General features: G+C 65.1%; 52 protein-coding genes (2 of these 52 cut by a window edge). 21 read left to right on the top strand and 31 right to left on the bottom strand.

The annotated features are described in order from the left end of the window. The 7 genes from E4S58_RS15655 to E4S58_RS15625 form a co-directional block, all read left to right on the top strand. Positions 1-245: the 3' portion of a 2Fe-2S iron-sulfur cluster-binding protein gene (locus E4S58_RS15655; protein ID WP_136637608.1), read on the top strand. It extends 280 nt beyond the left edge of the window; 245 of the gene's 525 nt are visible here — the last part of the coding sequence; its start codon lies off the left edge, out of view; the stop codon is at positions 243-245. Beyond that, a complete protein-coding gene (locus E4S58_RS15650) occupies positions 242-1,213 on the top strand; it encodes an FAD binding domain-containing protein (RefSeq protein WP_136637383.1) in 972 nt (323 codons plus the stop codon). The genes E4S58_RS15655 and E4S58_RS15650 overlap by 4 nt, the downstream gene beginning before the upstream one ends. Next, a complete protein-coding gene (locus tag E4S58_RS15645) occupies positions 1,210-3,405 on the top strand; it encodes a xanthine dehydrogenase family protein molybdopterin-binding subunit (protein ID WP_136637382.1) in 2,196 nt (731 codons plus the stop codon). Before E4S58_RS15650 ends, E4S58_RS15645 begins: the two co-directional genes overlap by 4 nt. Position 3,406: 1 nt before the next feature. Next, positions 3,407-3,988, top strand: a complete 582-nt coding sequence (locus E4S58_RS15640) for an exopolysaccharide biosynthesis protein (protein WP_136637381.1) — start codon at positions 3,407-3,409, stop codon at positions 3,986-3,988. A gap of 115 nt (positions 3,989-4,103) precedes the next feature. Continuing rightward, complete coding sequence (locus E4S58_RS15635; RefSeq protein WP_136637380.1) at positions 4,104-4,493, top strand: glucose dehydrogenase; 390 nt, start codon at positions 4,104-4,106, stop codon at positions 4,491-4,493. Next, a complete protein-coding gene (locus tag E4S58_RS15630) occupies positions 4,490-6,616 on the top strand; it encodes a pyrroloquinoline quinone-dependent dehydrogenase (protein ID WP_136637379.1) in 2,127 nt (708 codons plus the stop codon). The genes E4S58_RS15635 and E4S58_RS15630 overlap by 4 nt, the downstream gene beginning before the upstream one ends. A gap of 149 nt (positions 6,617-6,765) precedes the next feature. After that, positions 6,766-8,805: an ATP-dependent helicase gene (locus E4S58_RS15625; RefSeq protein ID WP_136637378.1), complete on the top strand. Its 2,040-nt coding sequence runs from the start codon at positions 6,766-6,768 to the stop codon at positions 8,803-8,805. Between the two features lie 36 nt (positions 8,806-8,841). Here E4S58_RS15625 and E4S58_RS15620 read toward each other — a convergent pair whose 3' ends face one another. The 5 genes from E4S58_RS15620 to E4S58_RS15600 are packed head-to-tail and all read right to left on the bottom strand — an operon-like array spanning position 8,842 to position 14,360. Next, a complete protein-coding gene (locus tag E4S58_RS15620; protein WP_136637377.1) occupies positions 8,842-9,819 on the bottom strand; it encodes a c-type cytochrome in 978 nt (325 codons plus the stop codon). Next, positions 9,816-10,388, bottom strand: coding sequence for a cytochrome c oxidase assembly protein (locus E4S58_RS15615; RefSeq protein ID WP_136637376.1), 573 nt, complete (start codon positions 10,386-10,388; stop codon positions 9,816-9,818). Before E4S58_RS15615 ends, E4S58_RS15620 begins: the two co-directional genes overlap by 4 nt. After that, entirely contained in the window at positions 10,385-10,786 is a 402-nt protein-coding gene (locus E4S58_RS15610) for a hypothetical protein (protein ID WP_136637375.1), read from the bottom strand. Before E4S58_RS15610 ends, E4S58_RS15615 begins: the two co-directional genes overlap by 4 nt. Then, positions 10,783-13,341 carry a cytochrome c oxidase subunit I gene (ctaD, locus tag E4S58_RS15605; RefSeq protein WP_136637374.1) on the bottom strand — a complete coding sequence of 853 codons (2,559 nt, stop codon included), beginning with the start codon at positions 13,339-13,341 and terminating at the stop codon, positions 10,783-10,785. Before ctaD ends, E4S58_RS15610 begins: the two co-directional genes overlap by 4 nt. Positions 13,342-13,343: 2 nt before the next feature. Beyond that, positions 13,344-14,360, bottom strand: a complete 1,017-nt coding sequence (locus tag E4S58_RS15600) for a cytochrome c oxidase subunit II (RefSeq protein WP_136637373.1) — start codon at positions 14,358-14,360, stop codon at positions 13,344-13,346. Positions 14,361-14,549: 189 nt separating this feature from the next. Here E4S58_RS15600 and E4S58_RS15595 point away from each other — a divergent pair, with 189 nt between their 5' ends. Next, a complete protein-coding gene (locus E4S58_RS15595; RefSeq protein WP_169052691.1) occupies positions 14,550-16,178 on the top strand; it encodes an FAD/NAD(P)-binding protein in 1,629 nt (542 codons plus the stop codon). A gap of 99 nt (positions 16,179-16,277) precedes the next feature. Beyond that, positions 16,278-17,651 carry an NAD-dependent succinate-semialdehyde dehydrogenase gene (locus tag E4S58_RS15590; protein ID WP_136637371.1) on the top strand — a complete coding sequence of 458 codons (1,374 nt, stop codon included), beginning with the start codon at positions 16,278-16,280 and terminating at the stop codon, positions 17,649-17,651. A 404-nt stretch (positions 17,652-18,055) separates the two neighbouring features. Here E4S58_RS15590 and E4S58_RS15585 read toward each other — a convergent pair whose 3' ends face one another. Next, on the bottom strand, positions 18,056-20,845 hold the full coding sequence (locus E4S58_RS15585) for a bifunctional aconitate hydratase 2/2-methylisocitrate dehydratase (protein WP_136637370.1): 2,790 nt from the start codon (positions 20,843-20,845) through the stop codon (positions 18,056-18,058). A 254-nt stretch (positions 20,846-21,099) separates the two neighbouring features. Here E4S58_RS15585 and E4S58_RS15580 point away from each other — a divergent pair, with 254 nt between their 5' ends. After that, a complete protein-coding gene (locus tag E4S58_RS15580; RefSeq protein ID WP_136637369.1) occupies positions 21,100-21,738 on the top strand; it encodes a transglycosylase domain-containing protein in 639 nt (212 codons plus the stop codon). 207 nt (positions 21,739-21,945) lie between these two features. Here E4S58_RS15580 and E4S58_RS15575 read toward each other — a convergent pair whose 3' ends face one another. After that, entirely contained in the window at positions 21,946-24,150 is a 2,205-nt protein-coding gene (locus E4S58_RS15575; protein WP_136637368.1) for an NADP-dependent isocitrate dehydrogenase, read from the bottom strand. 145 nt (positions 24,151-24,295) lie between these two features. Beyond that, positions 24,296-24,802 carry a MarR family winged helix-turn-helix transcriptional regulator gene (locus tag E4S58_RS15570; protein WP_136637367.1) on the bottom strand — a complete coding sequence of 169 codons (507 nt, stop codon included), beginning with the start codon at positions 24,800-24,802 and terminating at the stop codon, positions 24,296-24,298. Between the two features lie 238 nt (positions 24,803-25,040). Here E4S58_RS15570 and ectA point away from each other — a divergent pair, with 238 nt between their 5' ends. The 6 genes from ectA to E4S58_RS15540 all read left to right on the top strand — a co-directional run bounded on the left by ectA (position 25,041) and on the right by E4S58_RS15540 (position 29,946). Continuing rightward, a complete protein-coding gene (gene ectA / locus E4S58_RS15565) occupies positions 25,041-25,577 on the top strand; it encodes a diaminobutyrate acetyltransferase (RefSeq protein WP_136637366.1) in 537 nt (178 codons plus the stop codon). 103 nt (positions 25,578-25,680) lie between these two features. Then, on the top strand, positions 25,681-26,973 hold the full coding sequence (gene ectB / locus E4S58_RS15560; RefSeq protein ID WP_240789573.1) for a diaminobutyrate--2-oxoglutarate transaminase: 1,293 nt from the start codon (positions 25,681-25,683) through the stop codon (positions 26,971-26,973). A 5-nt stretch (positions 26,974-26,978) separates the two neighbouring features. Beyond that, positions 26,979-27,377, top strand: a complete 399-nt coding sequence (locus E4S58_RS15555; protein ID WP_136637365.1) for an ectoine synthase — start codon at positions 26,979-26,981, stop codon at positions 27,375-27,377. A gap of 6 nt (positions 27,378-27,383) precedes the next feature. Beyond that, on the top strand, positions 27,384-28,808 hold the full coding sequence (locus E4S58_RS15550) for an aspartate kinase (protein ID WP_136637364.1): 1,425 nt from the start codon (positions 27,384-27,386) through the stop codon (positions 28,806-28,808). A 120-nt stretch (positions 28,809-28,928) separates the two neighbouring features. Then, positions 28,929-29,477 (top strand): rRNA large subunit pseudouridine synthase E, encoded by a 549-nt coding sequence (locus E4S58_RS15545; RefSeq protein ID WP_136637363.1) that lies wholly within the window; start codon positions 28,929-28,931, stop codon positions 29,475-29,477. 181 nt (positions 29,478-29,658) lie between these two features. Then, the gene (locus E4S58_RS15540) at positions 29,659-29,946 is read left to right on the top strand and encodes a lipid-A-disaccharide synthase N-terminal domain-containing protein (RefSeq protein WP_136637362.1); all 288 of its coding nucleotides are present in this window, start codon (positions 29,659-29,661) and stop codon (positions 29,944-29,946) included. Between the two features lie 71 nt (positions 29,947-30,017). On the opposite strand, the gene E4S58_RS15535 is transcribed toward E4S58_RS15540, so the two are convergent. Continuing rightward, on the bottom strand, positions 30,018-30,716 hold the full coding sequence (locus tag E4S58_RS15535; protein WP_136637361.1) for a class I SAM-dependent methyltransferase: 699 nt from the start codon (positions 30,714-30,716) through the stop codon (positions 30,018-30,020). Continuing rightward, positions 30,713-31,741, bottom strand: coding sequence for a glycosyltransferase family 2 protein (locus E4S58_RS15530; RefSeq protein ID WP_136637360.1), 1,029 nt, complete (start codon positions 31,739-31,741; stop codon positions 30,713-30,715). The genes E4S58_RS15535 and E4S58_RS15530 overlap by 4 nt, the downstream gene beginning before the upstream one ends. A 176-nt stretch (positions 31,742-31,917) precedes the next feature. Here E4S58_RS15530 and E4S58_RS15525 point away from each other — a divergent pair, with 176 nt between their 5' ends. Next, entirely contained in the window at positions 31,918-33,477 is a 1,560-nt protein-coding gene (locus E4S58_RS15525; RefSeq protein ID WP_136637359.1) for an ArnT family glycosyltransferase, read from the top strand. A 150-nt stretch (positions 33,478-33,627) separates the two neighbouring features. Here the strand turns inward: E4S58_RS15525 and E4S58_RS15520 are convergent, their stop codons facing one another. The 12 genes from E4S58_RS15520 to phnG form a co-directional block, all read right to left on the bottom strand. Further along, positions 33,628-35,028, bottom strand: coding sequence for a TRAP transporter large permease (locus E4S58_RS15520; protein WP_136637358.1), 1,401 nt, complete (start codon positions 35,026-35,028; stop codon positions 33,628-33,630). Between the two features lie 9 nt (positions 35,029-35,037). Continuing rightward, positions 35,038-35,670 carry a TRAP transporter small permease gene (locus tag E4S58_RS15515; protein WP_136637357.1) on the bottom strand — a complete coding sequence of 211 codons (633 nt, stop codon included), beginning with the start codon at positions 35,668-35,670 and terminating at the stop codon, positions 35,038-35,040. 112 nt (positions 35,671-35,782) lie between these two features. Then, positions 35,783-36,796, bottom strand: coding sequence for a C4-dicarboxylate TRAP transporter substrate-binding protein (locus tag E4S58_RS15510; protein ID WP_136637356.1), 1,014 nt, complete (start codon positions 36,794-36,796; stop codon positions 35,783-35,785). 214 nt (positions 36,797-37,010) lie between these two features. Further along, positions 37,011-38,162 carry an alpha-D-ribose 1-methylphosphonate 5-triphosphate diphosphatase gene (locus tag E4S58_RS15505; protein ID WP_136637355.1) on the bottom strand — a complete coding sequence of 384 codons (1,152 nt, stop codon included), beginning with the start codon at positions 38,160-38,162 and terminating at the stop codon, positions 37,011-37,013. Next, a complete protein-coding gene (gene phnN, locus E4S58_RS15500; protein ID WP_136637354.1) occupies positions 38,159-38,716 on the bottom strand; it encodes a phosphonate metabolism protein/1,5-bisphosphokinase (PRPP-forming) PhnN in 558 nt (185 codons plus the stop codon). The genes E4S58_RS15505 and phnN overlap by 4 nt, the downstream gene beginning before the upstream one ends. After that, positions 38,713-39,396, bottom strand: coding sequence for a phosphonate C-P lyase system protein PhnL (phnL, locus tag E4S58_RS15495; RefSeq protein ID WP_136637353.1), 684 nt, complete (start codon positions 39,394-39,396; stop codon positions 38,713-38,715). The genes phnN and phnL overlap by 4 nt, the downstream gene beginning before the upstream one ends. 313 nt (positions 39,397-39,709) lie before the next feature. Then, on the bottom strand, positions 39,710-40,492 hold the full coding sequence (phnK, locus tag E4S58_RS15490) for a phosphonate C-P lyase system protein PhnK (RefSeq protein ID WP_136637352.1): 783 nt from the start codon (positions 40,490-40,492) through the stop codon (positions 39,710-39,712). Beyond that, positions 40,489-41,349, bottom strand: a complete 861-nt coding sequence (locus E4S58_RS15485; RefSeq protein ID WP_136637351.1) for an alpha-D-ribose 1-methylphosphonate 5-phosphate C-P-lyase PhnJ — start codon at positions 41,347-41,349, stop codon at positions 40,489-40,491. Before E4S58_RS15485 ends, phnK begins: the two co-directional genes overlap by 4 nt. Beyond that, a complete protein-coding gene (locus tag E4S58_RS15480; RefSeq protein WP_136637350.1) occupies positions 41,346-41,684 on the bottom strand; it encodes an endonuclease domain-containing protein in 339 nt (112 codons plus the stop codon). Before E4S58_RS15480 ends, E4S58_RS15485 begins: the two co-directional genes overlap by 4 nt. Positions 41,685-41,857: 173 nt before the next feature. Further along, positions 41,858-42,952 (bottom strand): carbon-phosphorus lyase complex subunit, encoded by a 1,095-nt coding sequence (locus tag E4S58_RS15475; RefSeq protein ID WP_136637349.1) that lies wholly within the window; start codon positions 42,950-42,952, stop codon positions 41,858-41,860. Further along, positions 42,952-43,515: a phosphonate C-P lyase system protein PhnH gene (gene phnH, locus E4S58_RS15470; RefSeq protein ID WP_136637348.1), complete on the bottom strand. Its 564-nt coding sequence runs from the start codon at positions 43,513-43,515 to the stop codon at positions 42,952-42,954. The genes E4S58_RS15475 and phnH overlap by 1 nt, the downstream gene beginning before the upstream one ends. A gap of 2 nt (positions 43,516-43,517) precedes the next feature. Continuing rightward, a complete protein-coding gene (gene phnG / locus E4S58_RS15465; RefSeq protein ID WP_136637347.1) occupies positions 43,518-43,973 on the bottom strand; it encodes a phosphonate C-P lyase system protein PhnG in 456 nt (151 codons plus the stop codon). Positions 43,974-44,069: 96 nt separating this feature from the next. Here phnG and phnF point away from each other — a divergent pair, with 96 nt between their 5' ends. Then, entirely contained in the window at positions 44,070-44,801 is a 732-nt protein-coding gene (phnF, locus tag E4S58_RS15460) for a phosphonate metabolism transcriptional regulator PhnF (RefSeq protein ID WP_136637346.1), read from the top strand. A gap of 81 nt (positions 44,802-44,882) precedes the next feature. After that, positions 44,883-46,064, top strand: a complete 1,182-nt coding sequence (locus E4S58_RS15455) for an alpha-D-ribose 1-methylphosphonate 5-triphosphate diphosphatase (RefSeq protein WP_136637345.1) — start codon at positions 44,883-44,885, stop codon at positions 46,062-46,064. A gap of 84 nt (positions 46,065-46,148) precedes the next feature. Here E4S58_RS15455 and E4S58_RS15450 read toward each other — a convergent pair whose 3' ends face one another. The 5 genes from E4S58_RS15450 to phnC form a co-directional block, all read right to left on the bottom strand. Beyond that, complete coding sequence (locus E4S58_RS15450) at positions 46,149-46,766, bottom strand: LbetaH domain-containing protein (protein ID WP_136637344.1); 618 nt, start codon at positions 46,764-46,766, stop codon at positions 46,149-46,151. Positions 46,767-46,844: 78 nt separating this feature from the next. Then, entirely contained in the window at positions 46,845-48,167 is a 1,323-nt protein-coding gene (phnE, locus tag E4S58_RS15445; RefSeq protein WP_136637343.1) for a phosphonate ABC transporter, permease protein PhnE, read from the bottom strand. Beyond that, entirely contained in the window at positions 48,164-49,045 is an 882-nt protein-coding gene (gene phnE / locus E4S58_RS15440; RefSeq protein ID WP_136637342.1) for a phosphonate ABC transporter, permease protein PhnE, read from the bottom strand. The genes phnE (E4S58_RS15445) and phnE (E4S58_RS15440) overlap by 4 nt, the downstream gene beginning before the upstream one ends. Positions 49,046-49,110: 65 nt before the next feature. Continuing rightward, complete coding sequence (gene phnD, locus E4S58_RS15435) at positions 49,111-50,025, bottom strand: phosphonate ABC transporter substrate-binding protein (protein WP_136637341.1); 915 nt, start codon at positions 50,023-50,025, stop codon at positions 49,111-49,113. A 57-nt stretch (positions 50,026-50,082) separates the two neighbouring features. Beyond that, the gene (gene phnC / locus E4S58_RS15430) at positions 50,083-50,892 is read right to left on the bottom strand and encodes a phosphonate ABC transporter ATP-binding protein (RefSeq protein WP_136637340.1); all 810 of its coding nucleotides are present in this window, start codon (positions 50,890-50,892) and stop codon (positions 50,083-50,085) included. A 231-nt stretch (positions 50,893-51,123) separates the two neighbouring features. Here phnC and E4S58_RS15425 point away from each other — a divergent pair, with 231 nt between their 5' ends. Then, positions 51,124-51,900, top strand: a complete 777-nt coding sequence (locus E4S58_RS15425; RefSeq protein WP_136637339.1) for a class I SAM-dependent methyltransferase — start codon at positions 51,124-51,126, stop codon at positions 51,898-51,900. Between the two features lie 92 nt (positions 51,901-51,992). Here the strand turns inward: E4S58_RS15425 and E4S58_RS15420 are convergent, their stop codons facing one another. Then, complete coding sequence (locus E4S58_RS15420; protein WP_136637338.1) at positions 51,993-53,768, bottom strand: sensor histidine kinase; 1,776 nt, start codon at positions 53,766-53,768, stop codon at positions 51,993-51,995. 58 nt (positions 53,769-53,826) lie between these two features. On the opposite strand from E4S58_RS15420, the gene E4S58_RS15415 reads away from it, so the two are divergent. Continuing rightward, on the top strand, positions 53,827-55,008 hold the full coding sequence (locus tag E4S58_RS15415; RefSeq protein WP_136637337.1) for a cytochrome P450: 1,182 nt from the start codon (positions 53,827-53,829) through the stop codon (positions 55,006-55,008). Between the two features lie 14 nt (positions 55,009-55,022). On the opposite strand, the gene E4S58_RS15410 is transcribed toward E4S58_RS15415, so the two are convergent. The 3 genes from E4S58_RS15410 to E4S58_RS15400 form a co-directional block, all read right to left on the bottom strand. Continuing rightward, the gene (locus E4S58_RS15410; protein ID WP_136637336.1) at positions 55,023-56,003 is read right to left on the bottom strand and encodes a LysR family transcriptional regulator; all 981 of its coding nucleotides are present in this window, start codon (positions 56,001-56,003) and stop codon (positions 55,023-55,025) included. Positions 56,004-56,007: 4 nt separating this feature from the next. Then, positions 56,008-56,571, bottom strand: coding sequence for a polyhydroxyalkanoate synthesis repressor PhaR (phaR, locus tag E4S58_RS15405; RefSeq protein WP_136637335.1), 564 nt, complete (start codon positions 56,569-56,571; stop codon positions 56,008-56,010). A 135-nt stretch (positions 56,572-56,706) separates the two neighbouring features. Then, a protein-coding gene (locus tag E4S58_RS15400) for a pyridoxamine 5'-phosphate oxidase family protein (protein WP_136637334.1) crosses the window boundary here: on the bottom strand, positions 56,707-57,256 show its 3' portion. It continues 53 nt past the right edge of the window; the window shows 550 of its 603 coding nt (coding positions 54-603); the start codon falls outside the window, past its right edge; its stop codon occupies positions 56,707-56,709.

Below are 57,256 nucleotides of genomic sequence, written 5' to 3'. Positions count from 1 at the left end.
GCATGCAGTGCGGTTATTGCACCCCGGGACAACTCTGCTCGGCGACCGCGGTCCTTGACGAGATCGCCAGAGGCTGGCCCAGCCACGTGAGCGCCGACCTCGAAGGTCCGGTCGAATTAACCCGCGAAGAGTTGGCCGAACGGATGAGCGGCAATATCTGCCGCTGCTCCTGCTACCCCGGCATCAGCAAGGCGATCCTGAGCGTGGCGGAGGATGGCACCGTCCATCGGGAGGCCGCAGAATGAAGCCGTTTGATTACACGCGAGCCGACGATCTGCAAACCGCGCAACGGGCATTGCACGAGGGTGGGACTGTCATCGCGGGCGGCACTAACCTCATCGACCTCATGAAGCTGGAGGTCATGACGCCCGGCGCGGTTGTGGACATTTCCCGGTTGGACCTCAACGACATTCGCGATCATGACGGCGGTCTCTACATCGGTGCGATGGTCACCAATTCGGACCTCGCCGCTGACCTGCGGGTCAGGCGCGATTATCCTGTGCTCTCCCGCGCGTTGTTGGCAGGCGCCTCCGGACAGTTGCGCAACAAAGCAACCACCGGCGGCAATCTCTTGCAAAGGACGAGGTGCCCGTATTTCTACGACAGGGATACATCGTGCAACAAACGCACGCCTGGCAGCGGATGCGCGGCGATCGGGGGCGAGTTGCGCAACCACGCGATATTGGGCACATCGGATGACTGCGTTGCCCTGCATCCATCCGATATGGCCGTGGCCTTGCGGGTCCTGGATGCGCAGGTTGAAATAGAGTCGCTTGACGGGACGCGGCACCTGCGACCCTTGGACGATTTCTATCGCCTCCCCGGCACGACCCCCCACATCGAAACAAGCCTGGAACCCGGGGACATCATAACCGCTGTCGTCCTGCCCAAGCCGACGGGCGGGCAACAGTCCTATCGCAAAATCAGGGACCGCGCGTCCTATGCCTTCGCCTTGGTGTCGATCGCATCGGTCATCAACGCGCGAGACGGGAAGATCGAAAACATCGCTCTCGCCTTCGGCGGTATCGGTGCCCGTCCGTGGCGCGACACACGGGTCGAAGACATGATGCGCGGCCAAACGGTCGACGACCAGCTGATCCAGAAGGCCGGTGATCTGCTGCTTTCGGACGCGCGGCTGTTGGAGGGGCTTGAGTTCAAGGCCGACCTTGTGCACCGCCTGTTGTCATCAACCCTGACGGAGGCCGTGCAATGACCCTCGATCTGAAACTCGACACGCCGTTCGAAGACCACCGCGCGGACCAACTGCCCCAGGGCATCCTTGGCCATGAACAAGATCGACCGGACGGATGGCTGAAGGTGGCGGGTCGCGCGACCTATGCGGCCGAAACCGATCCGGATGGGCTGTTGCACGGGGTGCTCGTCCGGGCCCCGGCGACCGGGACAGTGATGCTGTCGAACCTCGCCGAGGTCGAGGCCATGCCCGGCGTCCGCAAGGTCATGAGCCATCCGAAGATGATCCGGAACGCAGCCCAAGGCACCGCGAACAAGGCGCCGGTTCAGGGCGTGGATCACGCCGACTATGTCGGACAGCCGATTGCCCTGGTCGTCGCCGAAACTTTTGAGACCGCAACCCATGCCGCACATGCGCTGATCGTATCGGTCGACGGCGTGGTGAAGCCGGCAACCCCGGACGAAGTCACCCCAGAACAGCCTGACGACAAACAGACAATTCTGGGTGACCCGGACATCACCTTTGCCGACGCAGATGTTCTGATCGACGAGACCTACACCACGCCCGCGATGGTGTCGGCGGCGATGGAGCCGCACGCGGCCACGGCCGACTGGGATGGCGACACCCTTACGCTTCGCGGCGCGCTTCAGATGTTGAAATTCAACAAGAACGAATTGGCCGACTCGGTCGGGCTGCCTTCCGAAAAGGTGCGGCTGCTCGCACCCTACGTGGGCGGCGGGTTCGGCTCCAAGCTTGGGATATCTGCGGATTGCGTGGCCGCCGCGCTGGCCGCGATGGAGCTTGGCCAACCTGTCCGTGTGGTCCAGCACCGGCGCCAGGTGTTCGAGGTCAATACGCGCAGGTCCGAGACGCGCCAACACATCCGATTGGCAGCGTCAAAGGACGGCAAGCTGGTTGGCCTTGGTCACGAAGCGTTGGTTTCTCAACTGCCGGAGGAGGACTTTTCCGAGCCGGTTATTCAGGGCAGCCATTTTGCCTATGCGGCGGCAAACCGGAAGCTGGGGCTCGAAATCGCCCGCATCCATCGCCCCGCTGCCGGGTCCGTCCGCGCCCCGGGTGAATCCGTCGGCGTCACCGCGTTCGAAATCGCCATGGACGAACTGGCCGTGGCCACCGGCGTCGACCCGGTCGAGCTGCGGTTGAAGAATATCCCGGACAAGGACCCCGAGTCTGGCAAGCCGTTCTCGTCGCATCGCCTCGAAAGCGCTTTGAAACAGGGGGCGGAGGCTTTCGGGTGGGGCTCTCGCCCCGACAAGCCGCGGCAGCATCGCGACGGGGAGTGGTGGACCGGCACGGGCATGTCCGCCGCCTTCCGCGTCAACATGGTGATAGAGGCGGAAGCCCGCATCGTGCTTTCCGAAAGCGGCGCAACCGTTCAATCCGACATGACCGATATCGGCACGGGCAGTTATGCGATCTTTCAGCAGATCGCTGCCGAACTGCTGGGTCAGCCCATGGACCAGGTCACCGTCGAACTGGGCGACACACGTTTCCCGCCCGGGTCCGGGTCCGGCGGCAGCTTTGGTGCCGCCTCGACTGGCACCGCCGTGTGGCTTGCCGCCATGGAGATCCGACAGCAGATCGCAGACCGACTTGGCTGCGCAGAAGGGGATCTGACCTTGCAGGATGGCATCGCCACCTGTGGCAATACCCGGACCTCACTCGGCGATCTTCTGTCTGATGAGATCACCGGCCATGGCCATGTCGAGCCGGGCGACGCCTTCGAAAAGGTTAGACAGGCGACGTTCGGAGCGCATTTTGCCGAAGTCGCCGTGTCCGACGTCACCGGCGAGGTTCGCGTCCGTCGCATGCTGGGCAGTTTTGCCTGCGGCCGCATTCTCAATCCCCGAACGGCTCGTTCACAATGCCACGGCGGCATGACATGGGGCATCGGCATGGCGCTGACCGAGGAGCTGACCCATGACCGCCGCGATGGCCATATCGTCAATCGCGACCTTGCCGGATACCACGTCCCGGTGAACGCGGATGTGCCTGACCTTGAGGTGCTCTTCGTCGACGAACGTGACGACTGGGCGGGGCCGATGCAGGCGAAAGGCATTGGAGAATTGGGCATCTGCGGCGCGGGTGCCGCGATCATCAACGCGATCCATCATGCCACCGGGGCGAGGATCAGGGACCTTCCAGCGACGCCGGACAAGGTCATCGCCGCAATGACAAAAGCGGGATACTGACGTGCAGGAAGACGCGTCAGATCATGCAATCAGCGACGTTCTCGACAAGCTCGAGGGCGTCGCCGACGGCGACAAGGTGAGTGTCGAGAAGATCATCGACGCCTTGGGACATGCGTCTTTTGCCTCACTTCTGCTGGTTTTCAGTCTGATCTCGACCTCTCCGGCCAGCGCAATTCCTGGCGTCACTGCCGTGGTCGCAGTCATCGCGTTCATTCTGGTGGTGCAGATGATGGTCGGTCGCAAAAGCGTCTGGCTGCCCAACTTGATCACGAGACGCCGTCTCGACACCGACAAACTGCAAAAAGGCATCCGCTGGCTAAGACCTGTCGTTCGGCGGATCGAAAAGGTTCTCAGACCACGCATGTCTTTTCTGTTTCACCGGCCATGGCTATGGCTTCCCATGATCCTCGTCCTCGGGCTGACCCTTTTCATGCCGTTCATGGAGGTGGTGCCCACGTCAGGCTCGATCGCATCGGCCGTCATCGCCTGCTTCGCGGCGGGACTTCTCACCCGCGACGGCATCCTGCTGCTGATTGCCCTGTGTTTCCTGAGCGTTGTCCCGGTGACCTTCTACCTGCTCTGACCTGCGGTCCTTGCGACCCAAACGAAGCCGCTCGGAACCATTCCGTTGCTCTGCCGTTCATCCAATGGATGCCGTTAGGCTCCAAGTCGAAAACTCACAACATTTCGGAGACACCATGTCCCACATATCAACCGATGTTCAGAGCGAAACATCGGCCCCGGTGACCGACACCATTTGGGGCGTGAAAATCCTTGGCTGGCTGAATGTATTACTCGGTCTGGTCATCTTCGCGGGCGGGATGTGGCTGATCCTCCTCGGGGGCAGCTGGTATTATGGACTTGCCGGGCTGGGCCTGTTGCTCACCGGATTGATGTTGAACCGCTACATGCTCGAGGCCGTCTGGGTCTACTGCGCTGTCTGGTTCGGCACGGCCATGTGGGCATGGTGGGAAGTTGGCAATGACTGGTGGGCCCAGGTCCCTCGGCTCGTGGCTCCGACGCTGATCCTCATCCTCGTCCTTCTCTGCATCCCTTCCCTCGCCCGCCATCGGACCAAATCGATATGACCCATACACCTGTTCCCGCGCGTTGTTTCATCGCGGCGACCCTCGCACTTTCCCTGTCGTCTTTCGCAATGCCCGCCGTCGCGCAATCGCAGTCTGACGCCCCTTCAGCAACTTCGCCCGCTGCATCCGAACCCCAGTCCGGCACCGCTTCGCAGGATGTCTCGGCAGAGGACACGGGCGGCACCACCACCGAAGAGGCGGCCACCGATGGTCCTCAGCCCGAAATGACTGTCGGGGCCGACTGGCCCTATTATGGCGGCGATGCCCGGGCGACCCGCTATTCGCCCCTGTCGCAGATTACGCGCGGCAACGTTGCCAAACTTGAACCCGCGTTCACCTATCACACACAGGACCTTCCCGAGGGCTCGGCCGAAGGGAAATACTCCCCCGAGGTCACGCCCCTCAAGATCGGGGACGATCTGCTGATGTGTTCTGCCATGAACATCCTGATCTCGGTCGACGCGGCAACCGGTGAGGAAAACTGGCGCCACGATCCCGGTGTCGCGAACGAGGCGATCCCCTATGGCGCCACCTGTCGCGGCGTATCCGTCTATCGCAACCCCGACGCGGCCGAAAACGACGCCTGTGCGCTGCGGGTGATCGAAGGCACGCTGGACGCGCGGTTGATCGCCGTGGACGCACGAACCGGCGAACCCTGCGCGGACTTCGGCACCGACGGTCAGGTCGATCTTTGGGAGGGCATCGGCGAAAAGGTGCCCGGATGGTATGCCGTCACCGCCCCGCCGACGATCGTGCGCGGCATCATCGTGACCGGCGCACAGGTCAAGGACGGCCAGGCCGAAGACGCACCCTCGGGCGTCATCCGTGGCTACGACGCCGTCACAGGCGACCTGGCCTGGGCATGGGACCTTGCCGCGCCCGATCGGAACCGCAATGGCCCGGCCGAGGGCGAGACCTACACCCGAGGCACGCCCAACATGTGGACCGCCGGCGTCGCAGACGAAGAACTCGGCTACGTTTATCTGCCGCTCGGCAACTCCTCCGTCGACTACTACGGCTCGAACCGCAGCGAGGCCGAGAATGAATACGCCTCGTCGCTTGTCGCCATCGACGTGACCACCGGTGAAGACGTCTGGCACTTCCAGACCGTGCGCCGCGACGTTTGGGACTATGACCTTGGATCGCAGGCGACGCTGCTGGACTATCAGGGCACACCCGCCGTGTTGCTGCCGTCGAAGCAGGGCGACATCTACATCCTGAACCGTGAAACCGGCGAACCGCTGACACCTGTCGGCGAGTTGACCGATCTCCCCACGGGCGAGGTGGAGCCTGATTTCATCTCCGAAACCCAGCCTGTCAGCGAATGGCACACGCTGCGCAAGGACGCGCTTGAGGAAAAGGACATGTGGGGTTTTTCGCCCATCGACCAGCTCTGGTGCCGCATCCAGTTCCGCCGCGCCAACTATGACGGCTTCTACACGCCCCCCTCGGCCGATAAGCCGTGGATCCAGTATCCGGGCTACAACGGCGGGTCGGACTGGGGGTCTGTCGCCGTCGACACGGAACGCGGCATCCTGATTGCCAACTACAACGACGTGCCCAACTACAACCAGCTGGTGCCGCGCGATCAGGTGACTTCGAAACCGATCAACGAACAGCAGGGCGCAAGCGAAGGTGGCGCCGAAGGGGCCGCCGATCCGCAGGCTGGATCCCCCTACGGCATCGCCGTGAACGCCGGATGGCGCAACGATGTAACCGGTGTGCCCTGCACCCGCCCGCCCTATGGCGGCATCCGGGCCATCGACATGACGACGGGTGAAACGCTCTGGGATCGTCCACTTGGCACCGCGCGTCGCAATGGTCCCTTTGGCATCCCGTCTTTCCTGCCGTTCGACATCGGCACGCCGAATAACGGCGGCGCGGTCGTGACCGCTGGCGGGCTCATCTTCATAGCTTCGGCCACCGACAACCTGTTCCGGGCCATCGATGTCGAAACCGGTGAGACACTCTGGTCGACCGTCCTGCCCGCGGGTGGCCAGGCGAACCCGATCACCTATGAGGTCGACGGGCGGCAATACGTAATGGTGACGGCCATGGGTCACCACTTCATGGAGACCCCCGTCGGGGACGAAGTGATGGCCTGGGCGCTACCCGGGCAATAGGTTCTGGCTCTCGAATACCAAGGCCCGTCGCGATCCTCGATAGCGGCGGGCTTTTCCGTATCCAACGTGACCCACGCCACTTAAATGTTCACCCTATGTTCGACATCTGTTAACCTCTGCGCATACCGAAGCGAGGCGGGCGCAAGACAATGCAGACAGGCTATCTCGACAAGCTGAACGATAACCAGCGCAAGGCCGTGTGCCACGGCGTCGGAAAAGACGCCCTGCCCCCGCCGTTGCTGGTCATCGCGGGGGCAGGTTCGGGAAAGACGAACATGCTGGCGCACCGAGTCGCGCACCTGCTGGTCAACGGGGCGGATCCGCGGCGCCTCCTCCTGATGACCTTTTCCCGACGTGCGGCGACCGAACTCACCCGCCGGGTTGAGCGGATTACCAGCCGGGCCATGGGCACTGGCTATGCTGCCGAGGCGCTGACCTGGGCCGGCACCTTCCACGCCATCGGCGCGCGGCTTCTGCGCGAACATGCCCTGGGGATCGGCCTCAACCCGGATTTCACCATCCATGACCGGGAAGACAGCGCCGATCTGATGAACCTCTGCCGTCACGGGCTGGGTTTTTCGAAAACCGAACAGCGCTTTCCGGCCAAGGGCACTTGCCTCGCGATCTATTCCCGCGTCGTGAACGCAGAGGAGCCGCTGGCAGACACGCTGAAGGATCACTTCCCGTGGTGCATCACCTGGGAGGCCGAGTTGAAACAGCTTTTCGGGGCCTACGTCCGCGCCAAGCAGGAACAGAACGTCCTCGACTACGACGACCTGCTACTGGCCTGGGCACAGGTCATGTCCGACGCGGATTTCGCCGCCTTCATCGGGGCGCAGTGGGACCACGTGCTGATCGACGAATACCAAGACACGAACCGGCTTCAGGCGCGCATCCTCAAGGCGATGAAGCCGGATGGTCGCGGCCTGACAGTCGTGGGCGACGATGCGCAGTCGATCTATGCCTTCCGGGCCGCAACCGTGCGCAATATTCTCGACTTTCCGTCCACCTACACGCCCGCAGCCGATGTGGTAACGCTGGACCGCAACTACCGGTCGACCAAGCCGATCCTCGATGCCGCCAACGCGGTGATCAGCGCGGCACGCGAGCGGTTCACCAAGGATCTCTGGACCGAACGGGCCTCGGCCGAGAAGCCCCGGATCGTCACCGTCCAGTCCGAAACCGAACAGGCCCGCTATATCGTCGACAAGGTGCTGGAAGACCGCGAGACGGGCACGGCGCTCAAGGATCAGGCCGTCCTCTTCCGCACCGCAAGCCATTCCGGCCAGCTGGAGGTGGAACTTACACGGCGCAACGTGCCCTTCGTGAAGTTCGGCGGGCTCAAGTTCCTTGACAGCGCGCACGTCAAGGACCTGCTGGCCATGCTCCGGTTCGCCCAAAATCCGCGCGACCGCGTGGCGGGGTTCCGTGTCCTGCACCTCCTGCCCGGCATCGGGCCGGTCGCGGCGGGCCGTATCCTTGATGCCATCGACCTCTCTGCGGATACCCGGCTGGTTCTCGACACGGTCGAACCCCCGGCCCGCACCGCCGCCGACTGGCCCGCTTTTGTCGAAGCTGTGACGACCAAGGCCGACTGGCCCGCAGCCATCGGATTGGCGCGGGCCTGGTATGACCCGCATCTCGACCGTATCCACGAAGACGCCGAGGCGCGACGCGCCGACCTGCTCCAACTGGAGCAGATCGCAGCGGGCTATCCCACGCGCGAAAAGTTCCTGACCGAGCTCACGCTCGATCCGCCTGATGCGACCAGCGACCAATCCGGAATTCCGCTGAGGGACGAAGATTACTTGATCTTGTCCACCATCCATTCGGCGAAGGGGCAGGAATGGAAGTCTGTCTATCTTTTGAATGCGGTGGACGGGTGCATTCCTTCGGATCTCGGCACGGGATCAACCGCCGAGATCGAAGAGGAACGTCGCCTGCTTTATGTCGCGATGACCCGCGCAAAGGATCGCCTGACGTTGGGCGTTCCGCTCAGGTTCTACGTCACTCAGCAGGCCCGGAACGGCGACCGGCATGTCTACGCGATGCGGACACGGTTCATTCCAAAAGGCATGCTCTACAAGTTCGATTGCTTCAGCTGGGCACCTACTCCAGTTGCCGGGGCCTCTGCCACCGCGCCCGGGCGGATCAACGTGGCGGCGCAGATGACTGCGATGTGGGATTGACCCGGTCCGCCGCGCAGCTTCCCCCCCCAACTCCGGTCAACGGCCGGAGAAATACGCCGCGAGATCGGAAATCTCCTGATCCGTCAATTCGACGGCTGCGGCGGCCATCAGTTTGTTGTGATCCAGCACGCCGTCCCGCCAAAGGTGAAGCTGGTCGGCGATATAGGCTTCGTTCTGACCGGCCAGTCGCGGTCCCTTGGAAGCATCCGCACCGTGACACGCGACGCAGGCGGGAACGTCCCGCGATCCCTTCGCAGCCAGATCGCTCCCCCTGCTGTCGGCCATGCCCGACCCGGACGGCTCATCACCCGCCCCGCGCGTCGACAGAGCCGCGGAAAGCTCCGCATCCTGATCCTCGGGCACCATCGACATCGCCTGCGCCATGATCCCGCTTGGACGCAAGCCACTGCGATAAGCGGCCAGCTGATCCGCGATGTAGTCCGAGCCGAGAATATCCAGACGCGGCACCGGCCCTGCGACCGTGCCATGACAGGTCCGACAATAGCCCTCCCCGTAGGTGGCCTGCGGCACGGGGCTCGGTGTTCCGCCCTGGACCGTCATCAACCACGCGACCACCGACCAGACCTCATCCGGCCGGTCGGTCACAGGCCACCCCGGCATCCCGCTCATCTTCACACCGTTCTGCACGATCCAGTGCAGCTCGTTCGGCTGCCAGTCCTTGACCGCTTCGGCAATCTCCGGCGGCTCGGGGACCATCGCCCGGATGGTCGCGCTGCGCGGCTGTCCCGGTGCGCCGTGGCACATCGCGCAGGCTGTCGCATAATGCCCCGCCCCCAGCGCGATCAGATCGGGATCGTCCAGCGGCGGCACCTCCTCCATCGACGGTGCCCGCAGCTTGACCGCACTTCGAAACGTGGTGTGCAGCACCCATGACACCCCCGGCCAATGCCCGGCGTGGGCCGACACGTTGTAAAGCCCGAACCCGACCACCGCAGCCGCCCCGGTCAGACCGAGCCCCGCCAGGACCGCCAGCGTCAGCAGAACCATTCTCATGCCGCGGTCCTCTCGTTCAGCGCCTGTGCCGTCAGCCATAGCCCGGCCACCAGATAGACCGGCGTCCCGATCGCCAGCATCAGCATCCCGCCGATCTGCTGGCCCGACAGGTTCGGCACGGTGCCGCAAATCTCGGCATAGAGGTCGCGCGGCGCCAGCACCAGCAACGCGCCCAACAGGGTCATATGCATCGAGGTCAGCAAAAGCCCCCCGGCCCCGGCCAACGGCTGATCCACCCGCAGGCATCCGGCCCAGACAAAAAGGCCGACGATCAGGAAACTGCCCTGTTCGAGAACGAGCCCGACGCCCCCCAACCGCCCGACCGCGTGCGCGGCCGGCATGTGCCAGCCCCAGACGACGACGAATTCGACCAGAGCCGCGGCAAGGGGCGCGACCGTGACACGCCGGAACAGGTTCCGCAGGCCCAGCACGATCAGAGGTGCCGCCAATGCGACAAGTGTCATGTGGCGCAGCATGTGGAGGGCAAAGTCCGGCATGACCTCGGACAGAGGTAGTAACCATATGCCCACCAGCAGGGCACCCGCAGGAAGAAGGTAGACCGGTCTCACTGGCAGCCCCCTATGAAGACAAGCGGCAGGGTCACGAAGATCGCGCCGATGACAGAGATCACAGACAGCAGGAACGCGGCATGTCCAAGGAAGTGGTGCCGGTCCTCTGCCCTGCCCCGGCGGTTGATGAAATCACCGGTCTCGCTGACGTTCCACTGTCGCCAAGCCCTCCAGCCGATGAGGCTGATCCCGCCGACGACAAGACAGCTGAATACCAGAAGCCCCGCGCGGACGGTTGGGAAATCCCAGCCCTTGGCACAGGTCACGGCGACCAATGCATAGCAGATCACGAAATGCGCGGCCCAAAGCGTGGGGGCCATGGTGATTTTCAGAAGGCTCGACTGTTCTTCCGAGAACTCGGCTTCGTCTTCCCGACGCTTTGGCTGATCGTCGGTCATAGCGCCCCCGGTGCAAGTCCCAGGATCGCGCAGACGACCAAGGCGGAGATCGTGACGAAGTGCCAGTAAAGCGTGACGTTCCAGATATCCGCATCATAGCGCGGCGTCAGCTTGCCAAAGATCGACCCTGCCAGACAGTAAAGCAGCATGATGACCCCGGCGCCGACATGCACAGCGATCCAGATCGCCAGCGCCCAGAGCGTTGCCGGGTAGACATGCGCTTCGGGGTCGAGCGGAGTGACCGCCCCGATCAGCGCGGTCGCACCGCCCGCCACGGCCAAAGACGCCAGCCCCAGACACAGCCGAGCGGCCTGCAAAGCGCCGCCGCGGTTCAGATGCCGGGCACCGACGGTCAGGGCCCAGCCCGCCGCAAATCCCGTCGCTGCAAGGGCGACCAGACCGGGCAATGCGTGCAGGGCACCGACGGGGGGGAAGTCTGGCTGGGCCGTCCAGTAGAAGAAGAACCCGAAGACGAGCGAGGCAAGGGCAGTCGCATCGCCGAGCATCGTGATCCACATCGCCCACCACCCGACCGAGGACGGCCCGGCGGCATAGGTTGGCAAGGTCAGACCCAGCCCCACGTCCTTGGCGTCCGCTTCCGGCGGGCGCGCGGTCGAGGTCCAGAGCCAATAGAGGATACAGACCACCGCGAAGACGCCACAGACGATGGCGGGCGGATACATGTGGAACGTCGGAAAGATGAACGCCCCGCCGGTGAACGCCGCCGCCGCCAGCGTTATCCAGGCAGGCCCGGTGACCCGTTGCACCTGCACCGGCGTCGCGTCGATGACCGACGTGATCAACGTCTCGCGCTTCCCCTCCTCGGCGTCGGGCAGATAGTAGCGCCCGGCATCCATCCGCGCGACCATCCCCGGCTGATCCCAAAGCGGATAGCGCGTGGTGACATGCGGGATCGACCGCACGCCCCAGGCTTCTTCGGGGATGTCATGCGACCATTCAAGCGTGCCGGCGTCCCATGGGTTCCGCTCGATCTGCGGCTGGTCTTTCTTCGGACGGATCAGATCCCAGACAAACACGCCGAAACCAGCCGCAACGATGAACGACCCCAAGGTCGAGATCATGTTCAACCCGTCCCAACCCAGGCCGGTCGGATATGTGTAGACCCGTCGTGGCATGCCCCAGAGGCCGGTCAGGTGCATCGGCAGGAACGTCAGGTTGAACCCGGTGAAGATCAGCCAGAAGGCCCATTTCCCCAGCCGGTCCGACAGTTTCTTTTTCTGGATGAACGGGAAGAAGTAATAGACCCCGGCGATAACAGGAAAGACCATGCCGCCGAAGAGCGTGTAGTGCAGATGCGCCACGATGAAATAGGTGTCATGCGCCTGAAAATCGAAGGGGGCCAGCGCCAGCATCACGCCCGTCAGTCCACCCATGGTGAAGATCGCCAGAGCGCCTGAGATCCAAAGCATTGGCAGCGTCATCTTCACCCGTCCCACCATCAGCGTCGCGAGGAAGGCGAAAATCTGGATGCCCGTCGGGATCACCACCGCCTCGGACGCGGCCGAGAAGAAGCCGAGCGAGATTGACGGCAGCCCCGTGGTGAACATGTGGTGGACCCAGAGCCCGAACGACAGGAACCCGGTGCCCACGGCCGACAGGACGATCCACGAATAGCCGAAGATCGGACGCCGCGCGACGGCCGGGATCACCATGGCCGCAATCGCGATCGACGGCAGGAAAATGATGTAGACCTCCGGGTGCCCGAAAATCCAGAACAGGTGCTGCCAGAGCATCGGGTCCCCGCCCCGCGTCGGGTCGAAGAAGGGCCAGTTGAAGGACCGCTCAAGCTCGAACAGGAAATCGCCCGCAATCAGCGGCGGGAAGGCAAAGAGGATCATCCCGCCCACGACCAGCACATACCACGCATAAAGCGGCATGATGTTGACCCGCATACCGGGCGGGCGGCACTTCAGAGTGCCGACGATCAATTCGACCGCCGCCGCGATCGATGCCACCTCGATGAACGACAGGCCCAGTAGCCAGATGTCCGACCCCGGACCGGGGTCCTTGGTCGCAAGCGGCGGATACATGAACCAACCCGCCCGCGGCGCCACGTCGAAAAAGATCGACCCGATGACAAAGACGCCGCCGATCAGGAAGCACCAATACCCGAAGGCCGAAAGCCGCGGAAACGGCATGTCCCGCGCCCCCAGCATTCCCGGCAGCAGCAGGATCGAAATTGCCTCGAACATCGGCACGGCGAAAAGGAACATCATCGCCGACCCGTGCATCGTGAAGAGCTGGTTGAACCGGTCGGCCGAGATCAGGTCGTTCTCGGGCACCGCCAGTTGCACCCGGATCAGAAGCGCCATGACGCCTGCCAGCAACATGAACGCCAGCGCCGTCAGGCAATACCACTTCCCGACCTCGGAATTGTTGACTGCGGACCAGTAGCGCCAGCCCTTCGGCGTCTCCCACACCTTGCGAAGGCGATCCTCCTGCGCGCGCTGAACCTCATCCGGCACCGGCTCTGCCAGCATCGCATCCGTTGGCGGATAGGGTCCGGTCGGTTCGGGCAGCCCGCTCTTTTGCATCTTCACTTCAATCCGTTCAAATAATGGGCCAGATCCGCCAGATCGGTTCCGGTAAGATCATAGCTGGGCATTTTGACCTCGGGCTTCAGATCCTCTGTATGCGCGATCCAAGCTTCGAGGTTTTGCAACGTCATGCTGGAACGACCGGCCCCGAGTGTCTTTCGGCTGCCGACGTGGCTGAGGTCCGGCCCGACCAGCCCGACCGCCGGTGTCCCGCGGACCGCATGACAGGCCCCACACCCTTCATTGAGAAACACCTCCTGCCCCCGCTGCGCTGCCTCATCCTGAGGGGCCACCGCATCAGCGGCCTCCGCCTCGAGCCACGCATCGAATTCGGCAGGCTCCAGCGCCACTGCGGCGAACGCCATCCAGGCATGCGATGCGCCACAGAACTCGGCACACTGGCCGCGATACGTGCCCGCCCGTTCGGGAAGCAGGCTAATCATCGTGTCGCGGCCCGGAAACATGTCCATCTTGCCGCCGAGCGCGGGGATCCAGAAGGAATGGATGACCTTGTCAGACGTCAGATGGATTTCGGTCCGCTGTCCGACCGGCAGGCGGATTTCGTTGGCAGAGACCACAGGGGTGTCAGCCCCTTCCGGCCAATATTCGACCCGCCACCACCATTGTTCGCCCGTCACCCTTACGACCAGACCGTCGCCCGGGCGCCGTGGGTCCGGCAGGATACTCAGCCCCCACACCAGCAGCGCGGTGAGGACGAATACGGGCAGGATGATCCCCCCGCCGATCAGGATATGGCGGGCATAGCGCTTGTCGACCGCACCGGGCCGCACGCTCGACATGTAGTAGAAGGCACCGTTGACCACCAACCACAGCACGACCGCGCCACCAAGCATGGTCCAGAAAAGCAGTGATATGGAGGACGCGTCGTAGCCGGCGGGATTGAGCGTAGACTGTTCCCGTCCGCAACCTGCCAGCGCGGTAAAAAGAACGATAACGATAAATGTCCTACCCGTCGGTTGACAGCCCGTGTCCCGCCCGTGCCCGCGTGCGCTCATCTTTCTGCAACGGACCAGAGGGCAAAAAGTTCCAAGCCGGAGCGAATATCAACTTGGCCTGCGGAACTACCCTTGTTTCCCAGCAATACGATGCGTGTTGCGCCTCGGCCATGCTATGACGGGCAGAAGCAAATCAATCTCGCGGCGTGACTCGAACAGTCTGCGACATTCGACATCGGATCAGGGCACTTGGAGAGACTGGCATTTCAGAAGATCGCGATCATTGGGTTGGGTCCACGCGGCCTGGGCGCACTGGAAGCCCTCGCCGACTGCGCGACAGCTCGCGGGGTTCGTTTAGAAGTCGACATCTTCGACACCTACCCCGAGCCGGGTGCAGGCCCCAATTTCGATCCGCGGGAGCCGCAGCACTGTCTGGTGAATATTCCCCTGCGGGATATCGACCTGCGTCGGCCAGAGGGGCTGGACCTTACCCCGTTTGCACAATGGCTGGGGCCCCGGTTCGGCAAAGATGACTTTCCACCGCGGGCGGAGGTGGGGCAGTATCTTGAACAGCGGTTCGACAAACTGAAAGACACCGCGACGATGATGACAACCCGGCACTACCCGGAGCAGGTTGAATGCCTTCAGCGCAAAGATGATGCCTGGCATGTCCACACGGGGCCCAACGCTCACGGACCCTATGCAGAGGTTCTGATGGTCCCCGGCCAGCCGCCGACCCGGCCCGACGACCAGCTGGCCGACTGGAAGGCCCATGCCGCCGACCGCGATACAACGCTCGCCGCTGCCTATCCGGCACGGGCGCTGGAAAAGGCGGCCGAGCAGTGGTCCGGTCAGACCCTCGCGATCAGGGGTTTTGCCCTGTCATCATTCGATGTCATCCGCGTGCTGACGGTTGGTCAGGGCGGCCGCTTCGCAGGCGGGCAATACCTTGCGTCCGGTCAGGAACCCGCCTGCATCGTGCCGTTTTCGATAGACGGCAAACCGCCGTATCCCAAACCTGCCACCGGTGAAATCGACGCCCGGTATGAGCCGACACCGGACGAAACAGAGGTTTTCAGAAAGGCCGTATTCGAAGCTTCGAAAGGCACGCCCGAGGCGGCACAGGCCCATTTGACAGACGCGCTGGCAACGCCCGTGTTCCGTATATTGTCGACCTTTGGAACAGAAGGCATCCGCTCTGCCGTAGGCGACTGGCTGGCGCGTGAATGGTCCGATCCGGGCTGCCAGGAGGATGCCTCTGCCCTGGAGGTCCTCAAGGACGGGGTCGCAATGGCGGAGGGCGTCAGCGCGCCGTCAATCGGCTATGTCGTTGGTCAGGTCTGGCGCAAGTGGCAGGATCCGTTGCGACAGGCCTACAATCCGGCGAACACACCACCTGCCACAGCCGCGGCGATTGTAGGGTTCGATGAGGGCCTCAAGCGGTATTCCTATGGGCCGCCGGTCAGTGCCTGCCGAGAGCTGATGACCCTGATAGACGCCGGTATCGTATCGATCGAATGGGCCCGTGACCCCGATATCTCGCTGATGAACACCGGCTGGCAATTGAACGTCCGGGACCAAAGCGTGACCGCGACGGTCATGATCGACGCCGTCCTGCCCTCTCCGGATCCGCAGCAGGTGGTGTCACCCCTGATCTCCGGGTTGATGACAGATGGATACCTCACGACGCTGGATGACCTGGGCGCCCGCACGGCGTCCGACGGGCGGTTGATTGGCGACGACAACGAGCCCGTGCAGGGGTTAAGCCTTCTGGGACGCCTCGCCCTTGGCAGCGTAATCGCAGCGGACAGCCTGCACGATTGCTTCGGCGCGTCGTCCAAGAGATGGGCCGAGGGCGTCCTCTCTCGCCTCTCCTGACGATGCGTGCTGCCCCTATGGGTCACCTTCGCGAATGTCATGGAAACATTTCGGCCGGGTCGCGTTGGCCTCGTGACCAAAGCGAACGAGGAACGACCCATGAGCAGCCCGATCAAGACCATCAATCCGACCAACGGCGACATCATCGACACCTATGATCTCATGTCCGATCAGCAGGTCGAAACCGCGATCCAAGCCTGCCACGACGCCTTCGATCAATGGCGCCTTGTCTCGCTGGAGGACCGGGCCGCGAAGATCAAGGCGATCGGGCAGGCTCTTCGTGACAGCAAGGAGGACTTCGCCCAGCTCATGACCCGCGAGGTCGGCAAGCTGATCGGCGACAGCCGCGATGAGATCGACCTCTGCGCAGCGATCTGCGATTTCACCGCCGCACAGGGTCCGAAAGAACTGGCCGATGAGGAGCGCGACATCCCCGATGGTCAGGGCGTCATCACCTACGCGCCGATCGGGGTGATCTATGGCATGCAGCCCTGGAATTTCCCGTGCTACCAGGTCATCCGATACGCCGTCGCAAACCTGATGGCCGGAAACGGCATCCTCCTGAAACACGCGTCGAACTGCACCGGAAGCGGGCTGTTCCTACGCGACTTGATGGACCGCGCCGGGATTCCGGAGAAACTGTTCACCGTTCTGGTGATCGACCACGACCAGTCCGACAAGGTTATCGCAAATGATCTGGTGCGCGGCGTCACCATGACTGGCAGCGACGGCGCCGGGCGCGTCGTTGCCCAGCAAGCCGCGAAATATCTGAAGAAGACCGTGCTCGAACTCGGATCGAACGATGCCTACGTCGTGCTGGACGACGCCGATCTGGACCTTGCCGTCGCGACCTGCGTCGCTGGCCGTCTCTACAACAATGGCCAGACTTGCGTAGCCGCCAAGCGGTTCATCGTGACCGAAGCCAATTACGACACGTTCGTCGATCGCTTCACCGATCAGATGTCGCAGGTGAAACTGGTCGATCCTGCCGAAGCTGACAGCGGCCTCGGACCGATGGCGCGCACGGACCTGCGCGACGACCTTGCCAAGCAGGTCGAGGAAAGTGTCGCAAAAGGCGCAAAGGTGCTGTGCGGCGGCGAAGTGCCAGACCGTGAAGGCGCATACTATCCTGCAACCGTTCTCGTGGATGTCGCTCCCGGTCAACCCGCCTACGACGACGAGTTGTTCGGCCCCGTGGCCTCGGTGATCCGGGCCAAGGATGACGACGATGCGATGCGGATCGCCAACGACAGCCGCTATGGCCTTGGTGGCGGTATCTTCTCGAAGGACGCGAAACGGGCACGGGACCTGGCCGCAAAGCATTTCGACACCGGTATGGTCTGCATCAACAAATATAACCTTGCCATCCCGAACATGCCTTTTGGAGGCGTGAAGGACAGCGGCTACGGTCGTGAGCATGGTGGATTTGGCATGAAGGAGTTCGTCAACGCCAAGTCGCTCTACATCGCGTGAAACAGCAACCGACGAAACGCTGCTTGAATTCGCGATTTGGAATTTGACATAGTGGTTCGTGTCGGCACTTTCGCCGGGCCTACAAAATGGGCCTACACGAATTTTGCCGACGCGCACCGCGCCTTATAAACAAGGCTACAATTAACCGAAAGGAACTCGATCGGCACTATCCATCATCGGGGCGACGGACAGGCGCGCGGCTTTTCTGACGGTGCTGTAGTCCATGCAGGGCATCCCCCAGGGTGTCATCGGTGAAGCGGGCCATTTGGCAGAAAACCCGGCAAACAGCAAGATCCGCGGCAGCGCTGAGCCTCTTGAGGCCGAACTGCAGGCCGCAGGCCGGGCAAAGCAAAAGGCCCGGCGATGTCGCGCCGGGCCTTGAGGATCGTTCTAGAGGACGCGGATCAGAAGTGCGCCGACCGGGTGGTGCCCGGAACCGCCAGCGGCGGGGCGAACTTGGTCAGGTCGATGCCCTCGACCGACTTCCGGTATTCCTCGGCCGTGGGCGTGCGGCCCAGGATCGCCGACAGGACGACGACGGGGGTCGAGGCCAGCAGGCTCTCGCCCTTCTTCTCGGCGCTGTCTTCCACCACGCGGCCCTGGAACAGGCGGGTCGAGGTCGCCAGCACGGTGTCTCCCTTAGCGGCCTTCTCCTGGTTGCCCATGCAAAGGTTGCAGCCCGGGCGTTCCAGGTAGAGCACGTTCTCGTATTCGGTCCGCGCCTGCGCCTTGGGGAACATGTCGTCGAATTCGAAGCCCGAATACTTCTGCAGGATCTCCCAGTCGCCCTCGGCCTTCAGTTCGTCGATGATGTTGTAGGTCGGCGCGGCCACGACCAGCGGGGCCTTGAATTCGACCTTGCCGGTGTCCTTTTCGAGGTTCTTGAGCATCTGGGCCACGATCTTCATGTCGCCCTTGTGCACCATGCACGACCCGACAAAGCCCAGGTCCACCTTCTTGTCGCCGCCGTAGTAGGACACGGGGCGGATGGTGTCGTGGGTATAGCGCTTGGACACGTCGGCGTTGTTGACGTCCGGGTCCGCGATCATCGGCTCGTTGATCTGGTCCAGATCGACGACGACCTCGGCCACGTACTTGGCATTGGCATCCGGGGTCAGGGCAGGCTTTTCACCCGACGTGATCTCGGCGATGCGGCGGTCGGCCTTGGCGATCAGACCGGCCAGGGTGCCGGCCTCATTGTCCATGCCCTTGTCGATCATCACCTGGATGCGGGATTTCGCCAGCTCAAGCGACCCGATCAGCGTCTCGTCGTTCGAGATACAGATCGACGCTTTCGCCTTCATCTCGGCGGTCCAGTCGGTGAAGGTAAAGGCCTGGTCGGCCAGCAGCGTGCCGATGTGCACTTCGATGATGCGGCCCTGGAACACGTTGTCGCCGTGCTGCTGCAGCATCTGCAGCTGGGTGGCATGGACCACGTCACGGAAATCCATGTGATCCGCCATCTGGCCGGTAAAGGTCACCTTGACCGATTCCGGGATCGGCATGGTCGCCTCGCCAGTGGCCAGCGCCAGCGCCACGGTGCCCGAATCCGCGCCGAAGGCCACGCCCTTGGACATGCGGGTGTGGCTGTCGCCGCCGATGATGATGTCCCAGTCGTCCACGGTGATGTCGTTCAGCACCTTGTGGATCACGTCGGTCATCGCGTGATAGCCGTCTTTCGGATCGCGCGCGGTGATCAGGCCGAAGTTGTTCATGAAGGACATCAGGCGCGGGATGTTGGCCTGGGCCTTCTTGTCCCAGACCGACGCGGTGTGACAGCCCGACTGATAGGCGCCATCCACGGTCGGAGAGATGACGGTGGCGGCCATCGCCTCAAGCTCCTGGCTGGTCATCAGGCCGGTGGTGTCCTGGCTGCCCACGATGTTGACCTTCACGCGCACGTCGGACCCGGCGTGCAGGGTCTTGCCCGGGGTCGACCCCACGGCATTGCGGTTGAAGATCTTTTCAACCGCGGTCAGGCCCTGGCCCTCGTGGCTGATTTCCTTGTTGGGGGCAAAGACCTGCGGTGCCTCGATCCCAAGCGTTTCGGCGGCCAGCGTCTGCAGCTTCTTGCCGAAGACGATGGCGTAGGAGCTGCCCGCCTTCATGAATTCGACTTTCTGCGGCGTGAAGGCCGAGGACACATCGGCCAGTTCTTCGCCGTTCTCGTCCTTCAGTTTCTTCGCCTTGGTGTCGATGGTCAGCACGGTGCCGGTTTCGACCGAATACTTCTGTTCGAGGATCGGGTTGCCGTCGTTGTTGAGGATCGGCTTGCCGTCTTCGTCGACCTTCTTGACCCAGTTCTTCAGGTCCAGGCCGATGCCGCCGGTCACCCCCACGGTGGTCAGGAAGATCGGAGAGATGCCGTTGGTGCCCGCGACGACCGGGGCGTAGTTCACGAAGGGCACATAGGGCGAGGCCTGCTTGCCGGTCCAGAGCGCGACGTTGTTCACGCCCGACATCCGCGACGACCCGACGCCCATGGTGCCTTTTTCCGCGATCAGCATGACGCGCTTGTCGGGGTGCTGCAGCTTCAGCGCCTCGATTTCCTTCTGCGCCGCCTCCGAGATCATGCACTTGCCGTGCAGTTCCCGGTCCGAGCGCGAATGCGCCTGGTTGCCCGGCGACAGCAGGTCGGTCGAGATATCGCCTTCGGCGGCGATATAGGTCACGACCTTCACCTCGGCATCGACCTCCGGCAGCTTGGTGAAGAACTCGGCCCTGGCGTAGCTTTCCAGGATGTCCTTGGCGACCGGGTTGCCCGCCTTGTAGGCGGCCTGCAGACGGTCCGTGTCGGCCTCGTAAAGGAACACCTGCGTCTTCAGCACCTCGGCCGCCTGACCGGCGGTCGCGGCATCATCGCCAAGCGCCAGGTCCAGAAGCACGCGCACCGACGGGCCGCCCTTCATGTGCGACAGCAGCTCGAACGCGAAGGTCGGGGTGATTTCCGCAACCTCGGCCTCGCCCTCGATGATCTCTTTCAGGAAGGCCGCCTTGACGCCCGCGGCGCTCGTCGTGCCGGGCAGCGTGTTGTAGATGAAGAACTTCAGGGCATCCGCGCGCTGCGGATTGCCGGTGTCCTTGATCAGGGTGATCAGCTCTGCCACCAGCGCACCGTCGTCGATCGGCTTGGGGTGCAGACCTTCTGTTTTGCGGGTTTCGATTTCGGCGAGATAGGCGTCATACAGGCTCATTGGCTTTTCCGGCTGATAAGTGTGCAACAAGGGACTTGGCGGGGTCTCCGGGACCGTCTGGCAACGGGCCTCGTGATTTGTATACGGCAGTACACAAAGCACCCGTCGCCCGCAAGATCTATCCGCCCGCTATCATGAAGCAATGGTTGCGTCCACGTTCCCGCGCGGCGGATGTCATCATCCTGAACCGGATCACCGCACTGGACGTCACGGCCTGATGCCGTACCATTGTCCCACCCGGAACCGGAGCCCCCATGCCCCTGACGCGCCTGCCCTTCGCCCTGTTGATCGCCCTCGCCACACCCGGCCTGTCCCCGTCCGCCCTGGCGATGCCGATCCTGCTGCCCGACAAGGCCGACCTGGCCAGCCGCACCGCCGCCATGCCCGCCAGCCTGACCGACCTGCCCGCGCCCGTGATCGCCGCCTTCATCGCCCAGGAGGACCGGTTCTTCTGGGAACGCGTGCGCGCCGGCAAGGACAGCACCCTGACCGCCATGGCCGTGCGACTGCTGGCCGAGGGCACGCCGACGGGCTGGTCCCAGGCCTCGCCGCTTGAACAGAAGGACGCGGTCGAGGCGCTGACCGCCAATGCCACCGCCGAAAGCATCCTGACGATCTATCTCAACCTCATCCCCCTGGGCGACGGCGTGACGGGCCTGACCGAGGCCGCACAGAAGTATTTCGACAAATCGCCCAAGGCGCTCACCCCGGCCGAGGCCGCCTGGCTGGCCGCCGTCGCCGGATCGCCGGAGATCGCCTTGAAACCCGCCAACGCCGGGCGCACGAAAAGCCAGCGGGACTACATCCTGCGCCAGATGCACAAGGCCGGGGCCATCACCGACGACGCGCTCGAGGCGCAGTTGCAACAGCCGGTTCCGACCCAGCCGGACTGACGCCGCCCCGGCCCGGCAAGACCGGGGGCTGTCTGCCCCCGGACCCCCGAGGATATTTCCGGCAAAAAGAATTCCGGGCGCTGATCTCGGTTTTCTTTTTGCATCAAATATCCCGGGGATGCGGCAAGGCCTGCCTTGTCGCAGGGGCAGAGCCCCAATGAAAAAGGCCCGCCGGGGGGCGGGCCTTTCAAGGTCATGTCTGGGACGTCAGCCGAAGATCGCGTTCAGCGTCTTGGACGGGCGCATCACCGCGGCCACCTTCGCCTCATCGGCGTGATAGTAGCCACCCAGGTCGGCCGCCTTGCCCTGCACCTCGGCCAGTTCCGCCAGGATCGCGGCTTCGCCGCCTGCCAGCGACTGGGCGATCGGGGCGAAATGCGCCGCCAGCTCTGCGTCGTCGGACTGTGCCGCCAGGGCCTCGGCCCAGTAGCGGGCGAACCAGTAGTGGCTGTCGCGGTTGTCGGGTTCACCGACCTTGCGCGAGGGCGAGCGGTCGTTGTCGAGAATGCCCTGCGTGGCCGCATCCACGGCCTCGCCCAGCACCCGCGCCTTTTCGTTCCCCTTGGCATCGGCGAGGAACTTGAAGCTTTCGCCAAGCGCGCAGAATTCGCCAAGGCTGTCCCACCGCAGGTGGTTTTCCTCGACCAGCTGCTGCACGTGCTTGGGGGCCGAACCGCCCGCGCCGGTCTCGAAGAGACCGCCGCCCTGCATCAGCTTCACGATCGACAGCATCTTGGCCGAGGTCGCGAGTTCGAGGATCGGGAAGAGGTCGGTCAGGTAGTCGCGCAGCACGTTGCCGGTGATGGCAATCGTGTTCTCGCCCTTGGTGATCGTTTCCAGCGAGGCCTTGGTGGCTTCGGCCGGGGACATGATCTCGAACTTGTCGGCAACGCCCTTGGCTTCAAGGATCGGCTTCACGTATGCGATCAGCTGCGCGTCATGGGCGCGGTTCGCATCCAGCCAGAAGATCGAACGATAGCCGGTGGCCTTCTGACGGTCGATGGCCAGGTTCACCCAGTCCTCGATCGGCGCCTTGCGGGCCGAGGCCGAGCGCCAGATGTCGCCCGCCTGGACCTCGTGCGAATGCAGCACGGTGCCGTCGTCGAGGATCATCTTGACGGTGCCCGCCTCGGCGATCTCGAACGTGGTGGGGTGCGAGCCATATTCTTCGGCCTTCTGCGCCATCAGACCGATGTTCTGAACGGTGCCGGCGGTGGCCGGGTTCAGCTTGCCGTTGGCTTTGAAGAACTTGATCGTTTCGTCATAGACCGGCGCATAGGAGTTGTCGGGGATGACGCAGACCGTGTCATGTTCTTTCCCGTCCGGGCCCCAGCCCTTGCCGCCGGCGCGGATCAGCGCGGGCATCGAGGCGTCGATGATGACGTCCGACGGCACGTGCAGGTTGGTAATCCCCTTGTCGGAATTCACCATGTACATCGGCGGCTGGTCGGCCATCGTTTTCTCGATCGCGGCCATGATGTCGGCCTCGCCCTGCACTTTCTCAAGCAGCGAGCCCAGACCGCCGTTCGGGTTCACGCCCAGATCCTTCAGCTTGTCACCGTACTGATCGAAGACCGGTTTGAGGTAGGCAACGACCGCGTGGCCAAAGATGATCGGGTCCGAGACCTTCATCATCGTGGCCTTCATGTGCAGCGAAAACAGGACGCCCTCGGCCTTGGTCTTTTCGATCTCGGCCTCAAGGAAGGCATCCAGCGCGGACGCCGACATGTAGGTCGCGTCGACCACGGTGCCCGCCGGGTAGGACACGCCGTCCTTCAGCACGGTCTCACCGCCAGCGGTTTCCAGAACGATCTTCGCGGTCGCGGCCTTGGGAAGCGTTGCCGACACTTCGTTCGAGAAGAAGTCGCCGCCGTCCATGGACGCCACGCGGGTCTTGCTGTCGGCAGACCAGTCGCCCATGCGGTGCGGGTTCGACTGGGCAAAGCTTTTCACCGCGGCCGCCGCGCGGCGGTCCGAGTTGCCTTCGCGCAGGACGGGGTTCACGGCCGAGCCCTTGATGGTGTCGTACTTGGCGCGCACTGCCTTTTCCTCGTCGCTGGACGGGGTTTCGGGGTAGTCGGGCAGCTTGTAGCCCTGCGCCTGCAGTTCCTTGATCGCCGCCACCAGCTGCGGCACCGAGGCCGAGATGTTCGGCAGCTTGATCACGTTGGCGTCCGCCGTCTTCACCAGCTCGCCCAGGGCGGCCAGATCGTCTGGGATCCGCTGATCTTCGCTCAGGTAGTCGGGGAAGGTCGAGATGATGCGCCCGGCAAGGGAGATATCCTTGGTGCCGACGGTCACACCGGCGGCCGCGGCGAATTTCTGGATCATCGGCAGGAAGGAGGCCGAGGCGAGCTCGGGCGCTTCGTCGACCTTGGTGTAGATGATGTCGGGGGTGTTGCTGTCAGCCATTCTGGGTAAGCCTCCGTTGCGTTTGACGCGACGCTTACCTGAAGGGGCAAGGCAGGTCTACCGTGTCGGCACGGGATGCGACAATTTTCTGCATACAATCGCATACTGCGGCGGATTTGCGCAGCGACCGACCGCCGGTCGGCCCCTATTTGCGCTTGCCCGCCCCGTCGATCGCCCCGACCGTCAGGACCGGAGAGGCATCCATCTTGTGCGCATCCATCATCGACGCGACCCGTTCCAACGATGCCACCAACTGCGCCTGTTCCCAATCCGCCAGCTTGACGAATTCACGCACGTAGCGCTGCTGCAGGGCGTCCGGCGCTTCTTCCAGCGCGGCGCGACCTGTCACGGTAAGGATGACGTTGGTCTGGCGGCGGTCGGTTTCCGACGGCATCCGCCGCACCACCCCGCGCGCCACAAGCTTGTCGACGACCGAGGTCACGGTGGCCTGGGTCACCCCCATCTGCTGCGCCAGCGCCTTGGGCGTGGCCGTCATGTCGGGCTTGCCCGCGATGATCTGCAGCACGCGCAGCTGCGCGGGCGACAGCCCGGCGGCGGCGGCAAGGTCGCGTTCATACTGCTCGGTCGCGCGCAGGATACGGCGCAGCGCGATCAGGCTTTCGTCAACGCGGTCGGGGTTCGTTTCGCTCATGAACCAAGTATCGCACCGGCGCGGAGGCGGTTCAATATTCAAAGCATCCGCACCACAGCGAAGGTTATTCACTTTAACAATCAAACGGAATTTCCCGGAAAAGTCAGAGACAGTTCCCCTAAATATGCCATATTTCCATAAGATTTATGACGATTACCGCTAAATTTTGCTTAGACGGTTGAAACTAATGCCCGGGAGAGTTAGTTAGATAAGCGAAGCAAACGAAGGGCCAGAAACTATGCCAAAGGATCTTTCAGAGACCCGAAGTCGTCAGCCTGTGCTGCGCAAGCCGGAAAGCACGGATGGTTCCGCCATCTGGGCGCTGGTGAAAGAATGCAAGCCGCTTGACGAGAATTCCATGTACTGCAACCTCATCCAGGCGGACCACTTTCGCGACACCTGTGTCGTGGCCGAACTGGACGGGGACATCGTCGGCTGGATTTCCGGCCACATGATCCCGAACGACGAAGCCTTCTTTGTCTGGCAGGTCGCCGTCAGCCCCAAGGCCCGCGGTCTCGGGCTGGGTCGCAAGATGCTGACCCACCTGATCGAACGCGACGAATGTGCTGACGCGCAGGCGCTGAAAACCACCATTACCGAAGACAACGACGCCTCCTGGGGCCTCTTCCGGTCCTTCGCCAAGACCATCGGCGGAGAGCTGACGGACGAGCCGCACTTCCACGAGGACGATCACTTCGACGGGGCACACGACACCGAACACATGGTGACGATCACCCTGCCCGAGATGGACGACGATCTGGCCGAAGCCGCCTGATCCCTCCGGATCTGTTCCTGACATCACCGACATGACCTGCGGCGGGGCCACCCCGCCGTCCCAGACGTATTGTCCCGAAAGGACCGATGAGATGCCGAAAGACATGACAAACCACACCGAACTGACCACCGAAATCTACGACCGCCGCGAAAGCGCTGCGCGGTCCTATTGCCGGTCGTTCCCCACGACCTTCGTGAAGGCGAAGGGCAGCTACCAGTGGGACGCCGAGGGCACGAAATATATCGACTTCCTGGCTGGCTGTTCCTCGCTGAACTACGGCCACAACGACGATGACATGAAGGCCGCGCTGATCGACCATATCAGCCGCGATGGCGTGACCCATGGCCTTGACATGCACACCGACGCCAAGACCGCGTTCCTTGAGGCGTTCGAGAAGAACATCCTCGAGCCGCGCGGCATGGACTACAAGGTGATGATGACCGGCCCGACCGGCACCAATGCCGTCGAGGCCGCCATCAAGCTGGCGCGCAAGGTCACCGGCCGCCGCAACGTGATCGCCTTCACCAACGGCTTTCATGGCATGACCATGGGCTCGCTCGCCCTGACCGGTAACACCGGCAAGCGCAACGGCGCGGGCGGTGGCCACCTGGGCGACGTGACCCACCTGCCCTTCGAGAACTCCATGGGTGACGACATCGACACCCTGCAGTTCATCGAAGCCATGCTGGAGAACGGATCGTCCGGCGTCGACGCGCCCGCGGCCTTCATCTTTGAGCCGGTGCAGGGCGAAGGTGGCCTGAACGCGGCCTCCGACGAATGGATGCAGGGCGTCGCCAAGCTGGCGAAGAAGCTGGGCGCGCTGCTGATCATCGACGACATCCAGGCGGGCATCGGCCGGACCGGCATGTATTTCTCGTTCGAACGGGCGGGGATCAAGCCGGACATGATCACCCAGGCGAAGTCGCTGTCGGGCTACGGCCTGCCCTTCGCCGCGCTGCTGATCAAGCCGGAACATGACATCTGGAAGCCGGCCGAACACAACGGCACCTTCCGGGGCAACAACCACGCCTTCGTCACCGGTCGCGTCGCGATCGAAAAGTTCTGGGCTGACGACAAGTTCGAAACCGAACTGGCGCACAAGTCCACCCTGCTGACCACGCACCTGCAGGAACTGGCCGACATGATCCCGGGCGCCAAGCTCAAGGGGCGCGGCCTGATGCAGGGCGTCGACGTCGGCTCTGGCGAGCTGGCGGGCGACATCTGCGCCCGTGCCTTTGAAAAGGGCCTGATCATCGAAACCTCCGGTGCCGATGACGAGGTCGTCAAGGTGCTTGCCCCCCTCACCACCACCGAGGCGACCTTCCGCGAAGGGTTCAAGATCCTTCTCGAAGCGGCCGCCGAGGTCACCGAAACAACCAAAATTGCTGCGGAGTAAATCCCATGATCGTTCGTGATTTCAACAAGATCGCCAAGGAAGAAAAAGACCGCGTCGTCAGCGACGCCAACTGGACGTCCGTCCGGATGCTGCTGGCCGACGACAACATGGGCTTTTCCTTCCACATCACCTTCCTCGAGGCCGGTTCGGAACACACGTTCCACTACAAGAACCACTTCGAGAGCGTCTACTGCATGCAGGGCAAGGGCCGGATCACCGACCTTGCCACCGGCGAGACGCATGAAATCGTGCCGGGCGTGATGTACGCGCTTGACCAGCACGACAAGCACACACTGGTCGCCGACGAGGAACTCGTCATGGCCTGCTGCTTCAACCCGCCCGTGACCGGGACGGAAGTGCACCAGGCCGACGGGTCCTACGCACCGGCGAAGGAAGACGCCTGATCAGCCATGACCCATACTGTGGAAAAAATCGGCGGGACATCCATGTCCCGCGTCCATGAACTGCGCGATACGCTGTTCGTCGGCGGGCGCGAAGGCGCGGACCTCTATGGTCGCATCTTCGTCGTCTCGGCCTTCGGCGGCATCACCAACCTGCTGCTGGAGCACAAGAAATCCGGTGACGCCGGGGTCTACGCCCAGTTTGCCAACGCCGACAACGATCGCGGCTGGCACGAGGCGCTGGACCGCGTGGCGGGCGAGATGATCAAGGCCCACGAGGCCGTGCTGGATCATCCGGCAGACATCGAACAGGCCACCGACTGGGTGCGTTCGCGAATCGAAGACGCGCGCAACGCGCTGACCGACCTGCAGCGGCTGTGCAACTACGGCCACTTCCGACTGACCGAACACCTGCTTCAGGTGCGCGAACTGCTGTCGGGTCTGGGCGAAAGTCATTCGGCCTATGTCACCACGATGCTGTTGCAGCGTGGCGGCGTGAATGCCCGTCTGGTCGACCTGTCCGGTTGGCGCGACGATGGCGACGTCTCTCTCGATGACCGGATCACCGGGGCCATGTCCCGCGTCGACCCGATGACCGAGATGCCGATCGTCACCGGCTATGCGCAATGTGCCGAAGGCCTGATGCGCGAGTTTGACCGCGGTTATTCGGAGGTGACGTTTTCCAAACTCGCCGCCCTCACCGGCGCGAAAGAGGCGATCATCCACAAGGAGTTCCACCTGAGCTCGGCCGATCCGAACCTTGTTGGCCAGGACGCCGTGCGCAAGCTGGGCCGCACCAACTATGACGTGGCCGACCAGCTGTCGAACATGGGGATGGAGGCGATCCACCCGAAAGCCGCCAAGACCCTGCGTCAGGCCGAGGTGCCGCTGCGCGTGACCAACGCGTTCGAACCCGAGGATCCGGGCACGCTGATCGACGACTGCCCCGCAGACGAGCCGGGGGTCGAAATCGTCACCGGTCTCGACATCATCGCGCTGGAAGTGTTCGAACAGGACATGGTCGGCGTCAAAGGCTACGACGCCGCGATCCTCGAGGTGCTGAAACGCCATGACGTGCGCATCGTGTCGAAGCTGTCGAACGCGAACACGATCACGCATTACGTCGACAGCTCGCTCAAGGTGATGAAGCGGGTCGAAAAGGACATCGCCGAGATCTATCCGGCGGCCGAGATCCGGTCCAAGACGCTGGCGCTGGCCAGCGTGATCGGACGCGACCTGTCGACCCTGCGCGTGCTGCAACGCGGCCTCTGCGCCGTGGCGGACGCCGGTCACGAATGCATCGGTGCCACGCAAGGCCCGCGCAACGTGGACGTGCAGTTCATCATGGAACGCGATGACCTGAAGGCCTGCATCAAGGCGCTGCACGGCGAATTCATCGAAACACCGAAGGCGGCGTTAAAGTCCGTCGCCTGAGGCCCCTTTCATAGGGATGGCAGGGCGCTTCACCCTGTCCGGACGGCCTGGCAGCGTCATCTGGCCCGATGCTGCCGGGTCGTTCATTGTATGCATCCCCGCCCGATGCTAACCCGGGCCATGGCCCGCACGATCCTCTTCAACAAACCCTTCGATGTCCTGTCGCAGTTCACCGACCGCGGCACCGAAGGTTCGCCGCGCCCTACCCTGTCGAACTACATCGGCCTGCCCGGCGTCTACCCCGCCGGTCGACTGGATCGCGACAGCGAAGGCCTGATGATCCTGACCGACGACGGGAAACTGCAGGCCCGGATCTCTCACCCCCGGTTCAAATCTCCCAAGACCTACCTTGCCCAAATCGAAGGCCTGCCGGATGACGCCGCCCTTCAGGCGCTGCGCAGCGGTGTGACCCTCAAGGACGGCCCGACCCGCCCCGCGAAAGCCCGCCGTATCGACCCGCCCGGCTGGCTCTGGGATCGAGATCCCCCGGTGCGGTATCGAAAGTCCGTGCCGGACTGCTGGATCGAACTGACCATCACCGAAGGCCGCAACCGCCAGGTCCGCCGCATGACCGCCCATGTCGGCCACCCCTGCCTGCGCCTGATCCGCGTGGCCATCGGCGACTGGAAGCTCGGCGACCTCGCCCCCGGCCGGTGGCGCGACGCCTAAGGTGCCGGCGGCGGGGTGAACCCCGCCCTACGCCGTGGCCAGATCGACCCAACTGATCCGTTTTGAACGTCCCGAGCCGTAGGGCGGGGTTCACCCCGCCAACCCACGTCAGCATCGACCCGACCCCGATTGCGCAAACCCCGCCCCCCCGCTACCTTCGCCCAAAACCAACGAGGCGGACATGGAGCAGATCACCCAGCTTTTCCAGATCGACTGGCGGGCCGAGGCCGTCGGCCTCATCGGCGGCGTTCTCTTCTTCGGATCCTGGCTGCTGCAAGCTTGGGAAAGCCGCCGCGCGGGCAAGTCCGTCGTCTCCACCCGCTTCTTCGTGATCCGCTCCCTCGCCTCCGCGCTTCTCGCGATCGAGGGCCTGCGCACCGGATCCTTTTCGGTCTTCGCCGTCATGGCCGCGACGCTGATCCTGATGCTCTACAACCTGCGACTGTCCCTCAAGAACAGCGCAGCTTGAGACTTCTTCTGGTCTGAAATACCTTGGGGGGAGTCCGCAGGACGGGGGGCAAAGCCCCCCAAACAAGCGCCTTACCCCCGGGACAAAAGCGCGGTGGAATCCGGCAGCGGCAAACAGACGGCCAGCCCGTCCAGCGCCCGCGTCGTCAGCCCGCTATCACGCGCCGCCACCCGGTACCGGTCACGTTTGAAATCATCCAGAACGATCACACCGCCCGGCGCCAGCCGCAATTTGGCTTCTTCCAGACAGGCTTCGCGCGCGCGCCCGTCGATGACGATCAGGTCGAACAGCCCGTCCTCTTCCCGGATCGCCGCGACATAGCGGTCAAAGAACTGCCCTTCGAACCCCGGCTTGCGCGAGGCTACATCACCCGTGGCCTCGGCCGGTGCGTGACGCAACCGAACATTCTGCAATGCTGTCAGCCGTTCGGTTACCATGCCGAACCACTGCGGGTCATGTTCCACCGACACCACCTCGCCTGCGCGTTTCGACAACCACAGCGTCGAGGCACCAGAGCCCCATTCGAACACCCGCGCCTGCGGGCGGGCGGCTAGGAAAGCTTCAACCTCCTCAACGGCATCGAAGGTCCACCACGGCAGGTCCAGCCGCGTCAGATCGTCGAAATCATAGATCGCGAACAGCGACCGCAGCCATCGGGCCCGTCGGCTCTCTCCGGCTTCGAGCCGTTCAAGAACACCCGTTCCGCGCGCCACCGCCCGCGCCCCGCGTAGCATCCGGACATAGGCCGATCGTATCTGGCGATGCATCATAGCCGCACCTCGCGCGCGTCGACCGGGACGTCGCCACCAAAGCGCTGATCCACAACGTATTTATCCCGCTCTTTCAACCCTGCGGCCTGCAACAGCTCGGCCACCAGCCCGACACCCAGAACCTGCGTTCCGGTCACGGTGAACAGCACGCCGATAAGCAGCAGCGGCCGGTTCCCGATCGGCCCCATGTCCAGCAGCCAAAGTGCCGACAGGTAGGTGATGAACGCCAGCCCGATCAGCAACAAAGGCAGCCCCAGCATGGCGAAGAAATGCAGCGGCCGCGACTGGTAGCGCGTCACCAGCTTGACCGTAACGATGTCGAGCATCCCCTTGATCATCCGGTTCGCGCCGTATTTCGACTGCCCGTGTGCACGCGGATGATGTTCCACCGCGATCTCGGCCACGCGGTAGCCCGCCGCATGCAGCAGCGCGGGCGTGAACCGGTGCAGCTCTCCATACAGGTTCAGATGCCGGGCCGCGCGCCGGGTATATGCCTTGAAGCCGCAGTTGATGTCATGCAGGTCCACGTCGAACAGCCGCGCGGTCATCCGGTTGAAGACCTTCGACGGCAGTGTCTTGGCCAGCGGATCGTGGCGCGTCTGCTTCCAGCCCGAAACCACGTCGAATCCCTGTTCCAGCCGCGCCAGAAAGCGCGGGATCTCTTTCGGGTCGTCCTGCAGATCGGCGTCCATCGTGATGATCACGTCGCCCCGCGCCTCGGCGAAGCCCGCCGACAGGGCCGCCGCCTTTCCGAAATTGCGGGTGAACCGGATCACGCGGACATGCGGGTCCAGATCGGCCAGCGCCTCGGCCACAAGCTCTCCGCCGTCGTCCGACCCATCATCGACCAGGATGATTTCGTGCGCGGGCTCAAGCCCTGCCATCACTTGCGTGATGCGCTGGTGCAGGGGTTCCAGCGTCTCGGCCTCGTTGAGAAACGGCACGACGATGGACACCGTGCGCACCGGCCCGCGCCGCATCGCACGGTCGCGCAGCGCCTGCTGCAACTGGGGGGAAACGTTCATGCGCAATCACCTTTACCAATGCGGGCACCGGACGCGGATCCCGCGCCACGACAGCCCCTTTGAACGCATTGTTTCCGCGCATTCTGGTAATTTTATGGCGCCACAGCAGGGATTGTTGCAAATTGCAGCAAAGTCGGCAAAGCCGCGGCCCTCAACCCTGCACGTCCGGAGCCCCCATGACAGACACCGCACCGCGCGACAGTTGGCGGATCGCCTACCTTGCCGCGGCCCTGTCGGTGATCGTGCTGGGGTGGCACACGGTCTTCGAACCCTTCGGCCGCGATCAGGGCATCCATGCCACGATCGCCTATGCCTGGGGCGAAGGGCTGACGACCTATCGCGACGTCTACAACATCAAGCCGCCGCTCACGACGCTGATGCACCGGCTGTCGCAGATGGTCTTCGGCGCCAACATGCAGGCCATCCGCCTGTGGGATCTGGGCGTGGTGCTGCTGTCGGTGCTGGGCCTGGTCCGGGCGATGCAGCTGATGCGCCGCCCCCGGGCCGAGGCCGCCCTGGCCGGTGTCGGCTTTGCCCTGATCTACTACGCGCTCACCTACTGGGAACATGCGCAGACCGACGGCTGGGCGGGCATGACCGTGATCGCCTCGCTGCTGTGCCTGCTGCGCGGCTGGAGGGCGGTGCGCGGGCGCGGCTGGTGGATGCTGGCGGGCGGCGCGGCGCTGGCCGTGGGCGTGGGGTTCAAGTACACCGTCATGGCCTCGGGTCTCATGGTCTTCGCACCCCTGATCGCCGGAGGCCCCGCCCTGCGGTTCCGCTGGTCCGACCTCGGGCTATATGTGCTGGGCGGCGCGCTGGTACTGGGCGGCATCGTCCTGACGCTCTGGATCGGCGGCGCGCTGACCGCCTTCCTCGAGATCCAGAACTATATCCGCGGCTATATCGCCTACGGATCGCAACGCCCCGGCCTGCTGCGCGAGGTGATGGTGATCCTCAGCCCCTCGCCGGTTGTGGCCTGGATCGTCCTTGCAGGCCTGCTGCCCTGGCTGGCGGCGCTGATGCGCGGCGAAAGCCTGTTTGTCGCCGTCACCGCCATCTGGGGGCTGACGGCCTTCCTTTCGGGGCATGTGCAGGGCAAGGGGTTTGCCTATCACTTCATGCCGCTGATCCCGGTCTATGCGATCCTCTCGGGGATGTTCATGGCGGCCCTGCTGACGGCGCTGACCCGGCGCACGGGCCGACCGGTACTGGCGCGGGGGCTGATCGTTCTGGGGCTTGCCTGGTGCCTTGTCTCCACCCCGCTCTGGCCCCGCACGGCGCGGACGCTGAACCTCGTGCTCAACGACGCACCGCGCCGCGACATCCACGCCTTCCAGCCGATGCCACCGGACTTCGACGTGGTCGCGACCCAGGACTTCGCCCGCCTGATGACCGCCTACCGGGTTCCCGGCGACAGCCTGTTCGTCTGGGGTTATGAGACGATGCTTTACTTGCTGGCACAGGAACCGCCGCGCTATCGCTATCCCTACGCCTGGCCCTTCGTCGTCGATTTCCACGACGGCCGCTACAGCGCCGACCTGATGGACCGGTTGCGGGCCGACCCGCCCCGCCACATCGTGGTGCAGGACGGCGACGCAACGCCCTGGGTCACCGGCCGCCCGCAAAGCTCGGCCGAATACCTTCAGCTCTTTCCCGAGCTGAAGGACTTCATCGAAGCGGGATACGAACAGGTCGAGGCCACGGACAGGTTCCGCCTGCTGCAGCGTCGCGATTAGGGGGCTCTGCCCCCTTGGCCTGCGGCCAATTCCCCCGGGATATGAGAACCAGGGGAAGCAGGCGGCCTGTCTTCCCCTGGTCGGAAATCCTCGGGGGTGAGCGGCCCATGGGCCGCGAGGGGGCAGACAGCCCCCTCACCCCGGGTCACGCTAGACGAGGCTGGGCAACCAGAGCACGATCCCCGGGAAGGCCACCAGACCCGCGATGGTCAGCGCATCCGCCACGAAGAAGGGCGTCACGCCGCGGAACACGTCCTGCACCGACACCTCGGGGCGCACGCCCGCGACGACAAAGCAGTTGAGCCCAATGGGTGGCGTGATCAGACAGAACTCTGCCATCTTGACCACCAGGATCCCGAACCACACCGCGCACATCGGACCCGACATGCCGAAGGTGCTGTCCGCCGCCGACACCAGGTCGCCGCCGTTCAGCGCCATGACCGCCGGGTAGACCACCGGGAGCGTCAGAAGCAGCATCCCGATCGCGTCCATGAACATGCCCAGCACCGCGTAGGCCAGCAGGATCATGACCAGCGTCATCATCGGCGACTGGTCCAGCCCCTGGATCCATTCCGAAAAGGCACGCGGCAGGTTGGCGAAGCCCAGGAAGCGCACGTAGATCAGCACGCCCCAGATGATCGTGAAGATCATCGTGGCCAGCTTGGCAGTTTCCAGCAGGGCGTCCTTCAGTTCCGACCACTTCATGCCCTTCACCAGCGCCATCACGAAGATCAGCGCCGCGCCAAGCGCGCCGCCTTCGGTCGGCGTGCCCAGGGGGTCGCCGCCGAAGGGGTTGTAGATGAACGAGATGATGATGAAGACCACGAAGAAGATCGGGAAGGCCGGCAGGAGCGACTTGATCCGTTCGCCCCAACTGAAGCCGCCGACCGACGGCCCGAGGCTTGGCCGCAGCAGCGCCAGGCCGACGATGATGCCGCCGTAGACCACGGCCGAGAAGACGCCGGGGATGAAGCCCGCCAGCAGCAGCTTGCCCACGTCCTGTTCCACGATGATCGCGTAGATCACCAGGATGGCCGAGGGCGGGATCAGCGAGGCCAGCGTGCCGCCCGCCGCCACGACGCCCGCCGCAAAGCGCTTGTCATAGCCCAGCTTGAGCATTTCGGGGATGGCGATGCGGGCAAAGACCGCCGAGGTCGCGACCGAGGCGCCCGACACCGCCGAGAAGCCCGCCGTGGCGAAGACCGTCGAGACCGCCATGCCGCCCGGCAGCCAGCCCAGCCATTTCTTCGCCGCGTCGAAGAGCGCCGTGGTCAGGCCCGCGTAATAGGCCATGTAGCCGATCAGGATGAAAACCGGGATCAGCGACAGCTCCTGGCTGGCGATCTTCGAATGGGGCACCTGCCCCGCCGTCTTGACCGCCACGCCAAGCGCCCAGCCAAGCTGGTCCCAGGCGTAGTCCTTCTTTTCCCAGAAGATCCAGATCAGCCCCGCGAGGCCCGCGGCGCCGGCGGCAAAGGCCACCCGCATCCCCAGAACCACCAGAACGAGAAGCCCGCCCGAGACCCAGAGTCCGATTTCAATGCTGCTCATGGCACGTCCTTACCTGTCGAGGGCCGAGACATGCTCGGCCTCTTCCGCGGCCAGTTCGGCCGCCGATTTCATGAGGGGCACCGCGATCGGTTCATCCCCGCCCTTTACGATCGCCACCACGTAGCCCCAGAGCTGCAGCGTCAGGCGCAGCGCCATGACCGAAAAGGCCACCGGAACCAGCAGCTTGGCAGGCCAGAGCGGCAGGCCGATGTCGATGGTGCTGTCGCGGCTGAAGTTCGGCGCGTTCCAGTCAAACGACCGCCCGAAGTGCGCCCAGCTGCCCCAGATGAGCAGCGCGATCAGCAGCAGCGTCGCCAGCGTCGTCAGCAGCTCGGCCGTCCACAGCGCCCGGCCCTTGAGCCGCCCGATGACGATGTCCATACGGATGTGCGTGCCGTCGCGCTGCGCGAAGGAGATGCCGAGGAAGGCGATCAGCGGCATCGCGATCTGGATCCAGTCGACATAGCCCGGAAGCGGCGCGTTGAAGAAGTTCCGCCCCGAGACCGAGACCACCGCCAGCAGCATCAGCGCCAGGACCGAAAGCCCCGAGATCACGCCCAGAAATCGTTCGATCCGGTAAATCCCGCGGTCCAGCCGGCTTAGCGTGCTGCCATCTTCGAGTACTGCAGATGATCCAGCCATTCGCACCCCCCATGTCCATTGTCAGTGTGTGTGTCAGTCTGCGTCATGCAGAAAGTGCAGGGGCCCCGGTCCTGAACCGGGGCCCCTTCCCGCCCGTCGGGCGGGCCGTTCATCACATGCCGTGAAGTTCGTTCAGCTTGGCCACGACCATGTCGTAAAGCTCCTGCGCGGGGATGCCCTGCGCGGATTTCTCTTCAATCCACTTGTCGGCGATGCCCTTGGTCGCGTCGCGGAACTTCTGCAGTTCCTCGTCCGAGAATTCGACCTTGGTCACGCCCTTTTCTGCCAGGATTTCGTCCCACTTGGTCAGGACGTTGGACTGGTAGTTGTCGAGGTAGTACTGGATCGATTCATCGACCGAGCTGTCGAGCGCTTCGCGGTGATCGTCCGACAGGCCTTCATAGGCGTCGATGTTGACCACGATCGGGCAGTTCACGGTGCCCGGGTTCAGGTTCGCGGTCCACCACTTGGCCTGGTCGATCGTGCGGAACGACAGGTGCGCGTGCTGGGCGAAGGCGACGGTGTCGACGACGTTCGCTTCCATGGCGTTGTAGGCTTCGTTCGACGGCACGGAGGTCGGCACACCGCCCACGGCCTTGAACGCTTCGCCCAGGCCGCCGGTGGCGCGGACGCGCATCCCGTCGAAGCTTTCCACGGTCGAACGCGGATCACCGGTACCGACGAGGTTGTACTGCGGCATCGGCGAGGTCATCAGCAGCTTCGCGTTCCAGCGCGCCAGGTCTTCCTGCACCGCCGGGTGATCGTAGATCATGTGGCTGACGGCGACTTCTTCCTCGAGGTTGCGCACACCCAGGAACGGCAGTTCCAGCACGGTGATCGTCGGGTTCTTGTCTTCATGGTAGCCCGCGCAGAACTGCGCCATCTCGAACGCACCGATCGAGATGCCGTCAAGGTTCTCGGTGTTCTTGGACAGACCGCCGTAGGAGATGTTCATGGTGAACTCGCCGTTGGTCTTTTCCGACACCAGCTCGGCCAGCTTTTCCACGTGCTCGGTGAAGGCGCGGCGCTTGCCCCAGACAGAGACGTTCCATTCTTCAGCGACAGTCGGGGCCGCAATCGCGATGGACAGCGCAGCGACGGCTGCACCAGACAGGTACTTGGTCATGATATTCCTCCCGTTATCCGGCCTCCTCGTGGGCCGGTTCTATGGAAACCGTACAGGCGGATAGCCAATTCGCAAGAAAATTCAAAGGGCCTTTTCCGGGCAAGGGCCGAGTTTTCCTGTGATCCCTTATACATAAGGATAGGATGGCCCCCGCCCGGGGGGACGTTCGGGGTCGTCCGGGACGGCGGTTGCACCGCCCCGAAGACCCGATCCGTCAGGCCACGCGGGCGCCCTGAACCCAGACGCCGCCGATCACCGGGACCCCGGCGATGCGGCCAAAGCGGATCAGGTCCGCCCGCTGGCCCGGTTCGATCACGCCGCGGTCATTCAGCCCCGCCGCCCGCGCCGGGCCCGAGGTCACCGTGGCGATACCGCGCGCCATGTCGCCCCAGATCTCGCCCAGTTGTACGGCAGCGAACAGAAGCGCCGAGGGCACGTAGTCCGACGACAGGATGTCCAGCAGATCCAGCGCCGCCAGTTCCGACGCCGCGACATTGCCGGAATGCGACCCGCCCCGGATCAGGTTGGGCGCGCCCATGATGACCTTGATGTTGTGCGCGTGGCAGGCCCGCGCGGCCTCGACCGTCGTGGGGAATTCGGCGACCCGGATGCCATGGCCCGCCGAGACCGCGACCTGATCGGCGGTGGTGTCGTCGTGGCTGGCCAGAACCGCGCCGAAGCGGTTGGCCGCAGCGACCGATCCGGCCTCGTGTGCCGCCCCCAGCTGGTCGTGCAGGTTGGTCAGGAAATCGCAATATTCGCCGAAGCCTTCCTTGGACAGGCCATGCTTGCCGCAGACGTAATCCTCGAACTTCTGGATGTCGCGAAACTGCCGCTGCCCCGGCGTGTGGTCCATCAGCGACACGATCCCCACCCGGTCCTCGCGCCCGAACTCGGCCAGTTCCTCAAGCAGCGTCTCGGAACAGGTCTCGGCCCGCAGGTGCAGGTGGTGGCTGATCTTGAGCGCCCCCTGCGCCCGCATCGACAGGATCTCGTCGGCCATGGCGCGGGCGTACTTGCCATACCGCTTGTGGCTGTCCGACACGATGGATCCGACGCGGATCGCATCGAAGACGGTGGTGATGCCGCAGCCCGCAAGTTCGCGGTCATGCGCCACGATGGCGGCGTGATGCGGCCAGTTCACCTTGGGCCGGGGCTGCATGTGCCGCTCAAGGTTGTCGGTGTGCAGTTCGACCATGCCCGGCGCGATCCAGTCGCCCTCGCAATCGATGCCCTTGGCCGCGCCCTGCCCGACCTCGGCGATCTGGCCGTCCCGGATCAGCAGGTGTCCGTCGATCACCTCGTCGGCCAGAACCAGCCGCGCGTTGGTCAGGACGGTTTCCCCGCCTTGGATCAAGTCTTTCATGTCTCTACCTCTTCGCGCGACCGGAAGGCCGAGAGGACGGCCGTGACCGTATCCTCCAGCGGGCCGCTGTTGTCGATCGTCACCACCCGGGTCAACCCCTGCGGCAATGCGTAATCCGCCCGGTCCAGGCGGCGTCTGATCTCGTCCCTGTCTTCGCGGCCACGCGCCGCCAGCCGCGTCGCCAGCACTGCGGGCGCGGCGGTCAGCGACAGGACGGCAAAGCCCGGCACCCGGTCCTGCGCCTGCACCAGCACCGCGCGCGACAGGTTCACCATTGCCGTGCCGCCCTGCGCCAGCCGGTCCTCGATCCCGCGCGGGATGCCATAGCGCAGCCCGTGGGCCTGCCAGTGCAGCAGGAACTCACCCCGGTCCGCGCGGGCGTCGAAGTCATCCTGAGTCACGCCATCGAAGTCCTCTCCGCCCGCGTCGGACGGACGGGTGATGACCCGGCGGACAAGGTGGAGGCCCGGCCAGCGGGCGGCCACGGCCTGCATCACCGTGTCCTTGCCGACACCCGAAGGCCCGACGACCCCGATCAGCCGCACCGGAGTCACGCCGCCACCCCCGGGGTAAAGCCCGTCACGTCGATCACCCGGTCGCAGACCCGGTCGCGCGCGGCCTCGTCATGGAAGATCCCGACGATCGCCGCCCCACGCGCCTTGGCCTCTTCGATCAGGCCCAGCACGGTTTCGCGGTTGGTCGCATCCAGGCTTGCCGTCGGCTCATCCAGCAGCATCGCCGGGTAGTCATGCGCAAAGCCGCGCGCGATATTCACCCGCTGCTGTTCGCCGCCCGAAAAGGTCGTGGGGCTCAGCGACCAGAGCCGTTCGGGAATGTTCAGCCGCGCCAGCAGGGCGCGCGCGCGCTCCATCGCCGCATCACGCGGAGTGCCCACGGCCAGAAGCGGTTCGGCCACGACCTCGACCGTCGGCACACGCGGCACGACGCGCAGGAACTGGCTGACGTAGCCCAGGGTGTGGCGGCGCAGGTCCAGGATCTCGCGCGGGTTGGCGGCGGCGACATCCGTGTCGCCGATCCAGATGTGGCCCGAGGCGGCTAGGTAGTTGCCGTAAATCATCCGCATCAAGGTCGACTTTCCGGCGCCCGAGGCCCCGGTCAGCGCGATGCACTCACCCTGCGCGACGCTCAGGTTGGCGCCCGCCATCACCGGGATCACGGCGCTGCCCTGGTTGTGCAGCGTGAAGGTCTTGGACAGGTTTTCGATACGGATCATAAGCTCACCCCTTCCGGCAGAAGCACCAAGCCCGATGCGGACGCGGAGCGTCCCGGGCAGCGGCCGACCGCCCCCCGGGCGGCCGCTTCGTTGACATCAGCGCGACGAATGAAAGCAGCGCTGCCACGGCGAGATAAATCAAGGACCACAGCCGTTGAAGCGGCCCCCCGCGGTCGTCCGCTGCCCTCTGTTTCACCCGGTAGAATGTCCGCCCTGCCCGGGATCAAGGCACCCAGTGCCGCCGGGCCGGAAACGTCCGTCGAAGGATCAACGCAGCCGTGCGGTCGTCCGCTGTCCTCTGTTGACCGCATCCTCATACCTGCAACACGCTCGACACCAGCAACTGCGTGTAGCCATGCTGCGGATCGTCCAGCACCTGGTCGGTCAGCCCGGCCTCGACCACGCGGCCGTCCTTCATCACCATCAGCCGGTCGGCCAGCAGCCGCACCACGGCCAGGTCATGCGTCACGATGATCGCCGACAGCCCCATCTCGCGCACCAGCCCGCGCAGCAGGTCCAGCAGCCGCGCCTGCACCGACACGTCCAGCCCGCCGGTCGGTTCGTCCATGAAGACCAGCCGGGGCCCGGTCACCAGGTTGCGCGCGATCTGAAGCCGCTGCCGCATCCCGCCCGAAAAGGCCGAGGGGCGGTCGTCGATCCGCTCGCCCGAGATCTCGACCCGGCCCAGCCAGTCCAGCGCGGTCTCACGGATTTCGGCGTAGTTGCGCGCGCCCACGGCCATCAGCCGTTCGCCCACGTTGCCCCCGGCCGAGACGTTCATCCGCAGCCCGTCATGTGCGTGCTGATGCACGAAGGCCCAGTCGGTGCGGCGCAGCATCCGTCGCGCCGGTTCGGACATGGTGACCGTGTCGACCATGCCATCGGCGCGGGTGTCGAAGCGCACCGCACCCCGGTCGGGTGCCAGCTGCCCCGCAAGGCAATTGAGCAGCGTCGTCTTGCCCGACCCGCTTTCGCCGACGATGCCCATGACCTCGCCGGGCCAGAGGTCGAACGACACATCGGTGCACCCGATGCGGGGCCCATAGAATTTCGCCACGTCCCGGACCGACAGAAGCGGTCCTTGTTGATCGCTCATGCCGCGTCCTCCGTCGTCAACCGCCCGCGATGCCCGGCCGCCTGCCGGGTCGCGCAATAATCCGTGTCGGAACAGACGAACATCCGCCCGCCCGCGTCGTCCACGATCACCTCGTCCAGGTAACTGTCCCCGGCCCCGCACATGTCGCAGGGGTGATCGGCCTTGGACGGATCGAAGGGATGATCCTCGAAATCGAGGCTGACCACCCTGGTGTAGGGCGGCAGCGCATAGATCCGCTGTTCCCGGCCCGCGCCGAACAGTTGTATGCCCGCCATCTCCATCTTGGGGTTGTCGAACTTGGGGATCGGGCTGGGGTCCATGACATAGCGCCCCTCGACCTTCACCGGGTAGGCATAGGCCGTCGCGATATGCCCGTGGCGCGAGATGTCCTCGTAGAGCTTCACATGCATCAGCCCGTATTCTTCCAGCGCATGCATCTTGCGCGTCTCGACCTCCGACGGTTCGAGAAACCGCAGCGGTTCCGGGATCGGCACCTGGTAGACAAGGATCTGGTCCTCGGTCAGCGGCTCTTCGGGGATGCGGTGGCGGGTCTGGATGACAGTCGCCTCGGCGGTCTTTTCCGTGGTCGCGACCTGCGCGGTCTTTTCAAAGAACTTGCGGATCGACACGGCGTTGGTGGTGTCGTCGGCGCCCTGATCGATCACCTTGAAGGTGTCGTCCGGCGTCAATGTCGCGGCACTCACCTGCACGCCCCCGGTGCCCCAGCCATAGGGCATCGGCATCTCGCGGCTGGCGAAGGGCACCTGGTAGCCGGGGATCGCCAGCCCCTTGAGGATCGCCCGGCGGATCATCCGCTTGGTCTGTTCGTCGAGATAAGCGAAATTGTAGGCGGTCATCGCGTCGCCTCCTTGGCGATCCGGGTCAGCACGCCCGGCAGGTTGGTACGGATGTCATGGTTGGTGACCCGCAGGATGCGGTAGCCGAGCGCGGCGAGATGCGCGTCGCGGGTGGTGTCGCGGGCGGGGTCGTGGTGTGCGCCGTCGGCTTCGAGGATGAGGCGTCGGGACGCACAGTAGAAATCCGCGATGAACGGACCGAGCGGCACCTGCCGCCGGAACTTGAGCCCCATCAGGCGACGGTCCCGCAAGGGAAACCAAAGCGTTCGCTCGCAGTCGGTCATGTCGCGGCGAAGGCGGCGGGCACGCTTCGTTTGCAGGCCATTTTGGCGCATGGGATGGACAGGCCCCCTCACCCCTGCCCTCTCCCCCGTGGGGAGAGGGAGCGGCACTCCGCCCCAAGCCTGTCGCCAATTTGATGAAGGTCGAGTTAACGCGGATCCTGTCCACCGGGCGCGCTTCCCTCTCCCCTCGGGGGAGAGGGCCAGGGTGAGGGGGGCTGCGCCACTCATTCCGCCGCCTCCCGCCGTTCGCCTTCCATCGCCTCGCGGCGCAGCTTGCGGATCAGCTCCAACTCGGACTGGAAATCAACGTAATGCGGCAACTTGATATGTTCGAGAAACCCAGTCGCCTGGATGTTATCGCTATGATACAGAACGAATTCCTCGTCCTGCGCGGGCACGCCGACGTTGTCCTCGCCCAGCTCTTCCCACCTCAGCGCCCGGTCGACCAGCGCCATGGAAATCGCCTTGCGCTCGGTCTGGCCGAAGACCAGCCCATAGCCCCGGGTGAACTGCGGCGGCTCTGACTTCGATCCGACGAACTGGTTCACCGTCTCGCATTCGGTCAGCACGACCTCTCCGATCTCGACCGCAAAGCCCAGCTCGGGCACCTCCATCTCGACCGCGACCGTGCCGATGCGCAATTCGCCCACGAAGGGGTGATTGCGCCCGTAGCCGCGCTGTGTCGAATAGGCCATGCCCAGCACGAACCCCTCGTCGCCGCGTGTCAGCGCCTGAAGCCGCAAGGGCCGCCCGGCGGGCAGTTCCAACGGTTCGCGGGTCAGGTCGCGCGGGGTGTCATGGGCCGGTGCGTGTTCCTGCTGAATCAGCCCCTCGTGGTTCAGAAACTCGGTTACATGGGGCACGGGGCCGGTCGCAGGCTCACCTTCGGTGGCGGCTTCCGGCGCCAGCCCCTCGGCGGCTAGCGCGAAATCCAGCAGCCGGTGCGTATAGTCAAACGTCGGGCCCAGCACCTGCCCGCCCGGCGCATCCTTGAACGTGGCCGAGATCCTCCGGTCGCAGGCCATGGCCCCGGTATCCACCGGCTCGGACGCGCCGAAGCGCGGCAGCGTGGTGCGGTAGGCGCGGATCAGGAAGATCGCCTCGATCAGGTCGCCCCGCGCCTGCTTGATCGCCAACGCGGCCAGATCAGGATCGTAAAGCGAGCCTTCCGCCATCACCCGGTTCACCGCCAGCGACAGCTGTTCGCGGATCTGGTCGACCGACAACTCGGCCACGTCCCTGTCGCCGCGCCGCTCCTCGGCCAGCCACTGGTGCGCATTGTCGATGGCCCGTTCGCCACCCTTCACCGCCACGTACATCAGGACACCTTCGTCGTTCGGGGCAGCGCAGCCAGCGACCGCCCGCAGGTGAAATAGAAATCCAGCCCCAGGGGAAAGAGCGCCGCGTTGCGCTGAAAGGCCGCGAGATCCGGCAGCGACAGGGTGGCCGTGTCCTTGATACCCGGACCGCGCAGGGTGGCGACCTGGGTGGTCAGCCCCTCCATCTCGACGATCAGCGTGGCCGACCGGTCGGGGTATTCGGGCGTGCCGATGCGATAGGCGTCAAGCGGGGTCAGCGCCCCCCAGGTGCCAACCGCGAACATCGCCGCGCCCGGGCCGACCAGCGGCGCGCCGGTGTGGAAGGTGATCCAGCCGCGCAGGGCATCCGTGTCATGCGCCCCGGCCAGATGCACCGGGGTTTCCGGATCGCACAGGGTCAACAGCAGGGTCGCCGCGGCCTCGGACAAAGGCGTGGGGGCGACAGCACCCTGGATCGGTTCGATCCGGCCGGGCCGGGCCAGCGCCGACATGGCGGCGCGGAAAGCATGGGCCGATTGCACCGGCGCATCCGTGAAGCCGCCTTCCAATTCGATTACGTCCATCGTCAATCTCCCCGGACCATGGTGAAGAAATCCACCTTCGTCGCTGCCGCCTTGGCCGCGCGGGTGTGCGCCGCACGGGCCATCGTGGCCTCGACCGGGTCCAGCACCGCTGCGCGGACCTGCGCGGCCTCAGCCCCCTGCATCAAGGCATCGCACAGCGCCGCGACCTCGGCCTTGCGCGTGTCGCGCCCCTGCACGACCGCATGGCCGACCCGACCATCCGCCAGCTTGAGCGCGCAGCGGGTGACCGTCATCTCGCCCAGGTTGAAGGCCGCGCCGGTCGCGCCGGCCCGGCCGCGCACCATGACGCCGCCGACCTCGGGGGCGCGCAGCCAGGTGAATGCGGGCGTCAGCCCATGCGCATCCCAGGCCGACAGCAGAGCCGCCGCCGGAGCCTTGGCCAGCACGCCCATCCAGGCCTGCCGCGCCGCCACATCACTGTCAGGAAGATCTTTCATTCGACACCTTGGCAAGTTGTCTACATTACTATACAACTAGACAAACATTACCCTGCCCCGGGCCCGAACCGCAACCCCTTGGATGGTGAACTTTTCATGACAGGCACCCGCACGCCGCTGTGGCAGCACATCTCCTCGACCCTGACCGACGACATCACCACGGGACGCTACAAACCCGGCGACAAGATCCCGACCGAGGCGCAGCTGGCCGCGCGCTTCGGGGTGAACCGTCACACGGTGCGCCATGCATTGAAGGACATGGCGGATGCCGGGCTGATCCTGTCGCGACGCGGCGCCGGAGTTTTCGTGACACAGACGCCGACGGATTACCCGCTTGGCCGGCGCGTGCGCTTTCACCAGAACATCCGCGCCGCCGGCCGCCTGCCTGCCAAGCGCATCGTCACCCGCGAAACCCGCGCCGCCGACGCCGAGGAAACCGCCGCCTTGCGGATCAAGCCGGGCACACTGGTCCATGCGGTCGAGGGCCTGTCGCTGGCCGACGACACGCCGCTGGCCTGGTTCCGGTCGGTCTTTCCGCTGACGCGCCTGCCGCAGATCGACACCGCGCTGGCCTCGGCCCGCTCCATCACCGAAGCCCTGAGTGCCTGCGGCATCACCGATTACACCCGCGCCTCGACCCGGATCTCGGCCACCCGCGCCTCGCCCTCGATCGCGTTGCACCTGCGTTGCCGCGAAGGCGATCCGGTGCTGCACACCGCTTCGGTCAACGTCGACGCCACCGGCACCCCGGTGGAAAGCGGGCTGACCTGGTATGCCGCCGACCGCGTGACCCTGACCCTGGACCAGGAAGACCTGGACACGGCCTGACGCGACCTGCCGTCACGTCACACGCCCGATACAAAGGTCGGGTAAGAACACCCGCAAAGCAAAGCAGTTGCAGGTTGTTCCATGCCGACCACAATGCCCGCCTTGCGCTTTACCGGCGCAACGATCCTTCGCGACGGCGAAATGCAGTCGCGGTCCCTGTCGGTCGCCGACGGCCGGATCACCCGTGGCCCGCTGCCCGAGGTCGACCTGAGTGGATACCTCATCCTGCCCGGTATCATCGACCTGCATGGCGACGCCTTCGAACGCCACACCGCCCCGCGCCCCTCGGCCCCCTTCCCGCCCGAGGTTGGCCTGCGCGCCACCGATCGCGAAGCCGCCTCGAACGGGATCACCACCGCCTGGCTCGCCCAGAGCTGGAGCTGGGAGGGTGGCAAGCGCGGGCCCGATTACGCCGTGGCGATGATGCGCGCGCTGGCCGACTATCGCCCCCATGCGCTGACCGACCTGCGCCTGCAGATCCGTTGCGAGACCCACACCGTCGACACCGCCGACCGGCTGCTCTCGGCGATCGAGACCTTCGGCATCGACTATGTCGTCTTCAACGACCACCTGGTCGAGGCCGAACAGCTGGCCGCCGCGAACTCGGACGAGCTTTTGTTCTGGGCACGGTCCGCGGGCCGCACGCTGGCCGAACACAAGGCCATCATCCGGAAGGCGGCCGAACAGAAGGTCCAGGTGCCGCGCTACCTGTGCCGCCTGGCCGACCGGTTCGACGAGCTGGGGGTGATCTACGGATCACACGACGATCCCGACGGCGAGACGCGCGAAACCTATTCGATGATCGGGGCCAAGATCTGCGAATTCCCCACCTCGCGCTCGGCCGCCGCGCTGGCCCGCGCGGTTGGCGACCCGGTGCTGATGGGCGCGCCCAACATGGTGCGCGGCGGATCGCAGTCGGGCAATATCGCGGCCGAGGACCTGATCCGCATGGGGCTGTGCGATGCGCTGGTGTCGGACTACTACTATCCGGCGCTGCACCTCGCCGCCTTCCGGATCGCGGACCTGGGCATCCTGTCCCTGCCGCAGGCCTGGGCGATGATCTCGTCCACGCCCGCGCGGATCCTGCGCCTGCCCGATCGTGGCCACCTGACCCCGGGACGGCGCGCCGACCTGGTGATCGTGAACGAAACCACCCGCGCGATCGAGGCGACGCTGTGCGGCGGCCGCATCACGCACCTTGCAGGCGATGCCGCGCACCGCTTTGCCTGGGCCGGGATGCAACCAATGATGGCGGCCGAATAGTCCTGCCTGCCCCGGCCCTTCGCCGGGACCGCCCCTGTCGGACGCCCCGTAGGGTGCGTGCTTGCACGCACCGCAGACCCGGCCTCAGCCCTCGTATTTCTCGAGAAACGCCTCGGCCCCGAGCACCCGGAAATCCGCCAGGGCGCCGCGCAGGCGGGCGTGATCCCAGTCCCACCAGGCCAGGGCAACCAGGCGATCCGCGATCCCGACCGGCTGGCGGCGGCGCAGGACGCGGGCCGGGGTGCCCGCGACGATGGTGTAGGGATCGACGTCCTTTGTCACCACCGCGCCCGAGGCCACCACGGCCCCGTCCCCCACCGTGACCTCGGGCTTCACCATGCATCCGTGCCCAAGCCAGGTGTCGTGGCCGATGCTGGCCCGGCGGGACCGCCGGTGGTCGAAGAAATCGGCATCGTCTTCGGCATCGTCCCAGTAATCGGCCGAGCGGTACAGGAAATGATGGCAGGCGGCGGTGTGAAGCGGATGATCCGTGGCGCCGATCCGTGTGAAGGCGGCGATATTGGCGAACTTGCCGATGGTCGCATTGGCGATGTCGGCATAACGGTCGCAATAGGCATAGTCCCCGAAGGTGGAGTACGCGATCCGCGAGCCCTGCCCCACCTCGGTATAGGCGCCGAAGGTGCTGTCGGTGATCTGGCAGTCGGGATGGAGAACGGGCGCGGTGGCGGACAGTCTGGGCATGGCGATCTTTCTGAAACGGCTGGAAGGCGGCCGGGTCAGGCCGCCTTCGGCGAGAGTATTTTGGGCAAGATGAAGGGGTCAGTGGCCGCCGTCATCCCCGGCGATCAGCTTGCGCCGCAGCCAGCCCGAGAACCAGTCCATGGCGAAGACCATCAGCACGACGAGGCAGATGTAGTAGGAGACTTCCTCCCAGTCCTTCTGGGTGATCATCGCCTGCGTCAGCAGCAGGCCGATACCGCCGCCGGTGATCGCGCCGATCACCGTGGCCGAGCGGGTGTTGGATTCGAAGAAGTAGAGGATCTGGCTGAGCAGCACCGGTGTCACCTGCGGGATCACCCCGAAGCGGTAGCGTTGCACCGGTTTCGCGCCGACCGACGACAGGCCCTCGATCTGCTTGCCGTCGACGTTTTCCAGCGCCTCCGAGAACATCTTGCCGAAGGACCCGGTGTCGGTGACGAGGATCGCCAGCGCGCCGGTCAGCGGGCCGGGGCCGAAGGCGCGGGCCAGCACGATCGTCCAGATCAGCGCGTCCACGCCGCGGAAGAAATCGAAGAGCCGCCGGAACGCCTGACGCACGAGCATCAGCGGCGTGAAGTTGCGCGCGGCCAGGAAGGCCAGCGGCAGCGCCACGATGGCCGCGCCGAAGGTGCCGAGGAAGGCCATCAGGATCGTCTCGAACAGGGCCCAGGCGACGGCGGCGTGCATCCACATCGGGTTGTACCAGAAGTCGTGCCAGATCGCCCCGGCCTCTCCGCCCATGGCGCGGCGCAGAAGGTCCAGCGGGCCTTGGCCGTGATAGGGGCTGTCGAGGGTGAAGAAGAAAAGCTCCCACCCCGTCGAATACCGGAAGACCTCGGTCTTGTTGCGGGTGATGGTCACGCGGCCTTCGTCCGTCGTGATCGCGACGCGGTTCTTGGACGCGTTGATCCAGTCGGGGACCGGACCATCGGGCAGCACCGCCTGCGCCCCATTGCGACCCGGCTGCGCGGTGACCAGCCCGTAGCCGGGGATGTCATAGGACACGGCGTCGGGGCCGAAGGTCACCACGCCGCCGCGCGGCAGGGTGATCACGGTCGTCTCGCCCAGATCGACCCAGTCGGGGGCCTGTCCGTCCGGGTAGGCGCCCTTACGCTCGCCTTCGATCGCGATCGACACGGCGCCAGAGCGGTTGTCGCGCGTCACATGGGTCTTGTAGCTGTAGGCGTCGCGGATCAGGGTCTTGCCGTTTTCGGGATTGGCCGAGGCGACCAGCCCCGGCACATCGAAGGCGAAGAACGCATAGGTCAGGTAGGCCAGTACGATCAGCGGCAGGGCGAAGGACACCATCCGCTTGCGGCGGAACAGGGCCTCGGCCTGGCCTTTGAGGCCGGTGCCAAGGCGGGGGTCGGCGGTCATGGTCATGCAAGCATCTCCGAACGGCGGCCATGGGTCAGCAGGTCGCGGAAGTAGCTGGAGCACTGGTCGACCACGATGATCGTGGCAAACAGCATCAGGAAGATCGCGGCGCTTTCATCGTACTTGCCCTGTCCCCAGGACATGGCGTTCTTGAGCTCGTAGCCGATGCCGCCTGCGCCCACGAAGCCCAGGATGGCCGAGGCGCGGATGTTGATCTCGAACCTGAGCAGCGCGTAGCTGAGGTAGTTGGGCGAGACCTGCGGCACCACGCCCAGCATCATCTTCTGCCCCCAGCTCGCCCCGACCGAGGCCAGCCCTTCGACCGGTTTGAGCGAGGCGTTTTCGTTCACTTCCGAGAACAGCTTGCCAAGCGCGCCGGTGGTGTGGAAGGCGATGGCGATCATGGCGGGCACCGGGCCACCGCCCAGAACGAAGATCAGCACCAGCGCGATGACGATTTCCGGCACGGCGCGCATCAGGTCCATCAGGCGACGGAAGACAGGGATCAGCGCGGGCCAGCGCGCCAGCCCCCGGGTCGACAGCATCGACAGCACCGCGCCGCCAAGCGCGCCGATCAGGGTGGATACGGCGGCGATGTTCAGCGTCTCGACCAGCGCGGGGAAATACTTGACCACATGGCCCGGCAGTTCGGCGGCCTTTTCGGCGGCCTCGCCGATCACGGCCTCGGGGAAATCGAAGATCCGGTGCAGGCCCGACCAGAAGCCGCCCGCGTTGCGGTCGTCGGCCAGCATGAAGCCCGACATCATCAGGGCCACGAAGACGGCCAGCAACATGCCGGAATACAGGCGCTTGCGACGCGTCAGCGCCATGTAGTCGTCACGGATACCCGAGATCCCGGGGCCGGAGCCGGTCTGGTCTGTCATGTCGGAAGGGCCTTTGGATATGCAAAGGCGGGCCCCGCGAGGGACCCGCCATGGATCAGGTCAGATCAGTTGGACTTCGATTTGCGCGCGGCGACGATCGAGGTGTAGGCGTCGTGGGTCACCGGGCGGAAGCCCAGGGATTCACCGGCCGAGATGTTGTAGGTGCAGTCCTTGTCGGCCTCGTACATGCCGGCAACCAGGTCGGTCATCTTGGCCTTGACGTCGTCGGGCAGCGCCTTGCGCAGCACGATCGGGCCTTCGGGGATTTCCTTGGACCGCCAGATTTCGACCAGGTCGTTCATGTCGACAAGGCCCGCGTCCACGGCCTTGCGCAGCGCGCCCGAGTTGAAGCCGTCTTCCCAGTTGCCCTGGCCGTCGGCCCAGGTCACGCCGCCGTCGACGTCACCGTTGTTGACCGCGACGATGGTCTGTTCGTGACCGCCGGTGAAGACGACTTCACCGAAGTAGTCGCCGTTTTCCATGGTCGCGCCGGTCTGCTGCGGGATCTCGATCGAGGGGATCAGGTAGCCGGAGGTGGAGTTCGGATCACCGAAGCCGAAGCGCTTGTCCTTCATGTCTTCGAGCGAGGCGATGCCGGCATCCTTGCGGGCGAAGCCGATGGAGTAGTAGCCGATGGAGCCGTCCATGTTGACCTTGACCAGCACCGGTTCAACCGCTTCGGGGTCTTCCAGGTAGGTCTTGGCGTAGCCCGAGGCGCCCAGCCAGGCCATGTCGAGCGTGCCGCCCAGCAGGCCCTGGATCACGCCGTCATAGTCGGCGGGGGCGAAGAGCTTGGCCGGAACGCCAAGCGTTTCCTCGGTGTAGGTCTTGAGGCATTCGTGGTTGTTCAGGCGGTCCTGGGCGTTTTCGCCGCCAAGGATGCCGATGCGGAATTCGGTGATGTCCTGGGCCATGACGGGCGTGACAAGTGCGGTGGTTGCCAGAATCGAAGTCGTGGCGGCGGCGATCAGTTTTTTCATCAGGGATGCTCCGTTGGTGAAAACCCCGCCGCTTTGTGCGACGGGGGCAGATGAAACTCAGGCGTGGATGGGTGTCTGGTGGCGGCGGGTCAGCGCGTCGATCTGGGTCGATGTCGCCTCTTCCGAGAAGGACGCATCCGCCCCGTAGATGTCGCGCGCGACACCGGTGGTCAGTTGGTCGGGCGTGCCGTCAAAGACGATGCGCCCGTGCAGCATGCCGATCACCCGGTCGCAATAGCGGCGCGCGGTGTCGAGCGTGTGCAGGTTGGCGATGACGGTGCGCCCATCTTCCTCGTGAATGCGGCGCAGGGCGTCCATGACGATCTGGGCGTTCATCGGGTCGAGCGAGGCGATCGGTTCGTCCGCCAGGATGATCTTTGGATCCTGCATCAACGCGCGGGCGATGGCGACGCGCTGCTGCTGGCCGCCCGACAGCGCCTCGGCCCGTTTCGGGGCATGTTCGGCGATGCCCAGCCGGTCCAGGATGTCGATGGCGCGGTGGATGTCCGCCGTCGGGTACAGATTGAAGAGCGAGGCCAGGGTGGAGCGCTTGTTCAGCGTCCCGTGCAGCACGTTCGACACCACGTCCATGCGCGGCACCAGGTTGAACTGCTGGAAGATCATCGCGCAATCGGCCTGCCAGGCGCGCTTGTCCGCGCCCTTCAGCGCGGTCACGTCGCGGCCCTCGAAATGCACGGAGCCCGAGGTATGGTCGGTCAGCCGGTTGAGCATCCGCAGAAGCGTCGACTTGCCCGCGCCCGAGCGTCCGATGATGCCGATCATCATGGGCCGGTCGACCTCGACCGTGGCCGCGTCGACGGCGGTGTTGGCCCCGAAAGTCTTGGTCAGTCGCTCAAGTCTCAGCACGTCTTGCCCCCTGCTGGTGTTGCCGGGGTGCTAAAGGCGGCGCGCTACGGAAATGTATCGGTCCCACGAAAGTTTTGTGACGGGGTGGATCGGCGGCGTTTTCGGATCACGCGGCGGCGCGGGATGCCCAAGGACCAGGCGGTGCGCGGGGGTGCGGCGGCCAAACCTGTTCCATTTTGCGTGCCTCGGCGGCACACTTCGCCAGGGATTTGACGATGGAAGGGGCTTCGAATGACCCGCGATCATGTCACCGTGAACCGCGACCTCTGGAATGCGGATGCGCCGAACTGGGTGGGTATGGGCGAAAGGCTCTGGTCGCTGGAGGCGCCCGAATGGGGCAACTGGGGCGAGCCCGAGAGCGCCTTTCGCCGCGCGCTTCTGCCCCCGCACATGGCCGGGATGACGGCGATCGAACTGGGCTGCGGCACCGGCTATGTGGCGGGCTGGATGGCCCGGCGGGGCGCGCGGGTGACGGCCATCGACATCTCGGTCGATCAACTGGCGACGGCCCGGCGGCTGGCGGCAGAACATGGCGCCGAGATCACCTGGATCGAGGGCAACGCCGAAGCCACGGGCCTGCCGGACCAGACGTTTGACTTCGCGATATCCGAATACGGTGCCGCGATCTGGTGCCGCCCCGAGGTCTGGCTGACCGAAGCCTTTCGCCTGCTGCGCCCCGGCGGGCAACTGGTCTTCCTGGGCAACCACCCGCTGTCGCTGATCTGTGCACCGCTGGATGGATCGCCCTGCGACCGCACCCTGCACCGGCCCTATCGCGGCATGTGGGGCGCCGACTGGACCGGGGTCACCTATGAGCCAAGCGGCATCTGCTTCAACCACACCTTCGGCGACTGGGTCGCGCTCTTTGCCCGGATCGGCTTTGGGATAGTGGACTACCAGGAGGTCTATGCCCCCGACTGGGCCGACGACCGGCGCGGCGAGGTGCCGGCCGACTGGGCAAAGGCCTATCCGGTCGAACAGGTCTGGCATCTGGCCAAGCCCGGCTGACGGGACCGAAGGGGGCTGTCTGCCCCCTCTGGCCCGTGCCGGGCCATTCACCCCCGAGGATACGGAAACCAGAGGAAGGGCGGACCCGCGCGCTATTCGGCCGCCAGTTCGTCCCGGACGGCGGGCAGTTCGATGACGAACTCGGCCCCGCCGCCCTTGCGGTTGCGGCCGCGGATCTCACCGCCGAAGCTTTGGATCATGCCGTAAGAGATCGACAGCCCGAGGCCCATGCCCTTGGCCGCCCCGACCTCCTTGGTGGAGTAGAAGGGATCGAAGATCCGTTCGGGCTGCGCGATGCCGGTGCCGGTGTCCGAGACGCGGATCGTCGGACGCGGGCTGGGCGTCAGGGTGATCGTCAGATCCCTGCGCGGGCCATCGGCCATGGCGTCGGCGGCATTGGTGATGAGGTTGACCATCACCTGCGCCAGCCGCACCTCTCCGGCCATGGCCTGCACCGGGGCCTGCGGCGGCTGCCAGTCCAGCGTGATCCCGTCCTTGGCCAGCCGCGCCTCGGTCATCTCGAGCGCGGTGGCGACGATCTGACCAAGATCGACGGGCCGGGCCGGTTCGCTTTCCTGCCGTGCGAAGGCCCGCAGGTTGCGGATGATCCGGCCCATGCGCCCCGCCAGTTCCGAGATCCGCGTCAGGTTGCCCGCCGCCTGGTCCACCTTACCACGCTCGACCAGAAGCGTGCCGTTTTCCGCGAACTGCCGGATCGCCATCAGCGGCTGGTTGAGCTCGTGGCTCAGCCCCGCCGACATCTGGCCAAGCGCCGACAGCTTGCCCGCCTGCACCAGTTCCGCCTGCGCGCGCTTCAGCGCCGCCTCGGCCTCCTGCCGTTCGGCCACCTCGCGGCGCAGCATGTTGTTCGCGCCCGACAGTTCCGCCGTGCGTTCGGCGACGCGGTTCTCCAGCAGGGCATTCGCCACCGCCAGCACGCGCCGCCGTTCGGTCGCCCAGAACAGAAGCGCCCCGAAGGCCAGCAGGACCAGACCCGCCACCGCCGCCTGCAGCATGGCGATGCGCGCAGCCCCCCCTTCGGCCACCAGCGCCGTCGCCCGCATGCCGACCTGCGGCGCATCGCGCATCAGCACCAGTGCCGGATCGGGGACATAATTGCCAAGCGGCGCGCGCCAGACCTCGTTGTCGCCGATCAGCCGTCGTTCGAAGGGCAGCGGGCCTCCATCCGGCGGGGTCAGCACACCGTCGCCGATCGTCCAGTTCAGCAGTTCGGACCGGTTCGAGATGAAGATCCGTCCGCGCGGATCGGTAAACCAGACCGCCGGGTTGTCGCCCCGCCAGGCCTGTTCCAGAAGATCGACGTCGACCGCCACCAAAAGCACCCCGCTGACCCCGCCTTCGGGCGCGTAACTGGGCGCGGCGAACAGGTAACTGCGCGTGCCGTCCGTGCCCGAAGGCCCGATCCCCCAGCCAAGCGCGCCGGTCAGGGCACGGCGAAACTCGGCCCCGTTGCGGAAGGCGGGGCTGGCGACGGTGCGGGCGGTTTCGGGACGTGCGGCGGCCAGAAGTTCTCCGGTCGGGGACAGATAGGCGATGTTGAGCGCGGTGGTGCGATCGGCCGCGTTCAGCAACAGGTCCGAGGCGGCCTCGCGCAGCTCGGTGCTGGCGGGTTGCCGGGCCAGGTTGCGCAGGGCCGGGTGGGCCGCCATCAGAACCGCAAGGTCCTGGTAGCGCTGCATCTGGCTGGTCAGACGATCGACGGTCAGCGCCAGGTCCGCCTCTCCGCGTTCGCGCAGCGGGCTCAGCGCCTGGCGATAGCTGGCCGCGTGCACGCCCCAGACAAGGGCGAGCGTGACGGCAAGGTAGATCGCGATGATGGCGGCGCGGCGCCGCAGGTCCCGGGTCATGCCCGCTTATACCGCCCGCCCCCTTGCCTTGGGAAGCCATGCCGCCATAGATGCGCCCATGCAGTTGACCCAGTCTCCGACCGATCCCGGTTTCGTCCAGAACCCCTACCCCTTCTATGCCGCGGCCCGGGCGCAGGGACCGCTGCACTATTGGCAGGATTACGGCATGATGGCCGCGGTCACCCACGACGCGGTGTCGGCCCTGCTGAAGGACCGGCGGTTTGGCCGCGAGGTCCCGCCCGAGATGGCGCAGCCGGTGCCCGATCACCTGGCCCCCTTCTACGCCATCGACAACCATTCGATGCTCGAGCTCGAGCCGCCGCGCCACACCCGGCTGCGCGGGCTGGTGCTGCGCGCCTTCACCTCGCGCCGGATCGCGGGGATGGAAGCCGAGATCACCGCCCTGGCGCATGAGCTTGTCGATGCCTTCCCCGACGGCGACTTCGACCTTCTGCCCGCCTTCGCCGCCCCCCTGCCCGTGATCGTCATTGCCCGTCTTCTTGGCGTGCCCGAGGAGATGGCGCCGGACCTGCTGCGCTGGTCGAACGCCATGGTCGCCATGTACCAGGCCCGCCGGGACCGCGCGGTCGAGGACACCGCCGCCCGGGCCGCCGCCGACTTCGCCGCCTACCTTGCGGATTACATCGCCGCCCGCCGCCGCGATCCGCGCGACGACCTGATCACCGAACTGATCGCCGCCGAGGCCGACGGCGACCGGCTGTCGACGGACGAGATGATCGCGACCTGCGTCCTGCTGCTGAACGCGGGCCACGAGGCGACGGTGCACACCATCGGCAACGGCGTGGCGGGGCTGCTGCGTTCGGGCCTGGACCTGGCGCCGCTGATGCAGCCCGAGGCGGTGGATCGCACCGTCGAGGAGGTGCTGCGCCACGATCCGCCGCTGCACATGTTCACGCGTTACGCCTATGAGGACGTCGAGGTCTTTGGCCACCAGTTCCGGCGCGGCGATCAGGTGGCGCTGCTTCTGGCGGCTGCCAACCGCGACCCGGCGGCCTGGCCCGATCCCGACCGCTTCGACCCGACGCGGCCCGTGAAGACCAATGCCAGCTTCGGCGGCGGTCTGCATTTCTGCATCGGCGCGCCGCTGGCAAGGTTGGAGCTGCGCTCAGCCCTGCCGGTCCTGTTTGACCGCTGCCCCGGTCTGACCCTGGCCGCGCCGCCCGTCTACGGCGACACCTATCATTTCCACGGGTTGGAGCGGTTGCTGGTGCGGGTCTGACGCACCGTCCTGCCTTACCGTCCCGCGCCCTGCTCCAGCTGCAGCCGCGCGCTCAGGTGCGGATAGGCGGCCACGGCCGGGGCGACGACGATGTCGCGCAGCAGGTCCCGCAGTTCCGAGGCGATGACCCCCGGCACATCTTCCAGCACGCCCTGCCGCGCGGTCAGAACGATCCGGCGCGACAGCGGCGCGAAGGGCAGATCGAACAGGTCCAGGTCCCCCAGCACCCGCCGCGCCCGCATCAACGCCAGCGGTGGCAGGATCGTCCAGCCGACCCCCTGCCCGACCAAAGCCAGGATGGCGTGGTAACTGTCCAGCTCGAAACGATAATCAAGCCGCAGGTTCTGCTGCGCCAGATGCGTCCCGATCAGTCGGCCCATGTGGTGGCGGGTGGTGTATTGCACCAGCGGATGGGCCTTGAGCTGCGCCAGAACATCACCCGCCCCGTCGACCATGCCCCTGGGCGCGGCGACGACGAAGCCTTCGGTCAGCACCGGATGAACCTCGGCCCAGGGCGGCGCATCGCCCATGTCGGCGGCGACGATGACATCCAGCGCCTCGGCCTCGAGCTGGTCATAAAGAACATGAGAGGCCCCGGTCTCGAGCAGGAACTGGCAGCCATCGAGCCGCCCGGACATGCGCACCAGAAGCTGCGGGGTCACGTCGGCCTCGAGATCCTCGATCACGCCAAGCCGCAGCCGGGTCAGCGGAGCATCGCCCGCGACCGACAGTTCGGCCCGGGCCTGCGCGGCCTCGTTCAGGATGGACTGGGCGCGCCTGCGAAAGGCCTCTCCGGCCGGGGTGAGGGTCACGGGGCGCGCGTTGCGCACCAGCAGGGCCGCACCCAGGGCGGTTTCCAGATTGGTCAACTGCTGCGACACGGCCGAGGCACTGGCCCCGAGCCGCCGCGCCGCCGCACTGATCGACCGTTCCTCGGCCGTGGCGACGAAAACCTCGATCCCCCAGAGCGTGATGCGTCCCGGGCTGGACTGCATGGCCTCAGCTCATCTTGTTCAGCTTGCTCTGAAGATCCGCCAGCTGCTGCTTGATCGCATCCAGGTCGTCGCCCTTCTTCTCGGTCGGGGCTTCGCCGCCTTCGCGCGCGGTGCCGCCGCCCGACCAGCCGGACATGCCGCCCGACATCGCCTTGAGGAAGGCTTCCTGCTGCGCCTGCAGCGCCTCGAACCCGGGGATCTTGGCCATCGGGTTCATGGCATTCATGTTCTCCATCATCTTCGACTGGCTGTCGCGCAGCATGTCGAAGCTTTGCGCCAGGAACTGCGGAACGACGGACTGCGCCTGCGTGGTATAGCTGCGGACCAGGTCCGTCAGCACGCCAAGCGGCAGGACGTTTTCGCCCCGGCTTTCATGTTCGGCAATGATCTGAAGAAGATACTGGCGCGTCAGGTCGTCGCCGGACTTCAGGTCGACGATCTGCACCTCGCGGCCGTCGCGGATGAAGCCCGCGATATCTTCCAGCGTCACGTAGTCCGACGTCTCGGTGTTATACAGTCGCCGGGACGCGTAGCGTTTGATCAGCAGTGGTTTTTCGGTCTCAGCCACGGGCCATCCCTCCCTATGCAGCACTGCAGCGCAGCTTAGGACCCCATGACGGAATTGCAAAGGAATTCTGGGGCGATAGGCTTATTGCACCCGCGAAAAGGCCGCGCCCCATACGTGACAGCACGGTGACCGCAGTTACCAGAGCCGCTCGGCCGCATAGGCCGGGTAGCCCGCGTCATAGGCCGCCCCGTCAAAGCCGTGATCGATCTCGCGCACGAAATCGCCCGCACTGGGCACTTCGGCCCCGCGGTCGCCTTCGGACCAGAGCTCGGACCGGATCAGCGCCTTGGCACACTGGAAGTAGGCCTCGCCAATGCGGATCACCACGACGGTGCGGGGGTGTTTGCCCTGCTGTTCGAAACTGGCCAGAAGATCGGGATCTTCGGTCACGATGGCGGTGCCGTTCACCCGCACCACGTTGGGGCTTCCCGGCACCATGAACATCAGGCTGACACGCGGATCGCGCAGGATGTTGCGCAGGCTGTCGATGCGGTTGTTGCCCTTCCAGTCGGGCAGCATCAGCGTTTCCGGATCGGCGATGCGCACCACCGGATCGACATCGCCGCGCGGGCTGGCATCGGTGCCCTCGGGCCCGACCGTCGACAGGATCACGAAGCGCGCGGCCCGGATCCAGCGATCATAGGCCGGCGTCAGGCGCGGCACGACCTTGGTAAGCGAGCGGCCG

The organism is Pseudooceanicola onchidii (assembly GCF_004959925.1).
Taxonomy (GTDB): Bacteria; Pseudomonadota; Alphaproteobacteria; order Rhodobacterales; family Rhodobacteraceae; genus Pseudooceanicola; species Pseudooceanicola onchidii.
The sequence above is the reverse complement of the archived record's forward strand: the minus strand, read 5'-3'. Positions and strand labels throughout refer to the sequence as shown.

Coding starts and splice junctions, on each gene's coding strand:
- E4S58_RS15635 (WP_136637380.1), top strand. CDS start 4,104: ATGTCCCACATATCAACCGATGTTCAGAGCGAAACATCGGCCCCGGTG.
- phnF (WP_136637346.1), top strand. CDS start 44,070: ATGACAGGCACCCGCACGCCGCTGTGGCAGCACATCTCCTCGACCCTG.
- E4S58_RS15515 (WP_136637357.1), bottom strand. CDS start 35,670: ATGGCTGGATCATCTGCAGTACTCGAAGATGGCAGCACGCTAAGCCGG.
- E4S58_RS15590 (WP_136637371.1), top strand. CDS start 16,278: ATGAGCAGCCCGATCAAGACCATCAATCCGACCAACGGCGACATCATC.
- E4S58_RS15625 (WP_136637378.1), top strand. CDS start 6,766: ATGCAGACAGGCTATCTCGACAAGCTGAACGATAACCAGCGCAAGGCC.
- phnK (WP_136637352.1), bottom strand. CDS start 40,492: ATGAGCGATCAACAAGGACCGCTTCTGTCGGTCCGGGACGTGGCGAAA.
- E4S58_RS15475 (WP_136637349.1), bottom strand. CDS start 42,952: ATGTACGTGGCGGTGAAGGGTGGCGAACGGGCCATCGACAATGCGCAC.
- E4S58_RS15585 (WP_136637370.1), bottom strand. CDS start 20,845: ATGAGCCTGTATGACGCCTATCTCGCCGAAATCGAAACCCGCAAAACA.
- E4S58_RS15535 (WP_136637361.1), bottom strand. CDS start 30,716: ATGATGCATCGCCAGATACGATCGGCCTATGTCCGGATGCTACGCGGG.
- E4S58_RS15650 (WP_136637383.1), top strand. CDS start 242: ATGAAGCCGTTTGATTACACGCGAGCCGACGATCTGCAAACCGCGCAA.
- E4S58_RS15520 (WP_136637358.1), bottom strand. CDS start 35,028: ATGAGCAGCATTGAAATCGGACTCTGGGTCTCGGGCGGGCTTCTCGTT.
- E4S58_RS15425 (WP_136637339.1), top strand. CDS start 51,124: ATGACCCGCGATCATGTCACCGTGAACCGCGACCTCTGGAATGCGGAT.
- E4S58_RS15630 (WP_136637379.1), top strand. CDS start 4,490: ATGACCCATACACCTGTTCCCGCGCGTTGTTTCATCGCGGCGACCCTC.
- E4S58_RS15580 (WP_136637369.1), top strand. CDS start 21,100: ATGCCCCTGACGCGCCTGCCCTTCGCCCTGTTGATCGCCCTCGCCACA.
- phnE (WP_136637342.1), bottom strand. CDS start 49,045: ATGACAGACCAGACCGGCTCCGGCCCCGGGATCTCGGGTATCCGTGAC.
- ectA (WP_136637366.1), top strand. CDS start 25,041: ATGCCAAAGGATCTTTCAGAGACCCGAAGTCGTCAGCCTGTGCTGCGC.
- E4S58_RS15530 (WP_136637360.1), bottom strand. CDS start 31,741: ATGAACGTTTCCCCCCAGTTGCAGCAGGCGCTGCGCGACCGTGCGATG.
- phnL (WP_136637353.1), bottom strand. CDS start 39,396: ATGATCCGTATCGAAAACCTGTCCAAGACCTTCACGCTGCACAACCAG.
- ctaD (WP_136637374.1), bottom strand. CDS start 13,341: ATGCAAAAGAGCGGGCTGCCCGAACCGACCGGACCCTATCCGCCAACG.
- E4S58_RS15620 (WP_136637377.1), bottom strand. CDS start 9,819: ATGAGAATGGTTCTGCTGACGCTGGCGGTCCTGGCGGGGCTCGGTCTG.
- E4S58_RS15410 (WP_136637336.1), bottom strand. CDS start 56,003: ATGCAGTCCAGCCCGGGACGCATCACGCTCTGGGGGATCGAGGTTTTC.
- E4S58_RS15420 (WP_136637338.1), bottom strand. CDS start 53,768: ATGACCCGGGACCTGCGGCGCCGCGCCGCCATCATCGCGATCTACCTT.
- phnD (WP_136637341.1), bottom strand. CDS start 50,025: ATGAAAAAACTGATCGCCGCCGCCACGACTTCGATTCTGGCAACCACC.
- E4S58_RS15600 (WP_136637373.1), bottom strand. CDS start 14,360: ATGAGCGCACGCGGGCACGGGCGGGACACGGGCTGTCAACCGACGGGT.
- phnG (WP_136637347.1), bottom strand. CDS start 43,973: ATGAAAGATCTTCCTGACAGTGATGTGGCGGCGCGGCAGGCCTGGATG.
- phnE (WP_136637343.1), bottom strand. CDS start 48,167: ATGACCATGACCGCCGACCCCCGCCTTGGCACCGGCCTCAAAGGCCAG.
- E4S58_RS15450 (WP_136637344.1), bottom strand. CDS start 46,766: ATGCCCAGACTGTCCGCCACCGCGCCCGTTCTCCATCCCGACTGCCAG.
- E4S58_RS15610 (WP_136637375.1), bottom strand. CDS start 10,786: ATGACCGACGATCAGCCAAAGCGTCGGGAAGACGAAGCCGAGTTCTCG.
- E4S58_RS15540 (WP_136637362.1), top strand. CDS start 29,659: ATGGAGCAGATCACCCAGCTTTTCCAGATCGACTGGCGGGCCGAGGCC.
- E4S58_RS15645 (WP_136637382.1), top strand. CDS start 1,210: ATGACCCTCGATCTGAAACTCGACACGCCGTTCGAAGACCACCGCGCG.
- phnH (WP_136637348.1), bottom strand. CDS start 43,515: ATGGACGTAATCGAATTGGAAGGCGGCTTCACGGATGCGCCGGTGCAA.
- E4S58_RS15485 (WP_136637351.1), bottom strand. CDS start 41,349: ATGACCGCCTACAATTTCGCTTATCTCGACGAACAGACCAAGCGGATG.
- E4S58_RS15570 (WP_136637367.1), bottom strand. CDS start 24,802: ATGAGCGAAACGAACCCCGACCGCGTTGACGAAAGCCTGATCGCGCTG.
- E4S58_RS15555 (WP_136637365.1), top strand. CDS start 26,979: ATGATCGTTCGTGATTTCAACAAGATCGCCAAGGAAGAAAAAGACCGC.
- E4S58_RS15550 (WP_136637364.1), top strand. CDS start 27,384: ATGACCCATACTGTGGAAAAAATCGGCGGGACATCCATGTCCCGCGTC.
- E4S58_RS15525 (WP_136637359.1), top strand. CDS start 31,918: ATGACAGACACCGCACCGCGCGACAGTTGGCGGATCGCCTACCTTGCC.
- E4S58_RS15455 (WP_136637345.1), top strand. CDS start 44,883: ATGCCGACCACAATGCCCGCCTTGCGCTTTACCGGCGCAACGATCCTT.
- E4S58_RS15575 (WP_136637368.1), bottom strand. CDS start 24,150: ATGGCTGACAGCAACACCCCCGACATCATCTACACCAAGGTCGACGAA.
- E4S58_RS15480 (WP_136637350.1), bottom strand. CDS start 41,684: ATGCGCCAAAATGGCCTGCAAACGAAGCGTGCCCGCCGCCTTCGCCGC.
- E4S58_RS15545 (WP_136637363.1), top strand. CDS start 28,929: ATGGCCCGCACGATCCTCTTCAACAAACCCTTCGATGTCCTGTCGCAG.
- E4S58_RS15415 (WP_136637337.1), top strand. CDS start 53,827: ATGCAGTTGACCCAGTCTCCGACCGATCCCGGTTTCGTCCAGAACCCC.
- ectB (WP_240789573.1), top strand. CDS start 25,681: ATGACAAACCACACCGAACTGACCACCGAAATCTACGACCGCCGCGAA.
- E4S58_RS15510 (WP_136637356.1), bottom strand. CDS start 36,796: ATGACCAAGTACCTGTCTGGTGCAGCCGTCGCTGCGCTGTCCATCGCG.
- E4S58_RS15505 (WP_136637355.1), bottom strand. CDS start 38,162: ATGAAAGACTTGATCCAAGGCGGGGAAACCGTCCTGACCAACGCGCGG.